This window comes from Pseudomonas sp. RW409, assembly GCF_003184125.1.
Lineage (GTDB): Bacteria > Pseudomonadota > Gammaproteobacteria > Pseudomonadales > Pseudomonadaceae > Aquipseudomonas > Aquipseudomonas chlororaphis_I.
Map to the genome: position 1 here is coordinate 768,986 of NZ_QHHP01000004.1, position 57,671 is coordinate 826,656.

Genomic DNA, 57,671 nt, shown 5'->3' on the forward strand with positions numbered 1-57,671 from the left:
GGGAAGGCACGGTGGTGCTGCGCATCAAGGTGCTGCCCAACGGCCGCGCCGGCAGCGTGGAAGTCACCCGTTCCAGCGGCAAGCCGCAACTGGACGAGGCCGCCGTGGCCGCGGTGAAGAACTGGAAATTCATCCCGGCCAAGCGCGGCGACACGCCGATCGAAGGCTTCGCCACCCAGACCATCGATTTCAAATTGCCGCAATGACCGCGGCCTGACCTGAACTCACAACCTGTTTACGCATGCGAGGTGTAGCCATGAACGATTCCCTGACATCCCTGATTGTCCCCGGCGTGCTCTGGGCCCTGGTGCTGTTTTCCGTGGTCAGCTGGGCACTGCTGCTGGTCAAGTCGGCGCAGTACCTGCGGCAGAAGACCCAGAACCGGCAGTTCAGCAAAGCTTTCTGGAGCGCCCCGGACCTGCTCACCGCCGCCGAACACGCCAGCCAGTACCCCGGCTCCCTGGCGCGCATCGCCAGCAGCGGTTTCGAAGCCCTGCTGGTGGAGGAGTCGCCGCGCACCACCCAGCAACTGGCCCACACCATCAACCGCGCCGACCGCCTGGAGCGCAATCTGCGCCAGCAGATCCAGAAGGAACGCCGGGCCCTGGAAAGCGGCCAGGCGGTGCTCGCCAGTATCGGCAGCACCGCGCCCTTCATCGGCCTGTTCGGTACGGTCTGGGGGATCATGGAGGCCCTGCAGAGCATCGGCGCCAGCGGTTCGGCCAGCCTGGAAACCGTGGCCGGACCGATCGGCCATGCGTTGATCGCCACCGGCGTGGGCATCGCCGTCGCCGTGCCGGCGGTGCTGATCTACAACTTCTTCCTGCGCCGCCTGAAGCTGGCCTCGGCCAGCATGGACGACTTCGCCCATGACTTCGACGCCCTGGCCCAGCGCAGCGCCTTCGCCATCAGCCGCCAAGCCATCGCCAGCAAGACCGCCCACGCCGTACGGGAGGCCAGCTGATGTCCTTCTCCACTCAAGACAGCGACGAAGTGCTCAGTGAAATGAACGTCACGCCCCTGGTGGACGTGATGCTGGTGCTGTTGGTGGTGTTCATCGTCACCGCCCCGCTGATGACCAACGCGATCAAGGTCAACCTGCCGAAGACCGACGCCGTGGCCCCCGCCGAGAAGAAAGACCCGGTGGTGGTCAGCGTCGACCAGGACGGCAAGTTCTACCTGGCCAAGTCCGAAGTGGCCCCCGAGCTGCTGGAAAGCAGCCTCAAGGAAGTCAAGGCCAAGGACAGCGAGGTGCGCGTGCAGCTGCAGGCCGATGCCGCCGTCAACTACGGCCAGGTGGCCAAGGCCATGGCCTCCATCGAACGTTCGGGGATCACCAGGATATCCGTGATGACCACCCGATGAAGGCAGTGCCTGGCGCCCCTGAGGGACGCGCCAGGCACTGCCTCGAAAAATCCCGTCGCAATCGGCCGACCGCAAGACGCCACGCGCCTGCGGAGGGGATCGGCTTGCTTGAAGAAAGTGGTTTTCCGGGGTCGGTACAACCCAGCCGGAGCAATGAGGGCCCACAAGGCCATTTCGATAAACGTCTGAAAGAGTCGGAAGTAATCATGCTGATGAACATTCCACGTTTCACGCTCAAGCCACTGGTGACCACGCTGCAACGGCACCGTTTTGTCCCGCTGTACCTGATGGCCATGGGCCTGGGCGCCGGCACCGCGCACGCCGCCGAAGAGGACGCTGACAGCAGCGCCGCAGTCCCGGCCACCAGTGCCGCGGCCGTGGCGCCCACCACCCAGCTGCAACGGGTCGAAGTGACAGGTTCGGCGATCCGCCGGGTCGATGCCGAAACCGCGGTACCGATCACCATCCTGCGCGCCGAAGAGCTGCGCAAACAGGGGGTGAGCACCACCGCCGAACTGGTGCAGCGCATCACCGGCAGCCAGTCGATCAACAACAGCGCCGGCTCAGTGGGAGCCGCCACCGGCGGCGCCTCCTTCGCCGACATGCGCGGCATCGGCGCCAACAAGACCCTGGTGCTGCTCAACGGCCGACGCCTGGCCAACAACGCGTTGTCGGGCACCAACTCGGCCGGCGGCGCGGTGGACCTGAACATGATCCCCTTCGCCGCCATCGACCGCGTCGAAGTGCTGCGCGACGGCGCCTCGGCCCTCTACGGCACCGACGCCATCGGCGGCGTGATCAACTTCATCACCAAGAAATCCCTGACCGACGGCCAACTGACCCTGGGCGGCGAAACCCCGACCCACAGCGGCGGCGGTGCGAGCAAGGATATGAGCGCCAGCTGGGGCTTCGGCGACCTGGAAGAAGACCGCTTCAACGTGCTCGGGGTGTTCAACTACAACAAGCAGCAGAACCTCGACGCCAACGACCGCTCCTTCGCCACCGACTACCGCCCCGGCCGCGGCCTCGACCAGACCTCGGGCACGGCCTTTCCGGGCAATTACACCCAGGGCGACAACGCCACCAACCCGCTGGCCGGCAGCAACTGCAACGGGCCGAACCTGATTGCCCGCCAGGGCCTGTGCCGCTTCAGTACCCGCGAGTACATCGACCTGGTGCCGGAGACCGAAAAGACCTCGTTCTTCGGCAAGAGCACCGCCAAGCTGGCGGACGATCACAACGTCAACCTGGAGTACTTCTGGTCACGCAACAACAACGCCACGGCGGTCGGCCCGGCGCCCCTCACCGGCCTGAGCCTGGACGCTTCCTCGCCCTACTACCCGGGCAACGGCATCACCCCGGCGCCGACCGGCTTCAGCCTCGACCCGAGCCAGCCGATCGGCGTGAACTGGCGTGAAACCGCCGCCGGTGCCCGGGAATCCAAGGACCAGAACACCAGCCAGCGCTTCGTCCTGAGCTTCGACGGCCTGGTGGCCGGCTGGGACTACAACCTCGGTGCCTCCTACAACCAGAACAAGGTGGTCTCCAGCGTCACCAACGGCTACGTCAGCGACCGCGCGATGATCGCCGGCCTGGCCAGCGGCCTGCTCAACCCGTTCGGCCCGCAGACCCAGGCTGGCCAGGACTACATCGAGCAGGCGGCCTACCACGGCGCCTACTCCACGGCAGTCGGTCGAGTGGTCGGTTTCGATGGGCGCGTCAGCCGCGAGATCGGCGACTGGTTCGGTGCCGGGCCCTCCGGCCTGGCCCTGGGCGGCGAGTACCGCAAGGAGAAATTCCACCAGGACTACGAAGAGTTCGCCGGCGACATCCAGAGCCTGGGCATCGACCCGTCCGGTAGCGTCGAGGGCAATCGCAGTGTCAGGGCGGCCTACGCCGAACTGAACGTACCGGTGCTCGACAGCCTGGAGCTGTCCGTCGCCATCCGCCACGACAAATACAGCGACTTCGGCAGCACCACCAACCCGAAATACTCCTTCCGCTACCAGCCGCTCAAGGAGCTGGTAGTGCGCGGCGCCTACAGCGAAGGCTTCCGCGCGCCGTCGCTGTACGAGCTGTATGCGCCGCGCAGCATCACCTACACCCAGGGCTACTACAACGACCCGGTGCTCTGTACCGGCGGTGTGGTACAGCCCGGCGGCAACGGCGGGCGCGACTGCGGCCAGCAGTTCCTCAACCAGATCGGCGGCAACACCGACCTGGCCCCGGAAAAGGCTCGCAACGTGACCCTGGGCTTCGTCTATCAGCCGATCCGCGACCTGTCGGTGGGCCTGGACTTCTGGTGGATTCACATCTCCAACCAGATCCAGCCGTTCCCCGAATCCACGGTGTTCGACCAGTCCGGCGCCTACGCCGACCGCTTCGTGCGCAACGCCGACGGTTCGCTGAACTACATCGTCACCGGCAACGCCAACCTGGGCATAGTCGAAACCAACGGTGTCGACGTGTCCCTGGACTACCGTTTCCCCAATACCCCCTACGGCCAGTTCGGCCTCGGGCTGCAAGGCACCTACGTCAAGAGCTACGACTTCCAGAGCACCATCAAGGGGCCGTTCACCGACAAGGTCGGCGACTTCGAGGGCGATGGCGTGATCGCCCGCTGGAAACACAACCTCACCGGCACCTGGACCCTGGGCGCGGCGCGGGCCTCGCTGAGCAACCGCTTCACCACCGGCTACAACGACTACGACCGCACCACCAATGCCCGCGTGGCCTCGTATTCGCTGTGGGACCTGGCGGCCGGCTACACCTTCGACAAGGTGCTGGACGTCGACGCCGGGGTGAAGAACGTCTTCGACCGCGACCCACCGTTCTCCAACCAGGCCTACAACTTCCAGAGCGGCTACGACCCCCGTTACACCGACCCGCTGGGCCGCACCCTGTTCGCGCGCATGACGTACCACTTCTGAGTCACCGCCGGGGCCGCGCAAGACTCCGGCCGGCCCCGGCCGCATTGCGAATTCGCACCCCATGGCGGTCCGCCGCCGTGGGTCTTTTCGCCCTGCCGACCCAGGCTTTCCGGCATCACGAGGAACCTTTCGATCATGTCTGCACTGACTCGCACCCTGGCCGGGCTGGCGCTGGCCGCCGCGCTGCTTGGCGCCGCCGGCGAGGCCCTGGCCGCCGCCCACGGCAGCTATGCCATGACGGTCTATGGCGAACCGCCGAAGTACCCGCCGGGCTTCCAGCACTTCGACTACGTCAACCCCGATGCGCCCAAGGGCGGCTCCCTGAGCCGCGCCTCGATGGAGATCGGCCAGTTCAACTACATCACCCCCTATGCCGACCAGGGCATCGCGGTGGCCCAGGTCAACGACTGGGTGTATTCGCCCCTGGCCTTTCGTTCCCTGGACGAGCCCTACACCGTCTACGGGCTGGTGGCCGAACGCATGGAGCGCGACCCCGACGGCCTGTGGGTGCGCTTCTACCTCGACCCCAGGGCGCGCTTCGCCGATGGCACGCCGATCACCGCGCAAGACGTGCGCTACACCTTCGAGCTGCTGCTGAGCAAGGGCAGCCTGAGCTATCGCCAGCAGTACGGCGACGTGCGGGACGTGGTGATCGAAGGCCCCGGGCAGGTACGCTTCGACTTCAAGAACAACCTCAACCGCACCCTGGCCTTGGACCTGGCGACCCTGCGCGTGCTGCCCGAACACTGGTGGAAGAGCCGCGACTTCGCCAACGGCGGCGGTTTCGAGCCGCCCCTGGGCAGCGGGCCGTACAAGGTCGGCAAGGTCGACGCCGGGCGCAGCATCAGCTTCGAGCGCGATCCGAACTGGTGGGCCAAAGACCTGCCGGTCAGCCGCGGCATGTATAACTTCGACAGCCTGACGGTGAATTTCTACGGCGACACCGACGTCGCCCGCCAGCTGCTGCAGGCCGGCGCCTTCGACTACAACCGCGAGTTTTCCTCGTCCGGTTATGTGGTCGGCTACGACAGCCCGGCCCTGCGCGACGGCCGCCTGCAACAGGCGATCCTCGCGCCGGACAAGCCCACCGCCGCCCAGGGTTTTGTGTTCAACCTGCAAAGGCCGGTGTTCCACGACCGCCGGGTGCGCCAGGCGCTGACCCTGCTGTGGGATTTCGAGTGGACCAACAAGCAGATGATGCGCGGCTTCTACGTGCGCCAGCAGAGCTACTGGCCGAAAAGCGAAATGGCCGCCAGCGCCCTGCCGGATGCCCGCGAGCGGGAGATCCTCGAACCCTTGCGCGGGCAGATCCCCGACGAAGTCTTCAGCCAGGTCTACCGGGCCCCGCAGACCGACGGCAGCGGCCGCATCCGCGACAAGCAGCTGCAGGCCCTGCGCCTGCTGGCCGAGGCCGGCTGGACACCCCGCAACAACCGTCTGGTGAACGCCGCCGGCGAGCCGCTGGAGTTCACCTTTCTCGATGGCCAGGGCGGCTTCGACCGCATGCTGCTGCCGTACAAACGCACCCTGGCGCAGATCGGCATCACCCTCAACCTGCGGCGCATCGATTCGGCGCAGTACATCAACCTGCTCAACGCCCGGGACTACGACATGATCGTCACCAGTTTCCCCCGCAGCGGCGACCCCATCGTCTCCCCGGGTCGCGAGCTGTACAGCCTGTACGGCTCGCAAAGCGCGACCCAGGTCGGCAGCTCCAACGCCATGGTGCTGGCCAACCCGGCGGTGGACCGCCTGATCGACGGCCTGGTCCAGGCCAATAGCCGCGACGAGATGGTGCATTACGCCCGGGCCCTGGACCGGGTGCTGCAATGGGGCCAATACATGATTCCCAATTACTACTCCAAGGGCACGCCCACGGTGTTCCAGAACCGTTTCGGCCGGCCGGCCATCGCGCCGATCTACGACGAGGGCCTGAACACCTGGTGGGAGGTCAACCCCAAGGCCCTGACCGCCAGCCAGATGAGCGCCCTGCGCGGCACCGTGGGGGCGCACTGACATGGGCCGTTACCTGAGTCGTCGCCTGCTGCTGATCATCCCCACCCTGCTGTGCATCCTGGTGGTCAACTTCCTGATCGTCCAGGCCGCGCCCGGCGGCCCGGTGGAACAGGCCATCGCCCGCCTGCAAGGCTTCGGCGGGCATGCCATGGGCGGTGGCGCCGAGGTCGCCGCGGTGGGCGGCGGCGGACGCAGCAGCCGGGGCCTGGACCCGGCGCTGATCGAGGAGATCAAGCACCACTACGGCTTCGACAAGCCGATGCACCAGCGCCTGTGGCTGATGCTGAAGAACTACGCGCAACTGGACTTCGGCAACAGCTTCTTTCGCGGGGCCAAGGTCACCGACCTGATCCTGCAGAAGCTGCCGACCTCGCTGTCCCTCGGCCTGTGGGCGACCCTGATCACCTACCTGGTGTCGATCCCCCTGGGGGTGCGCAAGGCGATCCGCAACGGCAGCGCCTTCGATGCCTGGACCAGCAGCGCCATCGTCCTCGGCTACGCCATGCCGGCGTTCCTGTTCGCCATCCTGCTGATCGTGGTGTTCGCCGGCGGCAGCTACCTGGACTGGTTCCCGGTGCAGGGCCTGGTCTCGGACAACTTCGCCAGCCTCGGGCCCCTGGCCAAGGTCGGCGACTACCTGTGGCACCTGGTGCTGCCGGTGTCGGCCCTGGTGATCGGCGGCTTCGCCACCCTGACCCTGCTGACCAAGAACAGCTTCCTCAACGAGATCAGCCGCCAGTACGTGGTCACCGCCCGGGCCAAGGGACTGAGCGAGCGCCGGGTGCTCTACGGCCATGTGTTCCGCAACGCCATGCTGCTGGTGATCGCCGGCATTCCCACGGCGCTGATCGAGGTGTTCTTCGCCGGCTCGCTGCTGATCGAGACCCTCTTCAACCTCGATGGCCTCGGGCGCATGAGCTACGAGGCGGCGGTGTCGCGGGACTACCCGGTGGTGTTCGGCGCGCTGTTCCTGTTCACCCTGTTCGGCCTGCTGATCAAGCTGATCGGCGACCTGTGCTACAGCCTGGTCGATCCGCGCATCGACTTCTCGGCGAGGACTGCCTGATGTTCACACTCTCTCCCCTGGGCCGTCGCCGCATCGAACACTTCAAGGCCAACCGCCGGGGTCGCTGGTCGCTGTGGCTGTTTATCGGCCTGTGCCTGGTCTGCCTGGGCGGCGAACTGATCGCCAACGACAAGCCCCTGGTCATCCGCTATCACGGCGCCTGGTATTTCCCGATCCTCAGCGACTACGACGAAACCGAATTCGGCGGCGAACTGCCGTTCCAGCCGGACTATGCCAGCAGCTACGTGCACGAGCTGATCGAGGGCCAGGGCGGCTGGATGCTGTTCCCGCCGATCCCCTTCAGCTACGACACGGTCAACTACGACCTGGCGCAACCGGCGCCGAGCCCGCCCTCGGCGCAGAACTGGCTGGGCACCGACGACCAGGCCCGGGACGTGCTGGCGCGGGTGATCTTCGGCACCCGGGTGTCGATCCTGTTTGCCCTGGTGCTGACCACCATCAGCGCGCTGATCGGTATCACCGCCGGCGCCCTGCAGGGTTATTACGGTGGCTGGGTCGACTTGTTGGGGCAGCGCCTGCTGGAAATCTGGTCGGGGCTGCCGGTGCTGTACCTGCTGATCATTCTCTCGGGGTTCGTCTCGCCGAGCTTCTGGTGGCTGCTGGGGATCATGGCGCTGTTCTCCTGGCTGGCCCTGGTGGACGTGGTGCGCGCCGAGTTCCTGCGCGGGCGCAGCCTGGAGTACGTCAAGGCCGCGCGGGCCCTGGGCCTGAGCGACGGCGAGCTGATGCGCCGGCACATCCTGCCCAACGCCATGACCTCCACCCTGACCTACCTGCCGTTCATTCTCACCGGCGCCATAGCCACCCTCACCGCCCTGGATTTTCTCGGCTTCGGCATGCCCGCCGGCACCGCCTCCCTGGGCGAACTGATCGGCCAGGCCAAGCGCAACCTGCAAGCCCCCTGGCTGGGCCTGACGGCGTTTTTCGCCCTGGCGCTGATTCTCTCGTTGCTGGTGTTTATCGGCGAAGCCTGCCGCGACGCCTTCGATCCCCGGAGCTGACATGCACGACAACCTGATTGAAATCCGCAACCTCAAGGTGGCCTTCGCCGGCACCGAAGTGGTCCATGGCCTGGACCTGGATATCCGCCGCGGCGAATGCCTGGCCCTGGTGGGCGAGTCCGGCTCGGGCAAGTCGGTGACCGCCCACTCGATCCTGCGCCTGCTGCCGGCGCAGAAGGTGCAGACCCAGGGCAGCATCCGCTACGCCGGCCTGGACCTGGTGCAGGCCAGCGACGCCCAGTTGCGCACCCTGCGTGGCAACCGCATCGCAATGATCTTCCAGGAGCCCATGACCTCGCTGAACCCGTTGCACACCGTGGAAAAACAGATCGGCGAAGTGCTGGACGTGCACAAGGGCCTGCGCGGTCGCGCGGCCCGGGCGCGGACCCTGGAACTGCTGGAGCTGGTGGGCATCGGCGAGCCGCACAAGCGCCTCAAGGCCTACCCGCACCAGCTGTCCGGCGGCCAGCGCCAGCGGGTGATGATCGCCATGGCCCTGGCCAACGAGCCGGAGCTGTTGATCGCCGACGAGCCGACCACCGCGCTGGATGTGACGGTGCAGCGCAAGATCCTCGAACTGCTGATCGCGTTGCAGCAACGCCTGGGCATGTCGCTGCTGCTGATCAGCCACGACCTCAACCTGGTGCGGCGCATCGCCCAACGGGTGTGCGTGATGCGCCAGGGCGAGATCGTCGAGCAGGCCGAGTGCGAGGCACTGTTTCGCGCCCCGCGGCATCCCTACAGCCGCTTGCTGATCGAAGCCGAGCCCAGCGGCGCCCCGGTGCCCAGCGCCTACTCGCACAATCTGCTGGAAGTGAGTGAACTCAAGGTCTGGTTTCCCCTGCCCAAGGGCCTGTTCAGCCGCCAGCGCGACTACATCAAGGCAGTGGACGGCGTCAGCCTGAGCCTGCACCGGGGCAAGACCCTGGGCATCGTCGGCGAGTCTGGTTCGGGCAAGTCCACCCTCGGCCAGGCGATCCTGCGGCTGGTGGAGTCCGAGGGTGGCATCCGCTTCGGCAACAAGGAGCTGAGCATTCTCAACCAGCGCTTGATGCGCCCCTTGCGTCGGCAGTTGCAGGTGGTGTTCCAGGACCCCTTCGGCAGCCTCAGCCCGCGCATGTCGGTGCAGCAGATCATCGCCGAGGGCCTGCTGACCCACGGCATCGGCACCGCAGAGGAACGCGAGGCGGCGGTGATCCGCGTACTCGAGGAAGTCGGCCTCGACCCGCAGAGCCGCCACCGCTACCCCCACGAGTTTTCCGGCGGCCAGCGCCAGCGCATCGCCATTGCCCGCGCCCTGGTGCTGGAGCCGGCGCTGATCCTGCTGGACGAACCCACCTCGGCCCTCGACCGCACCGTGCAGAAGCAGGTGGTCCAGTTGCTGCGCGAGTTGCAGGTACGCCACGGCCTGACCTACCTGTTCATCAGCCACGACCTGGCGGTGGTCCACGCCCTGGCCCACGACCTGATCGTGATCAAGGACGGCAAGGTGGTGGAACAGGGGCCGTCGCGGGCGATCTTCAGCGCGCCGCAACACCCCTATACCCGGGAACTGTTGCAGGCTTCGGGGCTGCAATGGAGCCCGCCGCAGGCCTGCGAAGAACCGGCCTGAGGCTCTGTTCCGGGGGTTGGCGCAGCTATCATTGGCGTCGATGGTCACCATCGACCCAATGAAATTCTCAAAAAAAATCCGCCACGTAACATCTGCTCCATACCAACCAACAACACCCCGGAGCACACCACCATGAAACGCCAAATTCTTCTCAGCATCGCTTTCTCGGTTCTTGCAGCAAACGCTTTTGCCGCGTCCTCGGCCTACCCGGTAGTCGCCGAAGGCGGCTCGGATCGCCTGATTGAAAAACGTGTCGCCGAAGGTGGCGCCGATCGCTTGATCGAACGCCGTGTAGCCGAAGGTGGTTCCGATCGTCTGATCGAACGCCGTGTAGCCGAAGGTGGCTCCGATCGCTTGATCGAACGCCGCGTCGCTGAAGGTGGTGCTGACCGTCTGATCGAACGCCGCGTTGCCGAAGGTGGCTCCGACCGCCTGATCGAACGTCGCGTTGCCGAAGGTGGTTCCGATCGCTTGATCGAACGCCGCGTCGCTGAAGGTGGTGCTGACCGTCTGATCGAACGCCGTGTAGCCGAAGGTGGTGCTGACCGTCTGATCGAACGCCGTGTAGCCGAAGGTGGCTCCGATCGCCTGATCGAACGTCGCGTTGCTGAAGGTGGTGCTGATCGCCTGATCGAACGTCGCGTTGCCGAAGGTGGTTCCGACCGTCTGATCGAGCGTCGCGCCGTATGATTGCGCGGTCCGCAGTACTCGAAAAAAAGCCCGGCCTAAACAGCCGGGCTTTTTTCATTTCAGGGCATCGGGATTCCCCGATCGATCGCTATCACCCTGCTCACCTGGCCATGCAGCGCTGATAACGCTCATCCACGCGTTTGGCGAACCAGGCGGTGGTCAGTTTGCGGGTGATCTTCGGACTCTTCAGCTGGATGCCCGGCAGGATCTGCCGCGGCAACGCCTTGCCCTGGGCCTGATCGGCCAGGGCGAATACCCGCTTGTACAGCTTGGTGTCCTCGAATTCGAGGCTGTTGCCCTTCTCCAGCTGGTTGCGAATGGTCGGATTGCGCATGTCCAGGGATTTGCCCAGGGCGCGCGCCGCCAGCTCGGTGCTGCCGGGCATGATCGAGTCGTAGCGGATCAGGTCGCCGTCCAGCGCCAGGGAAATCCCCGAGGCCACGCTCAGGGCGTTCTGGAACGCGGCATTGCGGCTGGCGTACCAGCCGGCGTTGAAGTCGGCGAAGCGGTACAGCGGCTGCGGGTAATTCACCGGGTAACCGAGCAGGTGGGCGATGCCGAAGTACATGCCGCCGCGCCGGCTGAACACCTCACGGCGGATCGAGCCGTCCACGCTGTAGGGGTAATTGCGCGCCTGCTGCTCGGCGAAGTCGATGCTGACCTGCATCGGCCCGCCGGTGTGCACCGGGTTGAAGCCGCCGAACAGGGTCTTGCCCATGGGCACGCTGCCGATGAAGTCGTCGAAGATCGTGCTCAGCTCCTTCTCCGTGCGCGCCCCGGCCAGGCGCTCGCTGTAGGACTTGCCGTTCGGCGAACTCACCTGCAGCGCCGCGCTGACCAGCATCGACGGTACATGCACCTTGGCCGCGCGGCGGTCGATTTCGCTGCGAGCGATCTTGCCCAGCCCCGGCACCGGCGGGTCGACCTGATAGGTGGACTCCTGCTCGGCCACCGCCAGCACTGCGCAGAGGTTGCTCCTGCTCGGCTCGATGCCCTGGGCGGTAAAGGCCACCTGGATATCCCGGGCCCAGCCCTGGCGATCGGCGACCTTGGCCGGCAGCAGGCGCGCGACCTGGGCCTGGACCTGCGCCGGGCTTGGCGCCGGCGCCTTTGAACCGAGCTGGCCGGCACAACCGGCCAGGGCCAGCGAGGCCGCGACAGCGGCCCAGCGAAGTGAATGCAGAGGTTTTATAGACATGGCTTCCCAGTAATTCCGAAGGTGGCCCGCGCCCGAGGGAAGCGCGTCGCCGCGGATATCGACCCTCAAGGCGCCGCGCTGTTCCGTACCGGCGACGAACCATTTGAGCATTCCCCGTGACCGACGGCGAATTTCACCTAATCTGAAACCTCATCGCCCACAGAAAAACAACAGGCGGGGCCCATCATGAGCGTGCAACTCAACCACACCATCGTCTGGTGCCGCGACAAGCGACGTTCGGCGGACTTTCTCGTGCAACTGCTCGGCCTGCCACCGCCCACGCCCTTCGGCCCGATGCTGGTGGTGCAGCTGGATAACGGCGTGTCCCTGGATTACTACGACAACGACCCGCCCATCGCGTCCCAGCACTATGCCTTTCTGGTCGCCGCCGACGACTTCGAGCCGATACTGCAGCGTATTCGCCAGCGCGGCCTGGCGTTCTGGGCCGATCCGGGCAAGCAGCGCCCAAACGAAATCAACCGCCATGAAGGCGCTCGCCGGGTGTATTTTGATGACCCCGACGGCCACCTGCTGGAAGTGTTCAGCCAGACCTGAGCGTCCTTTACCTGCCCTGGAGTCCCCTGCGCCATGCTCTCACTGGATTTTCTCATCACCTCGCTGATTGTCGTGCTGATCCCTGGCAGCGGCGTGATCCTGACCATTTCCACGGCGCTGGTGGCCGGCAAGCGCGCCAGCCTGTTCACCGCCATCGGCTGCACCGCCGGGATAGTCCCGCACCTGCTGGCCTCGGTGCTGGGCCTGTCGGCCATCCTGCACACCAGCGCGCTGGCCTTCCAGGGCCTGGCTTTCCGGGGTTTGAAGCACGCCGGGGTCGCCTACCTGCTGTACCTGGCCTACGCCACCTGGCGCGACCGTTCGGCCTTCGCCGTCGACACCAGCGCTCCCGCCGCCAGTGCCGGCGGCCTGGTGCTCAAGGCCTGCCTGCTGAACATCCTCAACCCCAAGCTGACGATTTTCTTCCTGGCCTTCCTGCCGCAGTTCATCAGCCACGACGGCCCGTCGCCGGCCATGCAGATGCTCGGCCTGAGCGGCGTGTTCATGGCGATGACCTTCGCCGTGTTCGTGGTCTACGGCCTGCTGGCCAACCTGTTCCGCAAGGCAGTGATCGAGTCGCCCCAGGTGCAGAACTGGCTGCGCCGCAGCTTTGCCGCCAGCTTCGCCGCCCTGGGCCTGAACCTGGCGTTCGCCCAGCGCTGAACCGTTGTACGCAACACCGGCATGACATTGATCTCTCGACGAGGGCAAGGACATGAACCGCAGCGACGTACTGATCATTGGCGCCGGCCCCACCGGGCTGGTTCTGGCGCTGTGGCTGAGCCGGCAGGGGGTCAAGGTGCGCATCCTCGACCAGACCGCCGGCCCCGGCACCACCTCCCGGGCCCTGGCGGTGCAGGCGCGGACCCTTGAGCTGTACCGCCAGCTGGACCTGACCCAGGCCATCCTCGACCAGGGTCACCGGGTGCCGGCCGCCAACCTCTGGGTCAAGGGCGAACAGGCCGCCCACCTGCCTCTGAGCAGCATCGGTGCGGACCTGACGCCCTACCCCTTCCTGGAAATCTACCCGCAGGACCAGCACGAGCAATTACTGATCGAGCGCCTGCAGCGTTTCGGCGTGACGGTCGAGCGCCAGACCGAACTGCTGAGCTTCACCGACCACGGCCACCTGATCAGCGCCCAGCTGCGCGGCGCCGACGGCCAGGAGGAAACCTGCCAGGCCTTCTACCTGGCCGGCTGCGACGGCGCCCATTCGACGGTGCGCAAGACCTTGGGCATCGACTTTCCCGGCGGTACCTATCAGCAGGTGTTTTATGTGGCGGATGTCGACGCCCGGGGGCCGGCGCTCAATGGCGAACTGCACGTCGACCTCGACGAGGCGGATTTCCTCGCGGTCTTTCCGCTGGCCGGCGAAGGCCGGGCACGGCTGATCGGCACGGTGCGCGACGAACGCGCCGAACAGGCGGAGACCTTGAAATTCGAGGACGTCAGCCGGCGCGCCATGGACAACCTCAAGGTCCAGGTCGACCGGGTCAACTGGTTCTCCACCTACCGCGTGCATCACCGGGTGGCCGAGCGCTTCTTCAGCGGCCGCGCCTTCCTGCTGGGCGACGCCGCCCATGTGCACAGCCCGGCCGGCGGCCAGGGCATGAACACCGGGATCGGCGATGCCATCAACCTGGCCTGGAAACTCGCCGCGGTGCTCAGCGGCAAGGCCGAGGAGCACCTGCTGGCGACCTATGAGTTCGAACGCATCGAATTCGCCCGGCGCCTGGTGGCCACCACCGACCGGGTGTTCAGCTTCGTCACCGCCGACGGGCCGATCGCCAACCTGCTGCGCACCCGCCTGGCGCCGCTGCTGATTCCCAAGGTGACCGCGGTGGAAGCGGCGCGCGAGTTCCTGTTCCGCACGGTGTCGCAGATCACCCTCAACTACCGCGACATGCCCCTGAGCTGCGGCAGCGCCGGCCATGTCCACGGCGGCGATCGCCTGCCCTGGGCCCACGGCGCCGTCACCGACAATTTCGCCAGCCTCGACCACCTGGGGTGGCAGGTGCATGTGTATGGCGTCACCAGCGACGCCCTGCGCGACTGGTGCGCCGAGCGGCAACTGCCGCTGACAGTGTTCGACTGGGAACCGGCGCACCAGGCCGCCGGCCTGGCGCGCAACGGCTTCTACCTGCTGCGGCCGGACACTTATGTGGCCCTGGCGGAAAAATCGGCGGACCCGAAGGTCATGGAGCGGTATTTCGAGGAGCGCAAGATTGCGTTGTGAGGGGAGCTGCAGTCGTCGCCAATGAAAATTCAAAGGCAGGGATTTTTTGCGGTGTTAGCGCTGACGTCATCGCGGGCAAGCCTCGCTCCTACAGAAGAAGACTGTGTGCTTCTGTAGGAGCGAGCGGGCGGCGATCCGACTTGCCCGCGAGGAGGCCCTTGAAGGCTACAGAGGTGTCAGATCCCGCTCAACGCCAGATCCATCGCGAAGTAGGTGAAGATCAGATCCGCCCCGGCACGCTTGATCGAGCCCAGGCTTTCGCGCACCACCCGCGCCTCGTCGATGGCCCCGGCCAGGGCGCCGAACTTGATCATCGCGTACTCGCCGCTGACCTGGTACGCCGTCACCGGCAGGCGCGAGGCTTCGCGGATGTCGCGGATGATGTCCAGGTAAGCGCCGGCCGGCTTGACCATCAGCGAGTCCGCGCCTTCCTGCTCGTCCAGCAGCGATTCACGCACCGCTTCGCGGCGGTTCATCGGGTTCATCTGGTAGCTCTTGCGATCGCCCTTCAACGCGCTGCCGCCGGCCTCGCGGAACGGACCGTAGAGCGCCGAGGCGAACTTGGTGGAATAAGCCATGATCGCAGTCTGGGTGAAACCGGCTTCGTCCAGGGCGCGGCGGATGGCCTGGACCTGTCCGTCCATGGCCGCCGACGGCGCGATCACATCGGCGCCGGCACGGGCCGCGGCCACCGCCTGCTTGCCGAGGTTGACCAGGGTCTGGTCGTTGTCCACTTCATGGCCGTGCAGCACGCCGCAGTGGCCGTGGTCGGTGTACTCGCAGAAACAGGTGTCGGACATCACGATCATCTCCGGCACCGCGTCCTTGGCGATCCGCGACATGCGCGACACCAGGCCGTTGTCGTTCCAGGTGTCGCTGCCGTTGCTGTCCAGGTGGTGAGACACGCCGAAGGTCATCACCGACTTGATCCCGGCGCGGGCGTAACGCTCGATCTCCCCGGCCAGCTTCGATTCCGGAATGCGCATCACCCCCGGCATGCTCTTGATCGGCACAAAATCGTCGATCTCTTCCTCGACGAAAATCGGCAGCACCAGGTCGTTGAGGGTGAACTCGGTTTCCTGGAACAGGCTGCGCATCTGTTCGCTGCGGCGCAGGCGACGGGGACGGGCTTGGGGGAACTGGCTGGACATGGGATTTCCTCAGGGCAGGCCACATGAGACAAGGCTGGGTGCGATAACGACCGCAGCTAAAAAGAGCGAAGCTTATGCCTGAAGCCGCGACCGGCACAAACACCACGTCGCCAAGACTGCGTTGCCGCTTTGGTAACAATGCCCATGAATACGGGTGGTTACGCCTGTCAGACAAACAGCCCGAGACGAAACTGTCGGGCCGATTTTCGATCTAACTAATACACGCCCGAGCCGTTCGCGCGAGCCTTGAAGGCCAGTGCCTGCGGCAGGTATTGCTCGCGTGTGCAGGACCGCCCGCCCCATGGAGGCGGCCCCTGGCGAATCGCCTGCCGGGCATCCTCGAGCACTCAGATCGAGCCCTTGGCAGCGCGTTTCGCGGGATGGCTGTCGTGGGCGGAAAGACCGGGCTTGCAGGCCTGCGGGCCCGGTTGCCGTTCTGTCGTGGCGGGTCGCCCCAGGGAGGGCTCGCGGCCCGCCCTCAACCCGGGAGGAGAAGCGAAAATGGCCAACTCCGTGAAAAAAATGCCGATCCAGACTGAAGACAAGGCCACCCGGCGTTCGAGCATGAGCGACCTGTGGCAACCTCTGGAAAAACTGCGGCAACAGGTCGATCACCTGTTCGATGACTTCAATCGCGGCCCCGGCCTGTCTCCCTTCAGCCGTGGGCTGTTCGATGTGGATCCGTTCTGGCGGCGCGAACTGATCGGCCGTGGCATGCCTGCCGTCGATATCACCGAGAAAGACGAAAGCTTCGAAATCACTGCCGAATTGCCCGGCATGGATCAGAAGAATATCGAGATCAAACTCTCCGACGGCAGCCTGGTCATCAAGGGTGAAAAGAGAGAGGAAACGCAAGAAAACAGAAAAGGCTATCACCTGAACGAACGTCATTACGGTTCCTTCGAGCGGGTGTTCAACCTGCCCAAAGGGGTCGATGCCGAGAAGATCGAGGCGAGCTTCAGCAAAGGCGTGCTGAGCATCTCGCTGCCGAAAAAACCTGCCGCCCTGAATGCGGACAAGGTCGTGCAGATCAAGGGCGAATGACCCAGGCCAGCCAGCCCCTTGCCGGGAAATCGGCAAGGGGCTTTTTTTGCCGGCCAACAATAAGGACCGTGAATCATCGTGCCGGCAAGGCGCATGACAACCAGACACGAATGCCCCGCTCAGCGCGAGCGGTTGAGCGCCACGGCCGCCAGGATCAGCGCCTGCAAGGCGGCCTCGTCCAGGCTGTCACCCTCATGCAGATCGATCGCCCGTCGGGTATTGCCCTCGAGGCTGGCGTTGAACAGCCCTGCCGGGTCGTCCAGCGCGGCGCCCTTGGCGAAGGTCAGCTTGACGACGCTCTTGTAGGTCTCGCCGGTGCAAAGAATGCCGCCGTGGGACCACACCGGCACCCCGCGCCACTTCCACTCCTCGACCACCTGCGGGTCGGCCTGCCTGATCAGCCTCCGGACCCGGGCCAGCATCTCGCCGCGCCAATCGCCCAGTTCCTCGATGCGCCCGTCTATCAGCCGGGAGGCCGCACTGCTCTCCTCCGCTGGCTTGGCATCGCTGGTGTGTTTTTTCATCCTGGTCATCCTCTGGAGGGGTTGTCGTCCCGACCCTTGAGTATCGCTGACGGGCCATTTCCCTCCAGGTAACCGACGAGCGTCACACCGGCAGTTCGGTGCTCAGTTTGATTTTCTGCACGGGGACTTCCGTCTTCAGGCGCTGCACGCCCTTGATCCGGGCCAGGTGCTTGATCTGGAACTGCCGATAGGCCACCCACCCAGCCTCGATGCAGGCTTGCTTCTGGCGTCGCTCGGATACGGTGGCGCCCCTGAGAGGCAGGAGGTCGCTGTGTTGGCAGGAGGGAGTAGCGGGAATCGAGAGCCAGGCACGCCATCCATGCGCACCTGGTTTCTTTACAGCGGGAGGTGAATCAGTTCCAGGGACGGTCGCCGTTCTCGTCCTTGACGCGGGTCGGCAGGCCCATCACGTCCAGCGCCTTGAGGAACGGCTCGGCCGGCAGTTCCTCGACGTTGACCATGCGCTGCACGTCCCATTCGCCACGGGCCACCAGCAGGGCCGCGGCCACCGGCGGTACGCCCGCGGTGTAGGAAATGCCCTGGCTGTCGGTTTCGGCAAAGGCTTCTTCGTGGCAGGCCACGTTGTAGATGAAGACTTCGCGCGGCTGGCCGTCCTTGGTGCCCTTGACCAGGTCGCCGATGCAGGTCTTGCCGGTGTAGCCCGGCGCCAGCGAGGCAGGATCGGGCAGTACGGCCTTGACCACTTTCAGCGGCACCACTTCCAGGCCTTCGGCGGTCTTGACCGGTTGCTCGGAGAGCAGGCCGAGGTTCCTGAGCACGGTGAAGACGTTGATGTAGTGCTCGCCGAAGCTCATCCAGAAGCGCACGTTGGGCACGTCGAGGTTCTTCGACAGCGAGTGCACTTCATCGTGGCCGGTCAGGTACAGGTTCTGCGAACCGACCACTGGCAGGTCGTCGGTGCGCTTGACTTCGAACATGGTGTTGCTGGTCCACTGGCTGTCCTGCCAGCTCCACACCTGTCCGGTGAATTCGCGGAAATTGATTTCCGGATCGAAATTGGTGGCGAAATATTTGCCATGGGAACCGGCATTGACGTCGAGAATGTCGATCGAATCAATGCGGTCGAAATACTGTTGTTTGGCCAGGGCCGCATAGGCGTTGACCACACCCGGGTCGAAGCCCACGCCGAGAATGGCGGTGACGTTCTTCTGCTGGCATTCCTCGAGGTGCTTCCACTCGTAGTTGCCATACCAGGGCGGCGTCTCGCAGATCTTGCCCGGTTCTTCGTGAATGGCGGTGTCCAGGTAGGCCACGCCGGTATCGATGCAGGCACGCAGCACCGACATGTTGAGGAAGGCGGAGCCGACGTTGATGACGATCTGCGATTCGGTCTCGCGGATCAGCGCCTTGGTCGCCTCGATGTCCAGCGCATTGAGCGCGTAGGCCTTGATTTGCGCGGGCTGTTTGAGGCTGCCCTTGGCCTTGACGCTGTCGATGATGGCCTGGCATTTGGAGATGTTGCGCGACGCGATAGCAATACGACCGAGTTCGTCGTTGTGCTGCGCGCACTTGTGGGCCACCACCTTGGCGACACCTCCTGCACCAATGATAAGAACGTTCTTCTTCAATTTCTTTATCTCTCCTTTCCGCCAGCTTACGAGAGGCTGGACAGGTAGTCTTCGAACCCAAATTCACGAACCACCTCGACACTACCGTCGAGTTGTTTCACTACGATGGACGGCATTTTCAGGCCGTTGAACCAGTTTTTCTTGACCATGGTGTAACCCGCCGCGTCAACGAACGACAGCCGATCGCCGATGGCCAGCGGACGATCGAATTGATACTCGCCGAAGATGTCTCCGGCCAGGCAAGACTTGCCGCACACCATGTAGGTGTGTTCGCCCGCGCTAGGCGCCAGCTTGGCGTTCAGGCGATAGATCAGCAGATCGAGCATGTGCGCTTCGATGGAGCTGTCGACCACTGCCAGGTGCTTGCCGTTGTAGAGGGTGTCGAGCACGGTGACTTCCAGCGAGGCGCTCTGGGTGATCGCCGCTTCGCCCGGCTCCAGGTAGACCTGCACGCCGTACTTCTCGGAGAACGCCTTGAGGCGCGCGCAGAACTCATCCAGGGCATAGCCTTCGCCGGTGAAGTGGATGCCGCCGCCGAGGCTGACCCATTCGACCTTGTGCAGCAGGTGGCCGAAGCGCTCCTCGATGGTGCCCAGCATCTGGTCGAACAGGCCGAAGTCGCTGTTCTCGCAGTTGTTGTGGAACATGAAGCCTGTGATCTGCTCGATCACGGCCTCGACCTTCACCGGGTCCCACTCGCCCAGGCGGCTGAACGGACGCGCCGGGTCGGCCAGCAGGTAATCGGAACTGCTCACCTGGGGGTTGACCCGCAGACCGCGGACCTTGCCTTCGGACGCCGCGGCGAAGCGCTGCAGCTGGCCGATGGAGTTGAAGATGATCTTGTCGCAGTTGTCGAGCATCTCTTCGATTTCGTCGTCGGCCCAGGCCACGCTGTAGGCGTGGGTCTCGCCGGCGAACTTCTGCCGGCCGAGCTTGAGCTCGTACAGCGACGACGAGGTGGTGCCGTCCATGTACTGCTGCATCAGGTCGAACACCGACCAGGTGGCGAAGCACTTGAGCGCCAGCAGGGCCTTGGCGCCGGACTGCTCGCGCACGTAAGCGATCTTCTCCATGTTGCCGAGCAGTTTCTGTTTGTCGATGAGGTAGTACGGCGTTTTGATCATTTCGAGGCCTCCGGCCAGGCCAGCCAAAAAAAGGATGCGCATTGTGCCTTCACTTGCCGCGTATCGAAAGGGCAGAAAGCACCGCTCGCCGGGTCAGTGCCTCGGCACCGCCCCCGGATCGGCTCTGTTGCAGGCAATGCTCCAGGACGCAAACCGCCTGGCAGCCCCTATCCTAGGGGCCTGCCATGACGTTCTGAAGTGTCGTGCCACGCCGGCTGGCACGCAGCGCCGTGTGCTCAATCATCCTCGTGCAATTTGATGCCCCTGGCGTGCAGCAGGTGGGGCACCACCAGCACCAGCAGGGTCAAGCCGAGGAAGGCCGCGGCTATGGGTTGGGTGACGAATATCGACCAGTCGCCCTGGCTGATGGACAAGGCGTTGCGCAGCTGTTTTTCCGCCATCGGCCCCAGCAGCATGCCGACGATCACCGGCGCGACGGGAAAATCGAAACGCCGCATCAGCACCCCGCCCCAGCCGATCGCCAGCATCAGCAACAGGTCGAAGGACGAATGGCGCATGCCGTACACGCCGATAGAAGCGAACACCAGGATCCCGGCATTGAGGTACGGCCGGGGGATCTGCAGCAGCTTCACCCAGAGCCCGACCAGGGGCAGGTTCAATATCAGCAGGATAACGTTACCGATATACAGCGAGGCCACCAGGGTCCAGACCAGGTCGCCGGAAGTCTGGAACAGCAGCGGCCCCGGCTGCAGGTTGTAGTTCTGGAACGCCGCCAGCAGGATCGCCGCGGTGGCGGAGGTCGGGATGCCGAGGGTCAGCAGCGGCACCAGGGAACCGGTGGCGCTGGCATTGTTGGCGGCTTCGGGGCCGGCCACCCCTTCGATGGCGCCCTGCCCCTTGCTGGCGGCAAAGTCTTGCGGGTGCTTGCTCAGCTTGCGTTCGGTGGAATAGGACAGGAAGGTCGGGATTTCCGCGCCACCGGCCGGGATCGAGCCGAACGGAAAGCCGATCAGGGTGCCCCGCAGCCAGGCGGGAATCGAGCGTTTCCAGTCGGCGCGGGTCATCCACAACGAGGTCAGGCGATGCCGGCCGGACGCTTCCGCCTTCTGATACAGCAGGCTGTACAAGGCCTCCCCCACGGCAAACAGGCCGACCGCCACCAGCACCACTTCGATGCCATCGACCAGCTCGGGAACGCCCAGGGTGTAGCGGGCAATGCCCGAGGTCGAGTCGAGGCCGATCAGGCCAATGCCCAGGCCAATCCCCAGCGAGGCGAAACCGCGCAGCATGGACGCACCGAGCACCGCCGACACCGTGGTGAAGGACAGCACCAGGATCGCGAAATACTCCGCGGGGCCGAACTTCAGCGCCAGCATGGCGACGATGGGGGCGAACAGGGTCAGCAGCACCGTGGCGATGGTGCCGGCGAAAAACGAGCCGATCGCCGCGGTGGCCAGGGCCGGACCGGCGCGGCCGTTACGGGCCATGAGATTGCCTTCCAGGGCGGTGACCATGGACGACGACTCGCCCGGGGTATTGAGCAGGATCGAGGTGGTCGAGCCACCGAACTGCGCGCCGTAATAGATGCCGGCGAACATGATCAGCGCGCCGGTGGGATCGACCTTGGCGGTGATCGGCAACAGCAGGGCCACCGTCAGCGCCGGGCCGATCCCCGGCAATACGCCAATCGCCGTGCCCAGCAGGCAGCCGATAAATCCCCAGAGCAGATTGATCGGCGCCAGCGCCGCGGAGAAACCTGTCGCCAGGTTCAAGAGAATGTCCACCGTGTGACCTCCTTCGGCCCGGATCAGATCCAGGCATTGACCAGGGGTGGCAGGGCCACGCCCAGCCCGGCACTGAACAGCCAGTAGATCGGCAGGGTCAGGGCGATGCCAATGGCCAGGTCGCGCAACGGACGCCGGCTACCGAAACCCCGCGCCGAGCAGGCAAACAGCAAGCCGGCGGCCAGGACGAAACCGATCAGGTTGATCAGTACGGCAATCGCCACCAGGCCCGCGGTGACCCAGGCCGCCCCGAGCCTGCCGCCGGGCTGGGCGCTGTCGTCGCTGTCGTCGCCGGATGCGGCCAGCTCGCGCAAACCACCGGTGCAGGCCTGGTAGCTCAACAGCAGGCCCACGGCCCCTAGAAAAGCACCGACGGCGCTGGGATAGACATGGGCACCGAGGATGACGAAGCCCATCTCGGGCGGAAAGCGCAAGGCGCCGATGACCAGCACCAGGCTGATGGCGATCAGCCCCAAGCCAATCGCCAACTGCGACAGCACGACCCTGCTACGCCCGGCCATCTCAAAGCAGCCCGACCTTGACCAGCATCGCCCGCAGGCGCTGGTGTTCCTCGTCGACGAATTTGCCGAACTCATCGCCGGTGAGGATGCTCGGCGACCAGGCGTTGGCTTTCACATTGTCCTGCCAGACCTTGCTGTTGGTGGCGGCCAGGACCGCGTCGGTGACTTGCTTGCGTTGCTCGGCCGTGAGGTTGGCCGCGCCATAGACACCGCGCCAGTTGCCGATGATCACGTCGTAGCCCTTCTCCTTGAGGGTCGGCGCATCGATGCCGGGAACGCGCTCCGGAGCGCCGATGGCGAGCAGGCGGAACTGCTTGGACTGCACGTACTTGGCCAGTTCGGCATAACCGCCGGTGATCACCGTGATGTGCCCGCCCAGGGTCGCGGCCACCACTTCGCCGCCGCCGGCATAGGCAACGTAGTTCACCTTGTTCACCGGCACCTCCATCTTGCTCGCCAGCTCGGCGATGCCGATATGGTCGATGGAACCCTTGGAGCCACCGCCCCACTTGATGCTGGCCGGGTTGGCCTTGAAGTCCTTGAGCAGCTCCTCGAGGGTCTTGTAGGGCGACTCGTCACGCACGGCGAGCACGTTGTATTCGGTGAACAACCGGGCAATCGGCGTCACGTCCTTGAGGCTGATCTGCGGCTTGTTCTGCTCCACCGCGGTGACCATGATCGCCCCCACCACCAGCAGCGCATTCGGGTCGCCCTTGGTGCTGTTGGCGAACTGCGCCAGGCCCAGGGTGCCGCCGGCTCCGCCCTTGTTCTCGAAGGTCACGGACTTGGCCGTGCCGGCCTCGAGCAAGGCCTTGCCCAAGACCCGCGCGGTCTGGTCATAACCGCCGCCCACGGAGCCCGGGGCCATGAACTTGACCGTATCCAGGGCGAACGCCGGGGTGGCGAGGGTGAGCGTGGCGAGGCTGGCGGCAATGGCCATGCCGCGGCTGAATCGACGCAGTGCTGTGAACATCAGGTTTCTCCCGAGACTATTGTTTTTGTTGATACCGGTTGAATGCGCCCAGGGCCGTTCGCCCTGTGTGGCCTGGGGTTAAGTGTAGACGGCCGGCGGTTGGCGACCGCCAGAGGAGAGAACCCCGGGTAAAGAATGCGACCAGGGCCTGACGCTCCCGCCAAGGGCGCGCCTGGGGAGTCTTGATTCGGGGTGGAAAGCAGTTGGCCGGGATAGAAGCCCGGCCGTGCTTATCAGCAAGAGAAGATCAGCGATTCAGCAAGAGAGGATTTGCGATCCTTGCCCATCACGAACGGGTCTTCACCGTGATGAACATATGCAGCCGATCGTGGATTTCCTGGAGGGTGTGGCGGAACGGTTCATGTCTGTCGCTGGTGACCGGGTCCTCGAAGTTCCAGACGATCACCTCGCCGGAGGACGGCATGCGCGCGGCCTCTTCCGAGGACTTGTCGCACAGGGTGATGACATAGTGGAACTGCTGCCCCGCGAACTCGTCGAGGGCCTTGCTGCGCAGCCCCGCGGTATCGATGCCGATATGTTCGAGAGACTCCAGGGTGCGCGGGTCGATCTCGCTGGCCACCAGGCCGGCGCTGAAGGCGTCGAAATCTTCGGCGTCGGCGTGGCGCAGCAGCGCTTCGGCCATCAGTGAACGGGCGTCGTTTCTGGCGCAAACGAACAGCACGCGGCGTTTGTCACTCATGGTTCATTCCCCTGTTTTCAGACTGCTGGGATAGTGCCGCGGGAAATCGCACTTTTTATGACAGCCTGTTTTTCGACGGCGGGATAGCGCGGCGACGGCGTGCACGCATTGCCCGTCGGCTGATTCCGGCGTGGCCGGTAAAGGATTGAAATAGAGCGACGGAACACCCTGGCGGGAACCGCTGGCCGGAGGAAGGCCAGCGGCTTGCAGATAACGATGGGTAATCAGTTGTTACATATCAGGCCATGCAGCACGCCAAAACGCAGCCCCGGCTCGGAAGGCGTCATATGGGTGACGCCAAACACCTTGAACGCCGCCAGCATCACCGCCAGGCCGCCGGGCAGGATGCTCAGGCGATGGGATTGCAGCCCGGCCAGCCGCAGGCGTTTGACATGCCCGGCTTGCAGCAGGCGCAGCGACAGGCGCAACAGCCCACCGTAGGTGATGCCGTCCTGGCCATCGTCGTTCAGGCCGTTGGCCTTGAGCACCTTGGCCAGGAACCGGGTGGTGCCCGAGGAGCCTATGGCCTGCTGCCAACCCAGCTGGCGATAACGCCGGGCGACTTTCTCGAACTTCAGGCTGGCCAGGCGCTCGGCTTCCTGCAGGGCGTGAGCCGAGACCGCGCCGCCCGGAAAGTAGCGCGCGCCAAAGGTCGCGCTGCCAATGGCGATGCTCTCGGTCAGCAAGGGCTGGGCGCCCTGCCCCAGGATCAACTCGGTGGAACCGCCGCCGATGTCCACCACCAGCCGCATGCTTTCGCTGCCCGGCACGGTATGGGCCACGCCGGCGTACACCAGCCGCGCCTCTTCATGCCCGGAGATGACATCGATGCGAAACCCCAGGTGACGCTCCGCGCTGGCCAGGAACAGCGGCGCATTGTCGGCTTCGCGCACGGCGCTGGTGGCCACCGCCCGCACCCGCCCGGCCTCGAAACCGCGCAGTTTCTTGCCGAAGCGCGCCAGCGCCTGCCAGCCCCGGTCCAGCGCCAGCGCGTCCAGCGCGCCCTCCTGAAAGCCCTCGGCCAGGCGCACCGGCTCCCGCAGGGTCTTCACTTCCTGGATCATGAACCCCTGGCTGCGCCTGACCGGCTGGCCGATCATCAGGCGAAACGCATTGGACCCAAGATCAATGGCCGCGAACAGAGAGGCGTCACCTTTCATGGAGGATTCCTGGCAGATTCATCGACCGGCAGGCCGCGGCCTGTCGAGAACTAAAGACGGTTTGCGGCGATCTTGCCATTCCTTCGATGACGCCAAGATGACAGCCACCCGCCTTGATACGCCCGGCCCCCCAGTTGGCGCTCACCCAGGCCTTGCCCTGCCGCAACCCGGTCACAAAAGGCTGTTCGGCGGCAAGGGGGCTGTCATCACTTGGTCATTTTTCGCAGTGATACTCGCGCTATCAACAACGCGTGCTCTCCTTTAACGCTGCCATCTTGGGCGGCTTTTTTTTGCCCGAAAATCCTGGCGACAATTACCCATCAATGGCTGCGACATCCGTCACCGCCACTCCTGCAACCGCGTCGGCACAAGGCTCGCCACGATCCTCCAGGCGGCTGCGAGCGAACAGGGCCGCTGAACGCAGGGCTTGCCTGGCCGAACGCAGGTAGAACGCCTGCAACTGGAATACATGCCACCTCGCCGCATGCACCTCCAGGCGACATGCCACGCCGCAGTGCAGCGCGCGCTCGGCCAGGCGTGTGGAGTCCGCCAGCAACAATTCCTGATCCCCCACCTGGATCAGCAGCGGCGGCAAGCCGCGCAAGTCGGCGGTCAATGGGTTGTGCAACGGGCTATTGGCAGGCGCTGCGTAGGCGCGCAGCCCTTGCTCGAGCCAATCACGGCGCAGCATGGGGTCGGCGTACTGGCGCGTAATGAGGGTCGGCCCGCTCAGCGTCGCATCCGTCACCGGGGACAACAGCAGCAAGCCCGCGGCAAAGGGCTCGCCCCGCTGTTGCAGGGTAAGCGCCAGGGCCAGGGCGAGAGAGCCACCCGCGGAGTCGCCGGCCAGCAGGATCTGCCGCGCCGAATAGCCTTGCGCCCGGATCGCCTGGTAACAGACCAACGCATCTTCCAGGGCCGCGGGAAACGGGTGTTCCGGCGCCAGCCGATAGTCCGGTACCCAGACAGCCATCCCCGCTTCCCGGGCCAGACGGCTGGTAACGCTACGGTGAGTGACAGGGCCGCCCAGGCAGAAGGCGCCGCCATGCAGATAGAGAATCACCCCACCCGCCTCGGTATGGTCCGGTGTCAGGATCCGCAGCGGTACGCCCGAGATGTGCACCTGTGCCTGGCGCACGCCCGCGCAGCCCGGCATCGACCACGACAGGCCGTTGACGATACGCCGCTGTGCGGCAAGGCTTCGCGGCGGACCGATCAGCGCCCGGAAGCTCACTCGCAAGAGTTGGCGCAACAAGCCAGCACTGAGGACTTCGAGACCATCGCGGGGCTCAGCGACCAGACGCCCGTAGACCTGGCCCGACTCGCTGACCAGCGCCCTGGAAAAACCATAGGCGCGCAATGCCGAATAACGGGTCAGCCAGCGATAGGACAAGGTGAAACCCGGCCAGTTGGTGCTGTTGTGGCCCGCTGCGTCGACATACCAGCTCTTGCAACCGCTCCACACGGATCCGGCCAGGCGGCGCTGTATCCGTTGATGAAAACGCTGCTCCGTCTGCTCGTCGACTTCGACGGTGGTGGCCGCAGCCTTGTGCATCGCGCGCCAGCAGCGCATGACATGGGATATCTGGCTTTCCAGCATGTAGACGATCGAGTTGTGCCCCAGGTTGGTATTGGGGCCATACAACATGAAGAAGTTGGGAAAGCCCGGCACCGCCAGCCCCAGATACGCCCGGGCGCCCTGCTCCCAGGCGTGCTGCAGCGCTACCCCGTCGCGCCCGACGATTGTCATCGGCGCAAGAAATTGCGTCGCCGCGAAACCCGTCCCGTAGATGATCGCATCGACCGGGTGGTGCTTGCCGTCCAGCGTCTCGATGCCCTGCTCGGTGATGCGCCCGATGCCCTCGGTGATCAACTGCACATTGGGCCTGGCCAGGGTCTTGAGGTAATCGCTGGACAGCAGGATGCGCTTGCAGCCGATAGGGTAGTCCGGGATCAGTTGCCGGCGCAGCTGCGGGTCGCCCACCGACTGGTTCAACAAGCGGCGGAACGGCAGGCCGACCGCCCACTTCATCAGCCCCTTGAGGCGGGTAAAACCCAGGGCCCTGGATTCGTAGCGCAGGTAGATGGCGGCGCGATGCAGCGCCATGCGCCAGGGCCTCCTGGCGAACAGCTGCTTTTCTTCGTCGCTGTAGGCGCGATCGGGCCGGGGCAGGATGTAGGCCGGCGAGCGCTGGAATACCTTGAGCTGCGCCACCGAGTCGGCGATGGCCGGCACGAACTGAATGGCCGAAGCGCCCGTCCCTATCACCGCCACCCGTTTCCCCGCCAACGAGTAGCCGTGATCCCAGTTTGCGGAGTGGAACACCTGCCCCTTGAACGCCTGCATGCCTTCGAACGTCGGCAGCGCCGGCTGGCTGAGCTGGCCAGTGGCGCTGATCAGCAAGGCGGCGCGATGCACCCGCCCACCGACTTCGGTGACGCACCACTGCGCGCTGGCCTCGTCGAATCGCGCTGCCTGTACTTCAGCGCCGAAGCGGATGTGCCGCGCCACCTCATACTTGCGCACGCAATGCTGCAGATAACCCTGTATTTCCGCTTGCGGGGCAAACATTCGCGTCCAGCCGGGGTTGGGTTCGAATGAAAACGAGTACAGGTGCGATGGCACATCGCAGGCCGCGCCCGGGTAACTGTTGTCCCGCCAGACGCCGCCGACATCCTGCTGTTTTTCCAGGATGATGAAGTCCGTGATGCCGGCCTTGCGCAGCGCGATGGCCATGCCGATGCCGGCAAAACCGCTGCCGATGATCACGGCGGTGAGTGGCGACGTCGATGGCAGGTCGGGTTCGAGTTGGGGCATGCAGCACCTCTTTTCTTGTTTTTTCATGGGCAGGCGCAGGTCTTCGCATGATGGGGTCCACGGCCTTCCCGGCAATCCCGATCAGCGTAGCCTGTGCGCCCATCATGCTTGCCCGGCCTCGCCAGTCCCATGACGTAAAGGGACAGATACTTTAGTATTCAGGCCAATTCTTTTCCCTGACCCGGGTAGCGAGCATGAACATGCTGGAGTTGTTGCGGGGACCGGCCAGTGCCCTGCTGATGGTGGATTTCGGTCGCGAAAGAGGGTTTTCGCCTGCGCAATTGCTGGCCGGTTCGGGCCTGTCGCTGACCCGGCTGGCAGATCCCAACTTCGAGCTGTCATGCACCCAGGAACTGCGCCTGATCAATAACCTGCTCAACCTGTCGGGGCACCCGCAGGGGCTGGGCTATCAAGTGGGCGCCCGCTATCACTTCTCGACCTACGGGCTGTTCGGTTATGGCCTGATCAGCAGCGCGACCGTGGGTGATGCCTTGCAGCTGGCCCTGCGGTTCTTGCCGCTGACCTACGCGATCACCCGGATCGCCTACCATGAGCAACCGTCGCTCGGCATCCTGACGTTCACCGAACCGGCGCTGGCGGATGATTCGCTCAGGGACTTCGTGATCGAGCGCGACATGGCCGCCGCCGCGGTGCTGCTCAAGGAAATAGCTGGCAGTGAGTTCTCGCTGGCGGGTTTTACCCTGAAGAAGAAACGCCCGGTCGATCAGTCGGCCGCCAGTGCCGGCAGTATTCTTGGCATGCGCCCCGACTACCTGGCCGACAGCAACAGCCTGGCCTTCGATCGTTCGCTGCTGAGCCGCCCGCTGCCCCAGGCAAACACCGTCACCGTCTCGATGTGCGAGCAGATGTGCGCGCAATTGATGGAGCGCCGGATCCCCCGCACGGGCACCGCCAACCTGGTCCGCCAGTACCTGAACATCACCCCCCTGGGCACACCGCCAGACCTGCCGAGCATGGCCAGCCTGATCAATCTCAGCGAGCGCACCCTGAAACGGCGCCTGCACGACGAAGGCACCAGTTACCGGCACCTGCTGGAGCAGTCACGCAGCGCCGCGGCCCTGGAGCTGCTCGGCGACCCGACGCTCAAGCTGACCGACATCGCCGAAAAACTGGGCTACAGCGACCTGTCGAGTTTCTCCCAGACCTTCAAGCGCTGGTACGGCGTGTCTCCCAGAACCTATCGCCACGCGTCCAAGGCCACTTAGGCGACAGGCCGGGCCAGCCCCCGCCGCCCTCGCCTACAACGTCAGGCTGCCCTCGATACAGGTCACCGCCGAACCGCCGATCCAGATTTCATCGCCGATCCGCTCGACCTGGATGCGCCCGGCTCGGCCCATGCTCAGGCCCTGGCTGACCACGTAGGACGCCGGCGCCAACCCCGCGCCCAGCAGCCATTGGGCAATGCCCGCGTTGAGGCTGCCGGTGGCCGGGTCTTCCGGCATGCCGTCGCCGGCGATAAAGGCGCGCACTTCGAACTGCGCCGCGTCGCCGTCGCGCTCGGGGTTCCAGGGTGCGATCACCCCCACCGCGAGGTCCTTGAGCTGGGAATAGTCAGGTTGCAGGTCGAGCACCTGGCCGCGTTCGGCGAGCAGCACCGCCAGCCAGCCGGCGCCGTTGTCCACCCATTGCGCGTCGACGATGGCGCCGGGCGCCAGCCTCAGGCCCTGGCGCACCTGCTCCAGCAACCCGGCCTCCACCGGGCCGGACTTGAGCAAGGGCGGTGCGAGAAACGCCAGTTCGGCGCCGTTGCGGCGAATGCGCACCAGGCCCACCGCGCACTCCTGGACGATCTCCTCGCCCTTGGGCACGCCGCCGGCCTCCAGCCAGGCATGGCAGCTGCCAAGGGTCGGATGGCCGGCGAACGGCAGCTCCTGCAGGGTGGTGAAAATCCGCAGGCGATAGTCGGCCCGCGGGTCCCGGGGTTCGAGGATAAAGGTGGTTTCGCTGAGGTTGGTCCAGTTGGCGAACGCCGCCATGCGCGCGTCGCTCAACGGGTCGGCGCCGAACACCACCGCCAGCGGGTTGCCCTTGAGCGGCTCGTCGCTGAAGACATCCACCTGCTTGAAATCGAATCGGCGCATTACGGGTCCTTGTCTGAATGAACGCGGTCAGGCCTGAAAGCGGCCTGACCTCAAGCATGGAAACCTGTAGCCGCTGCCGCAGGCTGCGATCGACGACGCAGTCGTCGTAGAACCTGACGACGCGCCCTGTCTGGCACAACGCATCAAGCCTTTTTGCGCCGACTGCGTCGTCGATCGCAGGCTTCGCCAGCGGCTACAGGGTTACGGGGTGTCAGACCGGCTTGGGAATTTCCAGGCCGCGGATCACCGCCGGGCGCGCGAGGAAACGCTCCAGCACGCGCTGCACGTTGGGGAAGTCCTTGAAGCCCACCAGGTCACCGGCTTCATAGAAGCCGATCAGGTTGCGCACCCAGGGAAAGGTGGCGATATCGGCGATGGTGTAGCGCTCGCCCATGATCCAGTCGCGACCTTGCAGGCGGCCTTCGAGCACGCTCAGCAGGCGGCGGGACTCGGCGACGTAACGGTCGCGCGGACGCTTGTCCTCGTAGTCCTTGCCGGCGAATTTGTTGAAGAAGCCCAGCTGGCCGAACATCGGGCCGATGCCGCCCATCTGGAACATCAGCCACTGGAGGGTCTCGTAGCGCGCGGCGGATTCCTGGGCCAGCAGTTGCCCGCTCTTGTCCGCGAGGTAGATCAGGATCGCCCCCGACTCGAACAGCGCCAGCGGCCGGTCATCCGGGCCATGGGGGTCGAGGATCGCCGGGATCTTGTTGTTCGGGTTCAGGGAAAGGAACTCGGGGGACAGCTGGTCATTGGTTTCGAAACTGACGCGGTGCGGCTCGTAGGGCAGCCCGATCTCTTCGAGCATGATCGAGACCTTGACGCCGTTGGGAGTCGGCAAGGAATACAGCTGAATCCAGTCGGCGTACTGCGCAGGCCATTTCTGGGTGATGGGGAATGCGGAGAGATCGGTCATGACAGGCTTCCAATGACAGTCAGATGAAAGGCCGTGGCCCCGGGCCGGGCGGCGACGGCGCTAGATTACAGGCATCGGTTCGCGGCGCGCATTCTTAAATTCGAAACATCCGGTGGTTAAGCTTCCCGGCAGCCAGACAGCGGTGCGGATAAAGTAACGGGCCCACGCTCGCAGTCCCCCGCCCGGATCGAACCAAAAGGCGTCCTGGGACTCAGAGCACTGCCCGCGGGCAGAAACACTCGTTCAACGACAGGGAAAACCACGCGAAGCCGGGAGCTCGCCGTGGAAAGGTTTGTCAGCCTTAACCGATTGCGCTGAAGTACCCACACTCGATGAAGAATCTGCTGAGTTTCACCCAACGCCTGCAACGCCGGTCCTACGTGTTTTTTCCGGCGCTGATGCTGACCAGTGCGCTGCTGCTGTCGCTGGAATCCAGTGAAAGTCGCGCCCAGCCGGTGGACGGCACCCAGACCCTGATCTTCCTGCGCCATGCGGAAAAACCCGCCGGCGGCCTCGGCCAGCTCAACTGCCAGGGCCTGAACCGCGCCATCGACCTGGCCTCCTTGCTGCCGGAAAAATTCGGCAAGGCCAACTACGTGTTCGCCGCCAACCCGACGCGCAATGTCGAGGAAGGCGAACTCGACAACTCCTACAGCTACATCCGCCCGCTGATGACCATCAGCCCCAGCGCCATCAAGCTCGGCCTGCCGGTGAACATCGAATTCTCGGCCAACGACACCAGCGCCCTGGCCGACGAGCTGCTGCATGACCGCTACCACAACTCGATCATCTACACCGCCTGGTCCCACGGCTACCTGCCGGAACTGATCAACAAGGTGGCGCGGGAAGCCGTCGGCGAAAAACGCACCATCACCGACGACTGGGCCTCCAACGATTTCGACTCGCTCTACGTGCTGACCCTGACCTGGCAAAACGGCAAGGCCACCCTCGACAGCCGCAGCTACAAGCAAGGCCTGGATAACGGCGAGGAAAACTGCCCGACCTGATGCACCGCCCTCAGCGCAGGGCGTCCAGCAGGCGGTACCAGGCGATCCCCGCCCCCAGGTACAGGCGCTGCAAGCCATGCAGCGGAATCGGCCGGATCGGCGTCACCGGAAACGGAAATTCACTGCTCGCCCCCGACAGCCGCGCCGCCAGGTGCTTGCCCAGGGCCGTGGACAAGGCGATACCGCGACCGTTGTAGCCGAGCAGGATCGACAACCCCGGCTGCGGCTCATGCAGCTGCGGCAGGAAACTCTGATTCAACGCCACCCGCCCACTCCAGCGATACTCGATGGGCGTGCCCGCCAACTGCGGAAACAAGCCCAGCAGCGAACGCTCCAGATGACGCCAGTCGCCGCTGTGGGTCGGTTCGGAAAACGGCCCGCGCCCTCCCAGCAACAGACGCCCCTGGGCATCCTGCTTGAAATACAGCAGCAGACGCCGGGCGTCGGAACACACCTCGCCGTTCGGCAAGATGCTCTGGCGCAGCTCGGCCGACAGCGGGCGGGTGGCGATGATGAAACTGTTGGCGGCAATCACCGTCTGCCGCAGCCGTGGCCACAGGTCGTCGGTGTAGCCATTGGTCGCCAGCACCACGCGCTGGGCCTGGACCCGATGGCCCTGGGCGGTGCGCAGTTGCCACTGCCCGCCTTCGCGTTGCAAAGCCTCGACCCGAGTCTGCCCGTGAATCCGCACGCCCTGCTGCTGCGCCACCCTGGCCAGGCCGCGCGCATAGTTCAGCGGGTGCAGGCTGCCGGCACGCGGATCGACCCAGCCGCCGAGGTAGTTCTGGCTGCCGATGCGCCGACCGACGGCGGCGCGGTCGAGCAACTCCACCGCCACCCCGCGCCGGCGCCACTGCTCGGCGCGCTGTTCGATGGCCTGCAGGGAACTGGCGGAAAACGCCGGCTGAATCCAGCCCTTGCGCGTCGCGTCGCAGGCGATGCGATGCTGCTCGATCAGGGCGAACACTTCATCGGCCGCGGAGCCGGCCGCCTCCAGCATGGCCTCGGCGCGGGCCGGGCCGAACCTGGCCAGCAGTTGATCCGGGTCGTACTTGAGCCCGGGAATCACCTGCCCGCCGTTGCGTCCGGAAGCGCCCCAGCCCGGTTCCCCGGCATCCAGTACACAGACGCTGACCCCGGCCTCGGCCAGGCGCAGCGCGGTCACCAGCCCGGTGTAACCGGCGCCGACTATGGCCACGTCGGCCCGCAGGTCTTCGGCCAGCGCCGGGGTCTCGACCGCCGCGGTCGCCGTGGCGGCCCACAAGGAAGGCGGCAGGCGCAAGGTTTCGGCGGCCTTCATGCCTGCACCTCCGCGCCCTGGTTAAGCAGGCGCTTGAGGAAGTCCTGGGTGCGCGGATGGCGCGGCGCGCTCAGCACCTGCTTCGCCGGCCCGGCCTCGACGATCTTGCCGCTGTGGAGGAAACACACCTTGTCCGCCACGTCCTGGGCAAAACCCATTTCATGGGTGACGACGATCATGGTCATGCCTTCGTCGGCGAGCTTGCGCATCACCGCCAGCACCTCGCCCACCAGCTCCGGGTCCAGCGCCGAGGTCGGCTCGTCGAACAGGATCGCCTGCGGGTCCATGGCCAGGGCCCGGGCGATCGCCACCCGCTGCTGCTGGCCGCCGGACAGCTCGTCCGGATAGGCGTGCATGCGATGGGCCAGGCCGACCTTTTCCAGCAGCGCCTCGGCCCGCTCCCGGGCCTGCTGCGGGTTCTGCTTCTTCACGTAGATCGGCCCTTCGGTGACGTTCTGCAACGCGGTGCGATGGGGGAACAGATTGAAGCGCTGGAACACCATGGCCACCTGGGTACGCAGTTGGTGAATGGTCTTGCCGTGGCGGTCGACCCGTTCGCCGCTGACCAGGATGTCGCCCTGCTCGTAGCTTTCCAGGCCGTTGATGCAGCGCAGCAGGGTCGACTTGCCGGAACCCGAGGGCCCGATCAGGCACACCACTTCCCCGCTCTGCACGCTCAGGTCGATGCCTTCGAGCACCGCCACGTTGCCGAAGCTCTTGTGTACGCCCTTGATCTCGATCATGACTTTCTCCGGGTGCTGAAGCGCGCCTCCAGGCGACGCAGGGCAAAGGACAACGGCAAGCTCAGGGCCAGGTAGAGCAAAGCCACCAGGGTGTAGACGGTCATGTTCTCGAAGGTCGAGGAAGCGATGAGCTGACCGGCGCGGGTCATCTCGGCCACGGTGATGGTGGACACCAGCGAGGAGTCCTTGAGCATCATCACCAGGGTGTTGCCGTAGGGCGGCAAGGCGATGCGAAAGGCCTGGGGCAGGACCACCCGGCGCATGATCATGCCGCCGCGCATGCCGATGGATTCGGCCGCCTCGATCTGCCCCTGGTGAATGGCCTGGATGCCGGCGCGGAAGTTCTCCGCCTGGTACGCCGAGTAGGCGATACCCAGGCCGATCACCCCGGCCTGCATGGCCGTGAGCTGGATGCCGAAATCCGGCAGCACGAAGTAGATGTAGAACAGCTGCACGATGATCGGCAGGCCGCGAATGACGTTGACCACGCCAATCGCGAACAGCGAGATCGAGCGCACCTTGGACACCATCATCAAGGCGAATACCAGGCCGATCAGCGAGCTGAGCACAAAGGAGCCGGCCGTGACCTGCAAGGTGACCACCGCCCCTTTCAGCAGAATGGGGAGGAAGTCCAGAGCGTTCTGGAGAAACATAGGAGGACCTGCGCAATCAGGAGTGAAGCGACCCCGCCGGGCGACCGGGCCGCAGGGTGGTCAGTTGAGCTTCCACTTCTCGATGATCCGCTCCAGGGAACCGTCGGCCTTGATCGCCGCGATGCCGCGGTTGACCTCGTCCAGGGTCTGCGCATCGCCCTTGCGCACGATCAGGCAGACATCGCCCATCACCACCGGCTGGTAGCTTTTCACCAGTTGCACCTTGTTCTGGGTGCCCTGGGCCAGTTGGTAGGCGACGATCGGCCGGTCGGCGAAACCGGCCTTGATCCGTCCCAGTGCCAGGTCGCGCAGCAGGTCGGGGATCGAGTCGTAGCCGCGCACTTCCTTGAAGATCCCGCGCTTGTTCAACTCATCGATGAACACCGTGCCGACCTGGGCGCCAACCACCTGGTCCTTGAAGTCTTCCATGCGGGTGTAGGCGGTGTTGTCGTCGGCGCGCACGATCAGCCCCTCGCCGTAGCTGAACACCGGGTTGGAGTACTGCACCACCTTTTCCCGCGCCGGGGTGCGCAGCATGGCGGCGGAGATGATGTCGATCTTGTTCGAGGTCAGCGAGGGGATCAGCGCGGCGAAGGTGGTCTGCTGGATGTCCACCTCGAAGCCGCCGGCCTGGCCCACCGCCCGGGCGGCGTCGATCATCATGCCTTCGATGCTCTGGCTCTTGACGTCGAGAAAGGTGAAGGGAATGCCGGTGGCGGTGGCGCCGACCTTGTACACCGGCGCGGCGCCGGCACTGGCGGAACCGACGAGGCCGGCGCTGAGTGCGCAGCACAATGCAAGGACACGAAAACGCTTTTGCATGGCGAATCTCCCATTGGACGATTTTATTGTTTGAAGTCCGTGATGGTTGGCCTCTGGGGGTGGCAGGAGGCATGGACCGACTATAAACAATTTACAAAAATCGTAAAGAGATTTATAAATATCGAATATCGATATTTAAAACACAAAAAATCCAAAGGAACCGCCATGAGCGACACCCCCAATAGCCTGTTCAATCAGTCGCTGGAAAAAGGCCTGGCGGTCCTGCGCGCCTTCAACGCCGCCCAACGGACCATGAACCTGGCGGAAATCGCCGAGGCCGCCGAGATCAACAAAAGCTCGGCGCAACGCATGATCCACACCCTGGAGCAGCTCGGTTACGTGCGTAAGCACCCGCAGACCAAACGCTTCCAGCTGACCCCGCGGGTGATGGAGATCGGCTACAACTACCTGGCCGCCGACACCCTGGTGGACGTGGCCAACCCGTTCCTCGCCGAGCTGGCCCAGGTCACCGGCGAAACCACCAACCTCACCGAGCCCGACGGCCTGGACATGGTCTACGTCGCGCGCTTCGTGGCGCCCAAGTTCATCCCGATCCACATGCCCATCGGCAGCCGCATTCCGATGTACTGCACCGGCTCCGGCCGCGCCTACCTCAGCGCCCTGCCCGACCAGGAAGCCCTGGCGATGCTCCAGGCCAGCGACCGCCAGGCCCATACCCGCCACACCCTGACCGGGATCGACGCGATCCATGGAGAAATCGTCGCCACCCGCCAGCGCGGTTACGCCCTCAACCAGGAAGAACTGTTTCTCGGCGACATGAGCATCGCCGCGCCGATTATCGGCAGCCAGGGCCTGCCGGTGGCCGCCGTGCACGTGGTGATCCCCAGCAGCCGCTGGACCCTGGAAGAAGCCGAACGCAAGCTGGCGCCCTCGGTGATCGAGTGCGCGCGGGCGATTCGCACCTCGATTCGTACCCTCTGAGTGGCCATGAGCCTTTTGTAGGCGCCGGTGCGGATTCCAGGATTTGGCCCGGCACTCCGTGTTGCGAGGCTTTACGGCCGCTGTGCGATCGATCGCAGCCTGCGGCAGCGGCTACAGAGGCGCGCAGGTGCGCGAGTAGGCTAAGATTCGCGGCCTAACGTCACTGCCCGGAATCATTGTTCATGTCCAGCCTTGCTCCTGCCAGCCCCGTCCGGGGCTGGTCGTTCTGGTGGAAACCCGCCCTGTTCGTCCTGGTGGCGTGCGTCGGCCTCTACTTCGTCAAGTGGTCGCCCTACTACGCCAAGGCCTTTATCGCCGCAGACAGCCACAGCATCGGCGCCTCGATCATCAACGATCAGCCCTCCTCGCCTTTGAGCGCCGCCCTGGCCTATGCCCAGGTGTATTTCCTGGCGATCTGGAAAGCCGCGGTGCTGGCGGTGATCCTCGGCTCGCTGCTGCAAGTGCTGATCCCGCGGGACTGGTTGCTGCGCCTGTTCGGCCGCGCCGGTTTCGGCTCGACCCTGCGCGGCGGGCTGTTCGCCCTGCCGGGCATGATGTGTTCCTGCTGCGCCGCGCCCGTGGCGGCGAGCATGCGTCGGCAGAATGTCTCGGTCGGTGCGGCGCTGGCCTTCTGGATCGCCAACCCGGTGCTCAACCCGGCGACCCTGGTGTTCATGGGTTTTGTCCTTGGCTGGGGCTTTACCGCGCTGCGGCTGGTGGCGGGCATCGTGCTGGTGCTGGGGGTGTCGCTGGTGGCCCAGCGCATCGCCCGTCCCGAGCAATTGCCGGAGGCGGCGGTGGAAGCCGTGGTCGAGGCCAGCGCGGCTAACGACGGCGCCTTCTTCAGCCGCTGGGCGCGCAGCCTGTGGCAGCTGTTCTGGAGCACCATTCCGATCTATGTGCTGGCGGTGCTGGTGCTGGGCGCGGCGCGGGTCTGGCTGTTCCCCCACGTCGAGGGCGCGATTGGCGACAGCCTGCTGTGGCTGGTGCCGCTGGCGATTGTCGGCACGCTGTTCGTGATTCCCACCGCCGCGGAAATCCCTATCGTGCAGACCATGATGACCCTGGGCATGGGCACCGGCCCGGCGGTGGCCTTGCTGATGACCCTGCCGAGCATCAGCCTGCCGTCGCTGCTGATGCTGCGCAAGGATTTCGACGCGCGGGTGCTGGTGACCGTGGCCGGCCTGACCATGCTGATTGGCGTGGTGTGCGGGTTGATTGGCGCGGCGTTGTTGTAACCAGAAGTTCGATGGCGTCTGCATGGACGTCATCGCGGGCAAGCCTCGCTCCTACATGGACGGCGCGGAACCCTGTAGGAGCGAGCTTGCTCGCGATGGGGCCAAAGGCCCCGCCCTTCTACCGACTCAACCCTGCTGGCGAGCCCGTTCGCGCAAATACTCCAGCACCGCCGCCTGCTCGCCGACGAACTCGATGCGCGCGCCCTTGCTTTCGCGCTGGAAGGCATACATCGGGTCGTAATATTCCTTGAGCAACCCTTCGATCCAGGCCCGGTGCAGGTCCACGCTGCCGCTGCGGGCCTGCTCGGCCAGGGCGGCCTCCAGCAGCTGGTACAGGCGCTGGTGGCGCTCGCCACCCAGGCGTTTGCGGATGTTGTTCAGGCTTTCCAGCAGGCGCTCGGAAAACCGTGCGAAGCCGTCCTCGCCATGCACCGCGACGAACTCCGCGCACAGGTCGATCACGTAGTCGCGCAGGATCCGCTCGATCCGCCCCTCCAGGCCGTCCTCCAGCCAGACCATGGGAAAACTTTGCATGCCCTGGTACAGCGGCAACGGCAAGGCGCAGCTGCCGATCATGCGGTTCTCGTCTTCCAGCACGAACCCGGCGATGCCGCGCTCGCGCTTTTTCAGGATGTCCACCGCCAGGCGGTTCTCGAAGTCGATGTTCGACGGCTGGCCGCTGGCGCGCTTGCCGAAACTGGAGCCGCGATGGTTGGCGTGGCCTTCCAGGTCCAGGCCGTTGGCCAACTGATGGAGCACCTCGGTCTTGCCGATGCCGGTCATGCCGCCGAGCAGGACAAAATCACACTCGGCCACCGCGCCCTCGAGGGTGTCGAGCAGGAAGGTACGCATGGCCTTGTAGCCGCCGCCGACCCGCGGGTAGTCGATACCGGCCTCGTCCTTGAGCCACTGCTGGACGATCTGCGAACGCAGGCCGCCGCGAAAGCAGTACAGGTAACCATCGGGATGGGCCCGGGCGAAGTCGGCCCAGGCCTGGATGCGTTCGGCCTTGATCGCCCCGGACACCAGTTGATGGCCGAGGACGATCGCCGCCTGCTGGCCCTGCTGCTTGTAGCAGGTACCGACCCGCTGCCGTTCGTGGTCGGTCATCAGCGGCAGGTTGACCACGCCGGGAAAGGCGCCCTTGGCGAACTCGATCGGCGCCCGGGTATCCATCATCGGCCGGTCGTTGAGGAAGATTTCGCGGTAGTCGGTGATATCGATGGGCATCAGATCACCTCGACCGCGTTGCTCTGTCGTTCCACCAGCTCACCGATCGGCGCCAGCTCCAGGCCCAGTTCGGCGGCCAGCGCGAGGAAGGCCGCATTGCCCTCGGGAGTGACAGCGATCAACAGCCCGCCGCTGGTCTGCGGGTCGCACAGCACCAGCTTGTGCAGGGCCTGGATACGCCCGAGCTTGTTGGCGTAGCTGTCGAAATTGCGTTGGGTGCCGCCTGGCACGCAGCCCTGGTCCAGGTAGTACTCGACCCCAGGCAGGCGCGGCACGCGGTCGTAGTGAATGCGCGCGGTCAGGTTGCTGCCGTCGGCCATTTCCACCAGGTGCCCGAGCAGGCCGAAACCGGTGACGTCGGTCATCGCGGTCACGCCGTCGAGCTTGCCGAAACGGCTGCCGGGCTTGTTCAGGGTGCACATCCAGTCACGGGCCAGGCCGACGTCGGCGCTGCGCAGCTTGCCCTTCTTCTCGGCCGTGGTCAGCACGCCGATGCCCAGGGGTTTGGTCAGGTACAGCAGGCAACCGGCGGTGGCGGTGTCGTTGCGCTTCATGTGGCGCTTTTCCACCAGGCCGGTGACGGCCAGGCCGAAGATCGGTTCCGGCGCGTCGATCGAATGGCCACCGGCCAGGGGAATGCCGGCCGCGTCGCACACCGCGCGGCCGCCACGAATCACCTCGCGGGCGACTTCCGGCGCCAGCACATTCACCGGCCAGCCGAGGATGGCGATGGCCATCAACGGATCGCCACCCATGGCGTAGATGTCGCTGATGGCATTGGTGGCGGCGATGCGGCCGAAGTCGAACGGGTCGTCGACGATCGGCATGAAAAAGTCGGTGGTCGAGACCACGCCGCGCTCTTCATCGATGGCGTACACCGCCGCGTCGTCGCGCGAAGCATTGCCGACCCAGAGTTTCGGGTCGAGGTTCTGCGCGCCGCTGCCGGCCAGAATCACCTCCAGGACCTGGGGAGAAATCTTGCAACCGCAACCCGCGCCGTGGCTGTACTGGGTCAGGCGAATCGGCTCGCTCATGGGGCACCTCTGAAAGTCATGGAGCGGCGATTCTAGCAGAGCCTTCAGCGCTGAGCCCTCGGCGCTAATAGAGAGCCCTGCGCGCTGAGCGTGTCCTGAGCCATCGACCACCGGCGCCGCCTGCCTGCCCTCCAATCGATCCGGCCCGCAAGCTAGCGGCAAAAAAAACCGCCCTTTCGGGCGGTTGCAAGAAACCTCGGTGGTGATCAGAAACCGAGGGTGAAGCTGAGGGTCATCGCATGGTCGCGGTTGTCGTGGGATAGCTGGCCCGAGTAACCGATGCCCAGTTTGCCCGTGGGGCTGATCTGGTAGTCCAGGCCGGCCTCGACCAGGGCGCTGTCCTTGGCGATCGGCACGCCCTGGGTGGTGAACGAGCCGCCCCCCTCGATAAAGGTCAGGTCGGCATCGGGCTTGGTATCGCCGTAGGCATGGCGCCAGCCCAGGGCGGCGCGCGGTGTGATCTGCGAACCGTTACCCAGGGTGATGCGCTTGCCGGCCCGCAGGCCCACCGTGGAGAAGGTGATGTCCTGGCTCGACTTGGCGCTCAGGCGTCCAGCGCCGCCTTTTTCCCGGCCGGTATCGCTGTCGTAGTTGACATAGGCCAGGCCGACGAAGGGCTCCAGCGCCACGCCCGCCGCTTCCAGGGCATAGCCGACCTCACCGAACACCTGGGTACTGCGCGCGTCGTAGTTGGCTTTCAGGCGATCGTTGTAGCTGCCGACGCTGACGTTGCGCTTGGTGCTGATCCGGTGCCAGCTATAGGCCGCTCCGAGGCGGACCGCCAGGGCGTCATGCTGGGAGTTGAGGTAGGCCGCCAGGTGGGTGCTGTTGATCGTGGCATCGGATTGGCGCCGCTGCGCATCGATATCGCTGTGGGTATAGCCGGCTGCCACGCCACCGCGCCACTGGTCGCCGAGCTGGCGGTCGGTGCCGAGCATGAAGCCGGACAGGTTGCGATCCAGGCCGGCGGTGTTGCTGTCGCCTTCCATGTCGCCCCAGGAACCGAGCACCCGCAGCCAGCCGACCATCTCGTCCTGGCCCTGGCAGCCTTCGCGGCTCAAACGGTTCTCCCCAGGCGCCAGGGTGCGCCGCAGCTCATCCTCCTCGGTACCGCAGCCGGGCTGGCGCATGCGGTCGTTGAGGGCATCGCGCACATGGCGCGAGTCCTCGAGCAGCGAGCTGGCGGTACTGGCGTGGATCTCGCCCGACAGGCTGTCGAACGCCGCGCGGGCCGAGGCACGATCCAGGTTGATGACCTGATCGTTGAGCACGTCAGCGCCCGAGCCTTCGGCGCCGGTGTAGCTCTCCAGGGCCCTGGCGACACCCCGCTGGTTGGGGGTGGCCGCCACTTCGGCGAAGGTGGTCTGGTTGCGACTGACCGCCAGGCCGACCTGGTTGGGGCCATACACCAGCGCGGTGTCGAGGAAGGCCAGGGACGGCAGGCGGGTGCTGCTGAAGGTCCCGTTGACCCCGCCACCGGCGGTGATCAGCGAGTAGGTGGTGTTGCCGGTGTAAGGCGCCAGCGAGCGCACTTGCAGACCGCCGCCGAGGGTAGCGGTCCCGCCCACGGCGAGCACGGTGCCGGTAGGCGACGTCACGGTCAGGTCCAGCACACCGTCCGCGGCGTTGCTGAGGTTGCCCGCCACGCTCAGGGTCCCGGCGGCGCCACCGGACTGGGTCAGGCCGTGGTTGTCCAGCGAACCGACGCTGCCGTTGCCACTCAGGGCGGCGCCATTGGCCACCGTGACCTGCCCGGCGAACACGCTCGGCGTACTGCGATCACCGACCTGCAACTCGCCCTGCTCCACCGCGACTGGGCCGCTGAACGGCTGGGCGCCGGAGAGCAGCAACAGGCTGCTGCCCTGCTTGACCAGGCTGCCGGTGCCACTGAGCACGCCATTGAAACGACCGTTTCTGTTCTGCACGAACAGCAGGCGCGCGTTGTTGAGGATGCGTCCTTGCAGGCTGCTGGTAGTACCGGCCAGGGTGCCGCCACTGACGGTGGTACCGCCGGTGTAGGTATTGGCACCGGTCAGCAGCAAGGTGCCGGCGTCGAGCTTGTTGATCCCGCCACTGCCCACCAGCGGCGCATCGATCTGCGCCGTCACATCGGCGTTGACCCGCACCGCGGCCAGGGTGCCATCGGCGGCATTGGTCGGGCTCAGGCTGCCGCCCTCCCCGGCGACCAGGCTGTAGCCGGCGTCGAGGAATTGCAGGCCGGTGAAGCCCTGGTTGCCGACCACGGTGACCGTGCCGCCCTGCCCGCCGAAGACCGCGAACTGATTGTTGGAACCCAGGCTCTGGGTGCCGTTCGGGTCGGTCCAGTTGGTGCCCGGGCCCCAGGTACCGCTGCCGCCGGTGATGCTGCCGTCGGCGGTGGTCTTGCCACCGTTCCAGAACTGCACTTCGCCCGGTGTGCCCTGCACCAGCAGGTTGACCTGGTTGGCCAGCGCGGTCTGCAGCGTCAGGCTCTCAGGCAGCACGCCCGTTGGCAGCGCGCCGTAGACCAGGCCGTTGTCGGTCAGGCTGCCGCCGTAGCGGAACAGCTGGTAGATACCGACGCCGAAGCCGCCGCCATTGGTGACATTGAGGGTGCCGTCGAGGGTCAGGTTGCCCGCCACATCGACCACCGTGGTCGAACTGCCGACTTGCCCCATGGTGAAGTCCAGCGTCGTCCCGGAGGCCAGGTTCAAGGCGCCCACCGACAACGGCGTGGCGGCGCCGCCGGCGCTCAGGGTGGCGCCACTGGCCAGTTGCAGCGTCCCGCCGATCTCCCCGCTGCCGCCAATGGCCGCGCCGGAGGCGACATTCACCGTGGCGCTGTTCAAGGTGCCGTCGACCCGCAGCGAGCCGGCTTGCACGCTGGTGGTGCCGGTGAAGCCGTTGCTGCCGGTCAGCAACAATTCGCCTGTGCCGCTTTTGGTCAGGGTACCGCTACCGCTGAGATTGCCGCTGTAGGTGCCGTCGCTGTTCTGGGCGAAGGTCAGCGCTGCGTTGTTGAGGATCGCGCCTTTGAGGCTGGAGGTATCGCCGGTGGTGCTGCCGCCATTGAGGGTGGTACCGCCGGTGTAGGTATTGGCACCAGTCAGCAGCAAGGCACCGCTGCCATTCTTGACCAGGCTGCCGCTGCCGTCGATGACGCCGCCGAGGGTGGTGTCCTGGGTGCCGGCCAGGGTCAGCTGGGCGCCCAGGTTGATGGCGTTGGCCAGTTGCAAGGCCGTGCTGCTGTCGAGCTGGGCGTTGCCGCCGACGCTCAAGGTACCGCTGCCGATGGCCGCATTGTTGCCCAGGGTCAGCTCGCCGCCGTTGAGCTGGGTGCCGCCCTGATAGCTGTTGCTGCCATTGAGGGTCAGGTTCGCCGCGCCGTTCTTGATCAGGCTGCCAGTGCCGCTGACCACGCCCGCCAGGGTCAGGTCGTTGGAGCCGGCCACCTTCAACCCGCCGCTCAGCACTACTGCGTTGCCCAGGCTGACCGCGCCGTTGCTGTCCAGGGTGGTGCCGTTGGCCGCGGTCAGCACGCCGCTGCCCAGGGCGCTGTTGCTGCCCACCACCAGGGTGCCGCCGTTGAGCGCGGTGCCGCCGGTGTAGCCATTGCTGCCATTGAGCACCAGGGTGCCGCTGTCGAGCTTGGCCAGGGTGCCGGCGCCGTTGATGGCCACACCGAGGGTGGCGGTGACGTTCGGGTCGACGCGGATCGCCGTATTGCCGGTGGCGCCGTTGACCGCGTTCAGCGTGCCGGATGTGCCATCGATCAGGCTGTAGCCGTCGGTGACGAACTGCATGCCGGTGATGCTTTGCGTGCCGTTGAGCGTGACGTTGCCGGCCGCGCCCTGGAACACCGCGAAGCTGTTGCCCCAGGCCTGATTGAGGGTGCCATCGACATTGGTCCAGTTACTGGTGCCGCTGGCCCAGGTGCCGCTACCGCCGTCGATGGCGCCGTTGCCGGTCAGCTGGCCGCCGTCCCAGAACTGCACGAGGGTGTTGGGCGCGGTCACCAGCAGGTTGACCTGGCTGCCCACCGCGGTCTGCACCTGCAGGTCGCCCGGCACCACGCTGCCCGGCACGCTGCCGGCCACCAGGCCGTTGTCGGTCAGGCTGCCGGTGTAGTTGATCAGGCGATACACGCCGCTGCCGAAGCCACCGATATCGCTGACGTTGAGCGTGCCGTCGAGGGTCAGGTTGCCGCCGACGTTGAGCAACGAAGTCCCGCCCCCCGCCACCGGCGTGCCCAGGCCGACATCCAGGTTGGCATTCGGCGCCAGCACCAGCGAGCCCAGCGTCAGGCTGTTGCCGCTGCCGAGGCTCAGATGGCCGCCGTCGGCCACCGTCACCGCGCCGCTCAGGCTGCCGGTGCCGGTCAGGGTGCCGCTGTTGTTGACCACCACATTGGCGCTGGCCAGGGAGCCGCTGACGTTCAGGGTGCCGGCATTGACGCTGGTGTCGCCGGTCAGGGCGTTGCTGCCGCCCAGGGTCAGGGTGCCGCTGCCGAGTTTGCTCAGCAGGCCGCTGCCGCTCAGGCTGCCGTCGAAGGTGCTGCTCAGGTTAGTGCCGCCGATGCTCAGGGTGCTGCCCGCGCCCACCTGCGCCGTGCCGCTGCCGGTCAGGCTGGCGAGGCTGGCCGAACCACCGAGGTTGAGCTGGGTGCCGCTGGCCAGGTTGACCCCGGCATTGTTGCCCAGCGCCGAACCGCCCAGGGTGCTCAGGCTGCCGGCTGCCACATTGAACTGGCCGCCAAAGGTGTTGCTGCCGCTGAGGGTCAGGTCGGCCGCGCCGTTCTTGGTCAGGGTGCCGCTGCCGGCCAGGGTGCCGGCCAGGGTCAGGTCGGCGCTGCCCGCCAGCGTCAGCCCGGCATTCAGGTTGAGATCGTTGCCCAGGATCAGTGGCGCGCTGTTGTCCAGGGTCGCGCTGCCCGCCACCGTCAAGGCCCCGCTGCCCAGGGCCGCCGCATTGCCCAGGGTCAGGCCGCCAGCGTTCAGGGTGGTGCCGCCCTGGTAGGTGTTGACGCCGTTGAGGGTCAGGTTGGCCGTGCCGTCCTTGACCAGTTCCCCGCTGCCACTGACCAGCCCGCCCAGGGTCAGGGCCTGGCTGCCGCCGAGGGTCAGGTCGGCGTTCAATGCCAGGTTGTTGCCCAGGGTCAGGCCGGTATTGCTGTCCAGGGTGGAGGCGCCGGCCACCGTCAGGTTGCCCAGGCCCAAGGCCGCGGCATTGCCCAGGGTCAGGGTCCCGGCATTGAGGGTGGTGCCGCCGAGGAAACCGTTGGCGCCGTTGAGGGTCAGGTTGGCGCTGCCGTCCTTGCTCAGGCTGCCGGCGCCGTTGATCGACCCGGCGAGGGTCAGGTCGGCGCTGCCGCCGATGCCCAGGTTGCCGGCCAGGTTCACCGCGTTACTCACGCTGACTGGGCTGCTGGCATCCAGGGTGGTGCCAGCAGCGGCGTTCAGCGCGCCACTGCCCAGCGCCGTGTTGGACGCCAGGATCAGGCCGCCGGCGTTCAACGCGGTCGGGCCCAGGTAGCTGTTGTTGCCGCCCAGGGTCAGGTCGGCGCTACCGCTCTTGATCAGGCCGCCAGTGCCGCCGATGGCGCCGTTCAGGGCCAGGTCATTGCTGCCGGCCACCGTCAGGTTGCCGTTGAGGGTGACCGCGTTGGCCAGGCTGACCGCGGCGTTGCTGTCCAGGGTCGTGCCGGCGGCAGCGGTCAACTGGCCGCTGCCCAGTGCCAAGTCGTTGCCGACCACCAGGGTCCCGCCATTCAACGAGGTGCCACCGCTGTAGGAGTTGGCGCCATTGAGCACCAGGGTGCCGGCGTCGAGCTTGGCCAGGGTGCCGCTGCCGTTGATATCCACGCTGATAGTCGCGGTAACGCCCGGGTCGACCCGCAGCGCGGTGTTGCCACCGGTGCCGTTGACCGCGGTCAGCGCGCCGGCCGCGCCCGCCACCAGGTTGTAGCCGCTGGTGGTGAATTGCAGGCCGGTGAAGGTCTGGGCACCATCGACGGTGACGGTGCCCGCAGTGCCCTGGAAGATCCCGAAATCGCCAGCCCAGGCCTGGTTGAGCAAGCCGTCGGCCGACGTCCAGTTGCTGCCGGCGCTGCTCCAGGTACCGCTGCCGCCATCGACGCTGCCGTTGGCGACGGTCTGGCTGCCGTCCCAGAAGCGGATATTGACGTTAGACGCGGCCACCAGCACGTTGACCTGGTTGCCCACCGAGGTCTGCACCTGCAGGTCGCCGAGGCTGAACCCGACCGGCACGCTGTTGATGTCCAGCCCGAGGTCGACCAGGCTGCCGGTGTAGTTGATCAAGCGGTACACGCCCACGCCGAAGCCACCGGCGTCGGTGACATTCAGCTTGCCGTCGAGGGTCAGGTTGCCGCCGACATCGAGCAGCGAGGTGGTGGACGGTGCGCCGAGGCTGGCGTCGAGGTTGGCGTTGCCACCGAGGACCAGCCCGCCCGTCGCAAGGGTGGTGCCCGAGCTCAAGGCCAGGTGACCGCCATCGGCGACGTTCAGCGTGCCCAGCAACGAGCCGCTGCCGGTCAGGGTCGCGCCGCTGGCGACGCCGACGTTGGCGCTGCCCAGGGAGCCGCTGACACTCAGGGTGCCGCCGTTGACCTGAGTATTGCCGGTGATGCCGTTGATCCCGGTGAGGTCAAGGGTGCCGCTGCCGACCTTGGTCAGGCCGCCGCTGCCGCTCAGGCTGCCGTCGAAGGTGCTGCTGGAACTGACGCCGCCGACGCTCAGGGTGGTGCCCGCGCCGATCAGCACCCCGCCGCTGCCGGTCAGGCTCGCCAGGCTGCTGTCGGCCCCCAGGTTGAGGCTGGCCCCGGCGCTGACGTTGGCTCCCGAGGTGTTGCCCAGGGCGCCACTGCTCAGGGTGCTGACGCTACCGGCGTTGATATCCAGGGCGCCGGTAAAGCTGTTGTTGCCCGACAGGGCGAGGTCGCCCAGGCCGTTCTTGATCAGGGCCCCACCGCCGCTGACCACGCCGCCCAGGGTCAGGTTGTTGTTGCCGGCGATGCTCAGGTCGGCGTTGAGCGCAATGTCGTTGCCCAGGGTCAAGGCCGCGCTGTTGTCCAGGGTGGCCGCGCCGCCCACGGTCAGGGCGCCGCTGCCCAATGCCGCGGCATTGCCCAGGGTCAGGGTGCCGGCATTCAGGCTGGTGCCACCGGCGAAGAGGTTGACGCCGTTGAGCGCAAGCTCGCCCGCGCCGTTCTTGATCAGCGCACCGGTGCCGCTGACCACGCCGTCCAGGGTCAGGCCGTTGCTGCCGCCGAGGGTCAGGTTGGCATTCAGCGCCACGCTGTTGTTCAAGGTCACCGAGGCATTGCTGTCCAGGGTCGCCGCGCCGCCGACGGTCAAGCCGCCGAGGCCCAGCGCCGCGTCGGCGCCGACCGTCAGGGTGCCGGCATTCAAGGTGGTGCCGCCGAGGAAACCATTGCTGCCATTGAGTACCAGGTTGGCGCTGCCGTCCTTGACCAGGCTGCCGGCGCCGTTGACTGCGCCGGACAGCGTCAGATCGGCGCTGCCACCAATATTCAAGGCACCGGCCAGGTTCACCTGGTTGCCCAGGGTGACGGCAGTATTGGCATCCAGCGTGGTGCCCGCCGCCGCGTTCAGCGCGCCAGCACCAAGGGCGCCGTTGGCCCCGACGATCAGCGTGCCGGCATTGAGCGCGGTGTTGCCCAGATAACCGTTGGCGCCATTGAGGGTCAGGTCGGCCGCGCCGTTCTTGATCAGCCCGCCGACGCCGTTGATCACCCCGCCCAGGGTCAGGTCCTGAGTGCCGCCGAGGGTCAGGTTGCCGCCCAGGTTCAGGTTATTGCCGAGGCTGACCGCAGCACTGGCATCGAGGGTGGTGCCGGCGGCGGCATTCAGCGCTCCGCTGCCCAGGGCGGTATTGGAACCGACGATCAGCGAACCGGCATTCAGCGCGGTAGTGCCCTGGTAGCTGTTGTTGCCGCTCAGGGTCAGGCTCGAGGTGCCGTTCTTGATCAGGCCGCTGGTACCGTCGATGACCCCGCCCAGCACCAGGGGGTTGCTGGCGTCCAGCGTCAGGTTGGCGTTGAGGTGCACAGCATTGTTCAGGGTCAGCGCGCCGCTGCCGCTCAAGGTACTGGCGCCGCCCACGGTCAGGGCACCGCTGCCCAGCGCCGTGCCGCTGCCCAGGATCAGCCCACCGGCATTGAGGGTGGTGCCGCCCTGGAAGGTGTTGGCGCCGTTGAGCGTGAGGTCGGCCGTACCGTTCTTGATCAGCCCGCTGGTGCCGCTGACCAGACCGTCCAGGGTCAGGGCATTGCTGCCGGCCAGGGTCAGGTCGGCATTGAGCGTGACGTCGTTGCTCAGGCTGATGCCGGCCGTATTGTCCAGGGTCGCCGCGCCGCCCACGGTCAGGGCGCCGCTGCCCAGCGCGCCGGCGTTGCCCAGGGTCAGGGTGCCGCCATTGAGGGTGGTGCCGGCGAGGAAGGTGTTGGCGCCGTTGAGGATCAGGCTGGCCGTGCCGTTCTTGGTCAGGCCGCCGCTGCCGCCGACCACGCCGTTCAGGGTCAGGTCAGCGCTGCCGCCGAGGTTCAGGTTGCCGGCCAGGTTCAGGCTGTTGCCCAGGGTCACCGCGGTATTGGCATCCAGGGTGGTGCCGGCGGCGGCGTTCAGGGCGCCGAGGCCCAGCGCGGTGTTCGAGCCGAGAATCAGCGAGCCGCTGTTGAGGGCGGTATCGCCCAGGTAGCCGTTGACACCGTTCAGGGTCAGGGCCGCGGCCCCGTCCTTGATCAACCCGCCGGCGCCGTTGATCACCCCGCCCAGGGTCAGGGTCTGGGTGCCGCCCAGGGTCAGGTTGCCGATGAGGTTGATGGCGTTGCCCAGGCTCAGCGCCGTGGTGGCATCCAGGGTGGTGCCCGCGCCGGCGTTGAGGGCGCCGCTGCCCAGGGCGGTGCCGGAGCCCACCAGCAGCTTGCCGCCATTGAGCGAGGTGCCGCCCGAGTAGGTGTTGGCGCTGCTCAGGGTCAGGTCCGCGCTACCGTTCTTGATCAACCCGCCGGTGCCGGACAGCCCCCCGCCCAGGGTCAGGGCATTGCTGCCGAGGGTGGTCAGGTTGGCGTTCAGGGTTACGGCGTTGGCCAGGTTCACCGCGGCGCTGCTGTCCAGGCTGGCGCTGCCACTCACGGTCAACCCGCCGCTGCCCAGGGCATTGTCGTTGCTCACGCTGAGGGTACCGGCGCTCAGGGTGGTGGTACCGGAATAACCGCTGTTGATGCCGTTGAGGGCCAGGCTGCCAGTGCCGCTCTTGGTGAGCCCGCCGCTGCCGCTGATCAGCCCCGCCAGGGTCAGGCTGCCGGCGCCGGTGGCGATCATGCTGTTGTTGAGGCTGACCAGGTTGTTCAGGGTGATGGTGCCGGGCGTCGACAGCGTGGCCGCGCCATCGATGCTCAGCGTGCCGCTGCCGAAGGCCAGGTTGTTGCCCAGTTGCACGGAGCCGGCGCTGATGCTGGTGTTGCCGCTGTAGGTGTTGGCCCCGTCGAGGCTCAACTGGCCAGCTCCGCTCTTGGTCAGGCCGCCAGTGCCGGAAATCACCCCGGCCAGGCTCAAGTCGTTGCCGCCCTGCACGGTCAGGCCGCCGGCGCCCAGGGTCACCAGGTTGCTCAGGGTCAGGCCGCCGGTACTGGCCTGCAGGATCCCGCCATTGCTGGTCAGCACCCCGCTGCCGAAGGTGCCGCTGTTATCGAACTGGGCGATGCCGCCGTTGAGGGTGGTGCTGCCGCTGACCAGTGCTCCCTGCAGGGTCCAGGTACCGCTGTTGAGCGTGAGGTTGTTGAAGTTGATGTAGTTGTCGCTCGACAGCGTGCCGCTGCCGCTGGTGCCGCCGCCCGGGCCGAGGGTGTTCTGCAGGATCAGGGTGTTGGTGCCGCCCGCGCCGCCATCGACCTTGCCGGTGGGGGCGAATGTCAGGTCGATCCCCGGCAGGCCACCGAGGCCGAGGCTGATGTTGATCCCATCGCCGACGCTGACGCTGGAACCGGTGACCGCGGTGAAGGTGTTGGTGCTGTTCACCCCCATCGACACCCCGCCCTGGATGGTGCCGGTGTTGAGGAAGGTGTTGCCGCCGCTGGAACTCTCGAAGGCGACCCGGCCTTGCAGCGTGCCGTTGTTGGTCATGTTCACCTGGGAACCGCCATACACCGCCACCACCGGCGTGTCCGCCAGGGTCACGCTGAGCAGCGACAGGCCGGTCGAGGTGATGGTGCCGTCGTTGACGATGGTGGTGGTGCCGCCGGCACCGTTGTTGATGTTCAGCGCGGCGCCGTCCAGGCTGCTCAGGTTCAGGCCGAGCAATTGCCCGGTACCGCGCATGATCCCGGTGACGGTGTTGGTGACGTTGACCACACCCGCCGCGCCGTTGCCAATAAAGGCCCCGCCGCTCAACACCGAGACCAGCCCCAGCAACGCCGGGTCGATGATCCCGGCGTTGTTCAGGGTGATGGTGCTACCGGTCAGGTTCAGCACCTTGCCGCCCAGGGTCGCGTTCATCTGCGCGCCGCTGTTGACGTTGACCGTCAGGCCGTCGGTGGCGCTGGAAAAGTCGTTGAGAAACAGCGGCAGGCCCGGCACCCCGGTACAGGTCACCACGCTGCCGACGGTGGAACAGGTGGCCATGGCCGAGGGGCTGACCAGGCTGAGCAACAACCCGGTAAGACCCAGGCGAACTGCCAAAGAGAGGGGGGAAAGATGATTGACGGCGTCCCTGACCTGAACTTTGTCCACGCTCAACTCCTTGCTAAGGGGCCAAGCCGTTCATCCATGAATGCGTGTACTGCTCGCTCAGCAACGTCCTGAATCGATACGCACTGACTTCGAATACCTGACCGTGGCGAAAATTGCTCCGTGCCAGAAACGTAGACGAGCTTCGCGGGGGCAGAGACGAAACCGCGGGATTAAATAGCATTAATACTATGGTAAGAATTGACCGATAAAACTTCGGAAAAACTTATCAAATCCTTATTTATCAATTAGTTAAAAAACAGCTTTTTTGTCAGATCAGATACGTTCCCTCACAAATGCCCCGCCTTCCGCTCCACCCTCCTTACCACCCAGCGATTTCAGAAGTATCGATTTAATTTTCCGGATATTTCCTAACAAGACAGTCAGTTTCTGCACCGATTCTTCATTTGTTTCAAACACCTGATCGAAGTTGGTACAGCATATGCAAACGTTTGCGCGAACCCGTTAAACCGATAATGAGTACAGGTTCGCTTCAACCCGGCCAGCCATGGCTTTCCTACCGCATGAACAGGGATTTTCAATGCATCGACCTCTTACACCTTCGGCCTCCTGTCGCACCCTGGCTGTTTCCCTGCTACTGACTGCCGTTACGGGAGTACTCAGTAGTGCTGCCCAGGCCCAGGAAAAAACCGTCGACGTCCAACAAAGCGCTGATGACTCGGCCCAGGGCGAAACCCTCAGCCCGGACGCCAATCCGCCCAAAAAAGGTGCATACCTGTCGGACTGGTACAACCAGGACCTGACCCTGATCGGCAGCAAGGACATCAGTTTCGGCCCGCAGCCGGCCGACGATATCTACCTGGAATACGAGTACTTCGGCCGCAAGGGGCCGTTCGAGCTGTACGGCTACATCGACATCCCGAAGATCTTCAACATCGGCAACAGCCATGACAAAGGCGTGTGGGACCACGGCTCGCCGGTGTTCATGGAACACGAGCCGCGGATCTCCATCGACTACCTGGCCGGACGCAGCCTGGCCATCGGCCCGTTCAAGGAGTGGTACGTAGCCTTCGACTGGATCTACGACCACGGCAGCAACAGCGCCAACCGCGCCAATACCCTGTACAGCGGCCTGGGCACCGACATCGACACCCATTCGCGGGTCAACCTGTCGGCCAACTTCTACGGGCGCTACCAGTGGGAAAACTATGGCGCCAGCAATGAATATTCGTGGGACGGCTACCGGGCCCAGCTCAAGTACATCGTGCCCATCGACAAGTTCAGCAATGGCGCCTCGCTGACCTATATAGGCTTCACCAACTTCGATTTCGGCTCGGACCTGCACAAGGACAACCCGGCCCGCACGGCCAACGCCACGGTGTCCACCAACGTGCTGCTGTATTCCTTCACCCACCTGCGGTTCACCCTGGTCGGCCGTTACTTCCACAACGGCGGCAACTGGCAGGATGGCAGCGAGCTGAATTTCGGCGATGGCGATTTCCGCGCCCGGTCCAATGGCTGGGGTTACTACGCCGGCATCGGTTACCAGTTTTAAGAACAGCGGCGAGCCTTGAGCGGCAAGCTGCAAGTCAAGAGCCATGGAGGTTTTATGAATGTGATGACCCGTCTTTCCCTGTCGGTTGGTCTGGCTGCCGGCACTCTGCTGTCCTGCGGCGCCTGGGCGAGCGAAACGGCTGCGGCACCGATCAAACCCAAGGTGATGCTGATCACCATGTTCGCCCCCGAGGCCCAGCACTGGATCGAGCGCCTGGAACTGAAACAGGAAGTGCGCGTCCCGGGGCTATCGGCGGAGTACCCGGCGATACGTTGCAATACCAAGGACGTCTGCCTGCTGGTCACCGGCATGGGCCAGACCAACGCCGCGGCCTCGACCCTGGCCCTGGCGCTGTCGCCGAAATTCGACCTGCGCAAAAGCTATTTCCTGGTCGCCGGGATCGCCGGCATCAGCCCCAAATACGGCACCATCGGCACCACCGCCTGGGCCCATTACCTGGTGGAATTCGGCACCCAGTGGGAACTGGATTCGCGGGACGCGCCCAAGGACTGGCCAACCGGCTACCTGGGTATCAACACCAAGGGCCCGAACGAGAAACCGCCGCTGGACTACAAGACCGAGGTCTTCGAACTCAACCCGAAACTGCAGGCCAAGGCCTTCGCCCTGTCGCGTCGGGTAAGCCTGAGCGAAAGCAAGGAATCGGCGGCCTGGCGCCTCAAGTACCCGGCGGCGCCGGCCAACCAGCCGCCGGTGGTGACCCAGTGCGACACCCTGGCGGGCAACACCTGGTTCTCCGGCACCCGCCTGAGCGAGCGGGCCGAGGTCTGGACCCGCCTGCTGACCGACAACAAGGGCGAGTACTGCACCACCCAGCAGGAAGACAACTCGACCTACGAAGCCCTGCTGCGCGCCAGCCGCGAAGGCCGGGTGGACGTGCAGCGGCTGGCGGTGGTCCGCGCCGGCTCCGACTTCGACCGCCCCGAGCCGGGCGGCAGCGAAGTCGACAACCTGCTCAAGTACGCCGACCAGGGCGGTTTTGTCCCGGCCCTGGAAAACCTCTATCGCACCGGTAATCCGCTGGTGCAGGACATCCTGAAGAACTGGTCGGCGTGGGAGAAAGGTGTGCCGGAGGCGTAAGCGCATAACGCCTGCGACTTTGGTTACGAGGTTGTCTGGGCTGACGCCGTCGCAAGCAAGGTCCAGACACGACACAGACCCCAACCTGTAGCCGCTGCCGCAGGCTGCGATAGGTCCGAAGGACCTCAACATAGGCTCCGAAGGACCTCGGCGAACTCAAGATCGCCGCGCCCCTTCGGGGCGATCGCAGCCTTCGGCAGCGGCTACACAAAGCCGGGCCAGCCTGCCGATTCAGGCGGGTTGGCCACCCTTACGGCAACAGGATCACCTTCTCGCCGCTGCCCCGATTGACCTCGTGGTAGCGCTCGACGCCCTGCTCCAGCGGCGATTCGAACAGCCCCTGCGGCAATGGCAACAGCCCTTCATCGAAGAACCGGCCGAACTGCTCGAGCATGGCCGCGCAGGCCTGCACGCCGTACAGCAGCGAGTTGATCCCGACCACCGAGCCGCCCTTGCGGTACAGGCCCAGGGCCGGCAACTGCACATGGCCGTCCACCGGCGCGGCGATGATGGCGATGCGGCCGAACGGCGCCAGGGCCGCGACCGAGGCCGGCAGCCAGAAGCCGGTGGTGTCGAAGATCACCTCGGCGCCGCCGGCGAACACGGCGTTGACCTGGGCCCCGAGGTTTTCCGGCTGGTCCAGCTGCACGGTCTCGAACCCTTGCGCCTGCAACGCCTTGACCTGCTCCGGGCGCCGTGCGGCGGCCAGCAGCCGGGCTCCGCGAATCTTCGCCAGGGCCAGGGCGGCGCTGCCCACCGCCCCGCCGCCAATCACCAGCAAGGTGGTGCCGGCGCCCACTCCGCTGCGCTCCAGGGCATCCCAGGCGGTGGTGTAAGGCACGCCCAGGCTGGCGGCCTGGGCAAAGCTCAGGTGCGCCGGCTTGTGCGCCACGCCCTTGGCCGACAGCGCCACGTACTGGGCATGGGAGCCGTCCGCGTAGAACCCCAGCTCTTTGCCGGTGCCCCAGACCTCCTGCCCCACCAGCTCCCGGGGCCCGTCCACCACCACCCCGGCGAAATCCCGCCCGGGAATGCGCGGCACGGTGGTGTAGGGAAAACGCCCGAGCACGTTCTTCACATCGCTGGGGTTGAGGCCGGCGGCCTTGATCTGCACCAGTACCTGATCGGCGGCCGGCACCGGGGTCGGCACCTCGACGTAGTGCAGCGACGACAGATCGCCGGTCTTGGAAAATTGCAGGGCGTGCATAAGCGCCTCCATGAACAGGAATAAATAAAAGGATCGAAAAGCCTCAGGACAACCAGTTGCTCACCAGTTGCCGGCCCATGGGCCACAGCTGTTCGCCGGCGAGCATGCCGAGCAGCCCGACCAGGGCGATGGCCGGCGGCGCCGGCGAGCGAAAGTTCAGGGCGCCATAAAGCAGGCCGACGCCGAGGCCAATAGCGAGAGAGATGAGGTAATGCATGACGAACTCCGGGCAGTGCGCCGCGCCTGGGCGGCGGCGATTGGGCATGCCGGGAGTGTAGGGAGCGAAAACCTGCGCAACCGGCCAAGCACTTCAGGATTTCGGCCAATCTGTGGGTATGAACGTGTAAGAGCGAGGCTTGGCTGCGATGGCCCCGACGCGGAATGTCTGGCGGACCGCGTTACCGTTCATCGCGAGCAAGCTTCGCTCCTACGGGATTGCAGCGCCCACACAATGGATGCCTGTGCGCAAAGCCCCGTAGCCGCTGCCAAGCCGCGCGAGGCTGCGGAGGCTTGCCCGCAATAGCCCCGGCGCGGAATGTCTGGCGGACCGCGTTATCGTTCATCGCGAGCAAGCTTTGCTCCTACGGGTATTGCGGCGCCCACACAATGGATACTTGTGCGCAAAGCCCCGTAGCCGCTGCCAAGCTCCGCGAGGCTGCGGAGGCTTGCCCGCAATAGCCCCGGCGCGGAATGTCTGGCGGACCGCGTTACCGTTCATCGCGAGCAAGCTTCGCTCCTACGGGTATTGCGGCGCCCACACAATGAGTGCCTGTGCGCAAAGCCCCGTAGCCGCTGCCAAGCCGCGCGAGGCTGCGGAGGCTTGCCCGCAATAGCCCCGACGCGGAATGTCTGGCGGACCGCGTTACCGTTCATCGCGAGCAAGCTTCGCTCCTACGGGTATTGCGGCGCCCACACAATGAGTGCCTGTGCGCAAAACCCCGTAGCCGCTGCCGAGCCGCGCGAGGCTGCGATCGACTGCGCAGCAGGCGCAAAGCCTGAGAATGCAGTGGGCCTGGATAAACGCGGTGGCCCGGTCGCAGCCTCGCGCGAGCTCGGCAGCGGCTACAGGGATGACAGGCACTCAGGCGCGGGCTTCTCCGGCCGCGTATTGCGACGGGGCCAGCCCCAGCTCGCGGCGGAACATGTCGCTGAAGCTGCCGGGGGAATACCCCAGTTCGCGGGCGATGGTGCTGACCGGCACGCCCTGGATCAGCTCGGCCGCGGCCGTGGCCAGTTGCACCTGGCGGCGCCACTCGGCGAAGCCCATGCCCAGGCCGTCCTTGAACAGCCGCGCCAGGGTGCGCACGCTGGCGCCCGCCGCCTCGGCGTGGCGCTCGAAGGGAATGTCCAGGGAAGGCGCGGCCATCACCGCCTGGCAGAGATTGATCAGGCGCCGGTCGGAACTGTCCGGCAGTACGATCTTCAACTGCGAGCGCCGGGCGCGCTTGAGTTCCAGCAGGGCCAGGTTCACCAGCGCATCGTAGTACTCCGGCTGCGGCGCTCCCTCATGCTCCACCAGACGCACGATCAGCTCGCGCAGCAGGTTGTCCACCTGCAGCACCTGCACCTGGCTGTCGAGGGTCGCCGCCAGGCTCGGGCGCAGATAGATGTTGCGCATCTGCAGGTCGGTGACCACGCGGATCCCATGGGGCACGCCCGGCGGCAGCCACACCGCCCGTTGCGGCGGCACCACCAGCGCCTCGTTCGGCGTCTCGACCCACATCACCCCGCTCATGGCATACAGCAGCTGCCCCCAGGCATGTTCGTGGGGCTCGATGAACAGGCCACGCGGATAGGTGCGCGCCAGGGGTTGTACCGGCACATCGGTGTCGCTGAGGTCGGGAGGTGCGGCAAGGGCCATGGCCGGGCATCGTCGTCAAGCAGGGGGGCCCATGGTAACCCCGCCGATCCGCCTGGAAAACCGCGAAAAAGCATCCGGACGGACACCACAGGGCCAGGCAATAACCCGTTCGGATGCCTGCCCGACCGCTGATACCCTTGCTCGACAATCCGAGTGAATTTTTCCCTGCCCGCGCGGGTCACTAAACCATCACAGGGAGGATTGATAGCTTTATGAACAACGCAAAACTTTTCGTCATCGAATACACCCTGCACGGCGCCCCCAAGTCCTTCATCATCCGCTCGGAGAAGATGGACAACGCCGAGGCGTGGCATTGGGCAAGCTGCGACGCCGGTGTCGGCCGCATCGGTCGCTTCGGCCTGGAACGGGTGAAAAAGACCAGCAAACCCCTGGCGGAAAAATTCGGTATCGAGAACGTCACCTGGCGACCGTCGACCTGATCCAACCGAGGCCTTGGGCGTAGGGCGTGATACGCCACGGCGTTGGATGATCGAGCCATGCCGAACGCGGCCACCTGCAACTGGATCGACGCTCGCAAACAGGACGCTCGCAACTGGAAAGTGGAGCCCTGAGCGGCTCCACTGCTTTTCCACCCGACAACTTCAACCCGTCAGTGGTGCGCACCCTTGGCGCAATCGCAGCCTTCGGTAGAGGTGCAGGGTTCGCCGTTGGCGTGGTGGCTGGCGCAGGCCTGGCAACAGTAGTGCTTGCCGTGACGGACGATGGCATGGGCGCCGACCTTGCAGGTGCAGCCCGGGCAGGCACAAGTCTCGTTGGACATGGGGTGACTCCTTTGTGGTGGTCGTCGACGACGCGAATGTTGCCGCGTCTCTAGCAGTGTAGTGGCTGCCCGTCGCCGCCATTGGCCCCTGGTCGCGGCGGATTCAGTTCCAGCCTTCCAGGCGCAAGGTTGCCCGCACCAGGCGCTGCTCCTCGTTTTCGATCTCCCGCAGGTTGTCGCAGAGGCCCTGGATATGCGCGATGGCGGCCTTGCGCGCCTGTTCCGGCAGGCGCCCGGTGACAGCGTTGTAGAGCCGCGCGTGCTGGCGGTCGATCTGGCGTTTCTGCGCCTGGCGGTGGTAGAGGTTGTTGACCGAAGCAAACACCGAGTTGAGCAGCAGGTCGGTCAGCGAGCGCAGGGTCTGCACCAGCACCGGGTTGTGCGAGGCCTCGCAGATCGCCAGGTGGAAGGCGTGGTCCAGCCGCGCATGGGCCGAG

At 65.6% G+C, this 57,671-nt stretch carries 45 protein-coding genes (1 of these 45 cut by a window edge); 20 read left to right on the forward strand and 25 right to left on the reverse strand.

The window, feature by feature from the left end:
- The 9 genes from DK261_RS06070 to DK261_RS06110 form a co-directional block, all read left to right on the forward strand.
- Positions 1–206: energy transducer TonB (locus DK261_RS06070; RefSeq protein ID WP_146218515.1), on the forward strand; the 206-nt coding region annotated here is incomplete at its 5' end.
- Between the two features lie 50 nt (positions 207–256).
- Complete coding sequence (locus tag DK261_RS06075; RefSeq protein WP_009048248.1) at positions 257–964, forward strand: MotA/TolQ/ExbB proton channel family protein; 708 nt, start codon at positions 257–259, stop codon at positions 962–964.
- Positions 964–1,365, forward strand: coding sequence for a biopolymer transporter ExbD (locus DK261_RS06080; RefSeq protein WP_009043172.1), 402 nt, complete (start codon positions 964–966; stop codon positions 1,363–1,365). Before DK261_RS06075 ends, DK261_RS06080 begins: the two co-directional genes overlap by 1 nt.
- A 206-nt stretch (positions 1,366–1,571) precedes the next feature.
- Entirely contained in the window at positions 1,572–4,295 is a 2,724-nt protein-coding gene (locus tag DK261_RS06085) for a TonB-dependent receptor (protein ID WP_110175405.1), read from the forward strand.
- A gap of 135 nt (positions 4,296–4,430) precedes the next feature.
- On the forward strand, positions 4,431–6,311 hold the full coding sequence (locus tag DK261_RS06090; RefSeq protein ID WP_110175406.1) for an extracellular solute-binding protein: 1,881 nt from the start codon (positions 4,431–4,433) through the stop codon (positions 6,309–6,311).
- Position 6,312: 1 nt separating this feature from the next.
- Positions 6,313–7,377, forward strand: coding sequence for a microcin C ABC transporter permease YejB (locus DK261_RS06095; RefSeq protein ID WP_009043169.1), 1,065 nt, complete (start codon positions 6,313–6,315; stop codon positions 7,375–7,377).
- Positions 7,377–8,399 (forward strand): ABC transporter permease, encoded by a 1,023-nt coding sequence (locus tag DK261_RS06100; RefSeq protein ID WP_110175407.1) that lies wholly within the window; start codon positions 7,377–7,379, stop codon positions 8,397–8,399. Before DK261_RS06095 ends, DK261_RS06100 begins: the two co-directional genes overlap by 1 nt.
- 1 nt (position 8,400) lies before the next feature.
- Positions 8,401–10,011 carry an ABC transporter ATP-binding protein gene (locus DK261_RS06105; protein ID WP_041989131.1) on the forward strand — a complete coding sequence of 537 codons (1,611 nt, stop codon included), beginning with the start codon at positions 8,401–8,403 and terminating at the stop codon, positions 10,009–10,011.
- 132 nt (positions 10,012–10,143) lie between these two features.
- Entirely contained in the window at positions 10,144–10,701 is a 558-nt protein-coding gene (locus DK261_RS06110; protein ID WP_038631423.1) for a hypothetical protein, read from the forward strand.
- Between the two features lie 100 nt (positions 10,702–10,801).
- Here DK261_RS06110 and DK261_RS06115 read toward each other — a convergent pair whose 3' ends face one another.
- Positions 10,802–11,899 carry a DUF1615 domain-containing protein gene (locus tag DK261_RS06115; RefSeq protein WP_110175486.1) on the reverse strand — a complete coding sequence of 366 codons (1,098 nt, stop codon included), beginning with the start codon at positions 11,897–11,899 and terminating at the stop codon, positions 10,802–10,804.
- Positions 11,900–12,085: 186 nt separating this feature from the next.
- Between DK261_RS06115 and DK261_RS06120 the strand changes: the two genes are divergently transcribed.
- The 3 genes from DK261_RS06120 to DK261_RS06130 are packed head-to-tail and all read left to right on the forward strand — an operon-like array spanning position 12,086 to position 14,690.
- On the forward strand, positions 12,086–12,454 hold the full coding sequence (locus tag DK261_RS06120) for a VOC family protein (protein WP_009048240.1): 369 nt from the start codon (positions 12,086–12,088) through the stop codon (positions 12,452–12,454).
- A gap of 33 nt (positions 12,455–12,487) precedes the next feature.
- Positions 12,488–13,117 (forward strand): LysE family translocator, encoded by a 630-nt coding sequence (locus DK261_RS06125; protein WP_110175408.1) that lies wholly within the window; start codon positions 12,488–12,490, stop codon positions 13,115–13,117.
- A 52-nt stretch (positions 13,118–13,169) separates the two neighbouring features.
- Complete coding sequence (locus DK261_RS06130) at positions 13,170–14,690, forward strand: FAD-dependent oxidoreductase (RefSeq protein WP_110175409.1); 1,521 nt, start codon at positions 13,170–13,172, stop codon at positions 14,688–14,690.
- Positions 14,691–14,866: 176 nt separating this feature from the next.
- Here DK261_RS06130 and hemB read toward each other — a convergent pair whose 3' ends face one another.
- The gene (hemB, locus tag DK261_RS06135; RefSeq protein WP_009048237.1) at positions 14,867–15,841 is read right to left on the reverse strand and encodes a porphobilinogen synthase; all 975 of its coding nucleotides are present in this window, start codon (positions 15,839–15,841) and stop codon (positions 14,867–14,869) included.
- A 501-nt stretch (positions 15,842–16,342) separates the two neighbouring features.
- On the opposite strand from hemB, the gene DK261_RS06140 reads away from it, so the two are divergent.
- Positions 16,343–16,885 (forward strand): Hsp20/alpha crystallin family protein, encoded by a 543-nt coding sequence (locus tag DK261_RS06140; RefSeq protein ID WP_009048236.1) that lies wholly within the window; start codon positions 16,343–16,345, stop codon positions 16,883–16,885.
- A gap of 119 nt (positions 16,886–17,004) precedes the next feature.
- Here the strand turns inward: DK261_RS06140 and DK261_RS06145 are convergent, their stop codons facing one another.
- From DK261_RS06145 to DK261_RS06185, 9 genes are all read right to left on the reverse strand, one after another.
- Positions 17,005–17,409: a DUF1801 domain-containing protein gene (locus DK261_RS06145; protein WP_016703310.1), complete on the reverse strand. Its 405-nt coding sequence runs from the start codon at positions 17,407–17,409 to the stop codon at positions 17,005–17,007.
- A gap of 353 nt (positions 17,410–17,762) precedes the next feature.
- Positions 17,763–18,998, reverse strand: coding sequence for a saccharopine dehydrogenase family protein (locus tag DK261_RS06150; RefSeq protein ID WP_016703308.1), 1,236 nt, complete (start codon positions 18,996–18,998; stop codon positions 17,763–17,765).
- Between the two features lie 26 nt (positions 18,999–19,024).
- Positions 19,025–20,122: a carboxynorspermidine decarboxylase gene (gene nspC / locus DK261_RS06155; RefSeq protein ID WP_009048233.1), complete on the reverse strand. Its 1,098-nt coding sequence runs from the start codon at positions 20,120–20,122 to the stop codon at positions 19,025–19,027.
- Positions 20,123–20,358: 236 nt separating this feature from the next.
- Entirely contained in the window at positions 20,359–21,867 is a 1,509-nt protein-coding gene (locus tag DK261_RS06160; RefSeq protein ID WP_038631419.1) for a tripartite tricarboxylate transporter permease, read from the reverse strand.
- A gap of 23 nt (positions 21,868–21,890) precedes the next feature.
- Positions 21,891–22,388: a tripartite tricarboxylate transporter TctB family protein gene (locus tag DK261_RS06165; RefSeq protein ID WP_038631417.1), complete on the reverse strand. Its 498-nt coding sequence runs from the start codon at positions 22,386–22,388 to the stop codon at positions 21,891–21,893.
- Between the two features lies 1 nt (position 22,389).
- The gene (locus DK261_RS06170) at positions 22,390–23,361 is read right to left on the reverse strand and encodes a tripartite tricarboxylate transporter substrate binding protein (RefSeq protein WP_110175410.1); all 972 of its coding nucleotides are present in this window, start codon (positions 23,359–23,361) and stop codon (positions 22,390–22,392) included.
- A gap of 286 nt (positions 23,362–23,647) precedes the next feature.
- Positions 23,648–24,061, reverse strand: a complete 414-nt coding sequence (locus DK261_RS06175) for an arsenate reductase ArsC (RefSeq protein ID WP_038631413.1) — start codon at positions 24,059–24,061, stop codon at positions 23,648–23,650.
- Positions 24,062–24,285: 224 nt separating this feature from the next.
- Positions 24,286–25,221 (reverse strand): Ppx/GppA family phosphatase, encoded by a 936-nt coding sequence (locus tag DK261_RS06180; protein ID WP_038631411.1) that lies wholly within the window; start codon positions 25,219–25,221, stop codon positions 24,286–24,288.
- 313 nt (positions 25,222–25,534) lie between these two features.
- The gene (locus DK261_RS06185; protein WP_038631409.1) at positions 25,535–28,039 is read right to left on the reverse strand and encodes an alpha/beta hydrolase fold domain-containing protein; all 2,505 of its coding nucleotides are present in this window, start codon (positions 28,037–28,039) and stop codon (positions 25,535–25,537) included.
- 200 nt (positions 28,040–28,239) lie between these two features.
- On the opposite strand from DK261_RS06185, the gene DK261_RS06190 reads away from it, so the two are divergent.
- Entirely contained in the window at positions 28,240–29,265 is a 1,026-nt protein-coding gene (locus tag DK261_RS06190) for an AraC family transcriptional regulator (RefSeq protein WP_223815568.1), read from the forward strand.
- A gap of 33 nt (positions 29,266–29,298) precedes the next feature.
- Here DK261_RS06190 and DK261_RS06195 read toward each other — a convergent pair whose 3' ends face one another.
- Positions 29,299–30,141, reverse strand: coding sequence for a PhzF family phenazine biosynthesis protein (locus tag DK261_RS06195; RefSeq protein WP_103331661.1), 843 nt, complete (start codon positions 30,139–30,141; stop codon positions 29,299–29,301).
- Between the two features lie 211 nt (positions 30,142–30,352).
- On the reverse strand, positions 30,353–31,057 hold the full coding sequence (locus DK261_RS06200; RefSeq protein WP_053268653.1) for a glutathione S-transferase family protein: 705 nt from the start codon (positions 31,055–31,057) through the stop codon (positions 30,353–30,355).
- A 332-nt stretch (positions 31,058–31,389) separates the two neighbouring features.
- On the opposite strand from DK261_RS06200, the gene DK261_RS06205 reads away from it, so the two are divergent.
- Positions 31,390–32,064, forward strand: a complete 675-nt coding sequence (locus DK261_RS06205) for a hypothetical protein (protein ID WP_009048222.1) — start codon at positions 31,390–31,392, stop codon at positions 32,062–32,064.
- 10 nt (positions 32,065–32,074) lie between these two features.
- On the opposite strand, the gene DK261_RS06210 is transcribed toward DK261_RS06205, so the two are convergent.
- The 4 genes from DK261_RS06210 to DK261_RS06225 are packed head-to-tail and all read right to left on the reverse strand — an operon-like array spanning position 32,075 to position 35,582.
- Positions 32,075–33,364 (reverse strand): FAD-binding oxidoreductase, encoded by a 1,290-nt coding sequence (locus DK261_RS06210; RefSeq protein ID WP_028682935.1) that lies wholly within the window; start codon positions 33,362–33,364, stop codon positions 32,075–32,077.
- Positions 33,361–34,107, reverse strand: a complete 747-nt coding sequence (locus DK261_RS06215; RefSeq protein ID WP_009048220.1) for an amino acid ABC transporter ATP-binding protein — start codon at positions 34,105–34,107, stop codon at positions 33,361–33,363. The genes DK261_RS06210 and DK261_RS06215 overlap by 4 nt, the downstream gene beginning before the upstream one ends.
- Positions 34,104–34,760, reverse strand: a complete 657-nt coding sequence (locus tag DK261_RS06220; RefSeq protein ID WP_009043142.1) for an amino acid ABC transporter permease — start codon at positions 34,758–34,760, stop codon at positions 34,104–34,106. The genes DK261_RS06215 and DK261_RS06220 overlap by 4 nt, the downstream gene beginning before the upstream one ends.
- A gap of 60 nt (positions 34,761–34,820) precedes the next feature.
- Positions 34,821–35,582, reverse strand: coding sequence for an ABC transporter substrate-binding protein (locus DK261_RS06225; protein ID WP_009048218.1), 762 nt, complete (start codon positions 35,580–35,582; stop codon positions 34,821–34,823).
- Positions 35,583–35,747: 165 nt separating this feature from the next.
- Here DK261_RS06225 and DK261_RS06230 point away from each other — a divergent pair, with 165 nt between their 5' ends.
- The gene (locus tag DK261_RS06230; protein WP_009043140.1) at positions 35,748–36,524 is read left to right on the forward strand and encodes an IclR family transcriptional regulator; all 777 of its coding nucleotides are present in this window, start codon (positions 35,748–35,750) and stop codon (positions 36,522–36,524) included.
- A gap of 182 nt (positions 36,525–36,706) precedes the next feature.
- On the forward strand, positions 36,707–37,762 hold the full coding sequence (locus DK261_RS06235; protein ID WP_009048217.1) for a permease: 1,056 nt from the start codon (positions 36,707–36,709) through the stop codon (positions 37,760–37,762).
- A 126-nt stretch (positions 37,763–37,888) separates the two neighbouring features.
- Here DK261_RS06235 and mnmH read toward each other — a convergent pair whose 3' ends face one another.
- From mnmH to DK261_RS06250, 3 genes are all read right to left on the reverse strand, one after another.
- On the reverse strand, positions 37,889–38,992 hold the full coding sequence (gene mnmH / locus DK261_RS06240) for a tRNA 2-selenouridine(34) synthase MnmH (RefSeq protein ID WP_009048216.1): 1,104 nt from the start codon (positions 38,990–38,992) through the stop codon (positions 37,889–37,891).
- Complete coding sequence (gene selD, locus DK261_RS06245) at positions 38,992–40,026, reverse strand: selenide, water dikinase SelD (RefSeq protein WP_038631406.1); 1,035 nt, start codon at positions 40,024–40,026, stop codon at positions 38,992–38,994. The genes mnmH and selD overlap by 1 nt, the downstream gene beginning before the upstream one ends.
- Before the next feature lie 206 nt (positions 40,027–40,232).
- Positions 40,233–50,774, reverse strand: coding sequence for an autotransporter-associated beta strand repeat-containing protein (locus tag DK261_RS06250; RefSeq protein WP_110175411.1), 10,542 nt, complete (start codon positions 50,772–50,774; stop codon positions 40,233–40,235).
- Between the two features lie 538 nt (positions 50,775–51,312).
- Between DK261_RS06250 and DK261_RS06255 the strand changes: the two genes are divergently transcribed.
- A complete protein-coding gene (locus DK261_RS06255) occupies positions 51,313–52,287 on the forward strand; it encodes a nucleoside-specific channel-forming protein Tsx (RefSeq protein WP_016703297.1) in 975 nt (324 codons plus the stop codon).
- A gap of 54 nt (positions 52,288–52,341) precedes the next feature.
- Positions 52,342–53,385 carry a purine nucleoside permease gene (locus tag DK261_RS06260; protein WP_009048212.1) on the forward strand — a complete coding sequence of 348 codons (1,044 nt, stop codon included), beginning with the start codon at positions 52,342–52,344 and terminating at the stop codon, positions 53,383–53,385.
- Between the two features lie 250 nt (positions 53,386–53,635).
- On the opposite strand, the gene DK261_RS06265 is transcribed toward DK261_RS06260, so the two are convergent.
- From DK261_RS06265 to DK261_RS06275, 3 genes are all read right to left on the reverse strand, one after another.
- Positions 53,636–54,592, reverse strand: a complete 957-nt coding sequence (locus tag DK261_RS06265) for a zinc-binding alcohol dehydrogenase family protein (RefSeq protein ID WP_009048211.1) — start codon at positions 54,590–54,592, stop codon at positions 53,636–53,638.
- 43 nt (positions 54,593–54,635) lie between these two features.
- On the reverse strand, positions 54,636–54,809 hold the full coding sequence (locus DK261_RS06270) for a DUF1427 family protein (RefSeq protein ID WP_007930748.1): 174 nt from the start codon (positions 54,807–54,809) through the stop codon (positions 54,636–54,638).
- 864 nt (positions 54,810–55,673) lie between these two features.
- A complete protein-coding gene (locus tag DK261_RS06275; protein ID WP_009048210.1) occupies positions 55,674–56,453 on the reverse strand; it encodes a helix-turn-helix transcriptional regulator in 780 nt (259 codons plus the stop codon).
- Positions 56,454–56,665: 212 nt separating this feature from the next.
- Between DK261_RS06275 and DK261_RS06280 the strand changes: the two genes are divergently transcribed.
- Entirely contained in the window at positions 56,666–56,893 is a 228-nt protein-coding gene (locus DK261_RS06280) for a DUF6555 family protein (protein ID WP_009048208.1), read from the forward strand.
- Between the two features lie 170 nt (positions 56,894–57,063).
- On the opposite strand, the gene DK261_RS06285 is transcribed toward DK261_RS06280, so the two are convergent.
- Entirely contained in the window at positions 57,064–57,234 is a 171-nt protein-coding gene (locus DK261_RS06285; RefSeq protein WP_016702767.1) for a metallothionein, read from the reverse strand.
- Between the two features lie 103 nt (positions 57,235–57,337).
- Positions 57,338–57,671, reverse strand: partial view of a transcriptional regulator GlcC gene (gene glcC, locus DK261_RS06290; protein ID WP_016702766.1) — the 3' end only. Its footprint extends 431 nt past the window's final position; 334 of the gene's 765 nt are visible here — the last part of the coding sequence; its start codon lies off the right edge, out of view; the stop codon is at positions 57,338–57,340.

Excerpts from the sequence above, each read along its gene's own strand:
- DK261_RS06205 (WP_009048222.1), top strand. The coding sequence starts at position 31,390 with ATGAAGAATCTGCTGAGTTTCACCCAACGCCTGCAACGCCGGTCCTAC.
- DK261_RS06220 (WP_009043142.1), bottom strand. The coding sequence starts at position 34,760 with ATGTTTCTCCAGAACGCTCTGGACTTCCTCCCCATTCTGCTGAAAGGG.
- DK261_RS06190 (WP_223815568.1), top strand. The coding sequence starts at position 28,240 with ATGCTGGAGTTGTTGCGGGGACCGGCCAGTGCCCTGCTGATGGTGGAT.
- DK261_RS06215 (WP_009048220.1), bottom strand. The coding sequence starts at position 34,107 with ATGATCGAGATCAAGGGCGTACACAAGAGCTTCGGCAACGTGGCGGTG.
- DK261_RS06105 (WP_041989131.1), top strand. The coding sequence starts at position 8,401 with ATGCACGACAACCTGATTGAAATCCGCAACCTCAAGGTGGCCTTCGCC.
- DK261_RS06255 (WP_016703297.1), top strand. The coding sequence starts at position 51,313 with ATGCATCGACCTCTTACACCTTCGGCCTCCTGTCGCACCCTGGCTGTT.
- DK261_RS06115 (WP_110175486.1), bottom strand. The coding sequence starts at position 11,899 with ATGTCTATAAAACCTCTGCATTCACTTCGCTGGGCCGCTGTCGCGGCC.
- DK261_RS06275 (WP_009048210.1), bottom strand. The coding sequence starts at position 56,453 with ATGGCCCTTGCCGCACCTCCCGACCTCAGCGACACCGATGTGCCGGTA.
- DK261_RS06095 (WP_009043169.1), top strand. The coding sequence starts at position 6,313 with ATGGGCCGTTACCTGAGTCGTCGCCTGCTGCTGATCATCCCCACCCTG.
- DK261_RS06080 (WP_009043172.1), top strand. The coding sequence starts at position 964 with ATGTCCTTCTCCACTCAAGACAGCGACGAAGTGCTCAGTGAAATGAAC.
- mnmH (WP_009048216.1), bottom strand. The coding sequence starts at position 38,992 with ATGCCCATCGATATCACCGACTACCGCGAAATCTTCCTCAACGACCGG.
- DK261_RS06200 (WP_053268653.1), bottom strand. The coding sequence starts at position 31,057 with ATGACCGATCTCTCCGCATTCCCCATCACCCAGAAATGGCCTGCGCAG.
- DK261_RS06280 (WP_009048208.1), top strand. The coding sequence starts at position 56,666 with ATGAACAACGCAAAACTTTTCGTCATCGAATACACCCTGCACGGCGCC.
- selD (WP_038631406.1), bottom strand. The coding sequence starts at position 40,026 with ATGAGCGAGCCGATTCGCCTGACCCAGTACAGCCACGGCGCGGGTTGC.
- DK261_RS06075 (WP_009048248.1), top strand. The coding sequence starts at position 257 with ATGAACGATTCCCTGACATCCCTGATTGTCCCCGGCGTGCTCTGGGCC.
- DK261_RS06185 (WP_038631409.1), bottom strand. The coding sequence starts at position 28,039 with ATGCCCCAACTCGAACCCGACCTGCCATCGACGTCGCCACTCACCGCC.
- DK261_RS06230 (WP_009043140.1), top strand. The coding sequence starts at position 35,748 with ATGAGCGACACCCCCAATAGCCTGTTCAATCAGTCGCTGGAAAAAGGC.
- DK261_RS06170 (WP_110175410.1), bottom strand. The coding sequence starts at position 23,361 with ATGTTCACAGCACTGCGTCGATTCAGCCGCGGCATGGCCATTGCCGCC.
- DK261_RS06210 (WP_028682935.1), bottom strand. The coding sequence starts at position 33,364 with ATGAAGGCCGCCGAAACCTTGCGCCTGCCGCCTTCCTTGTGGGCCGCC.
- DK261_RS06260 (WP_009048212.1), top strand. The coding sequence starts at position 52,342 with ATGAATGTGATGACCCGTCTTTCCCTGTCGGTTGGTCTGGCTGCCGGC.
- DK261_RS06130 (WP_110175409.1), top strand. The coding sequence starts at position 13,170 with ATGAACCGCAGCGACGTACTGATCATTGGCGCCGGCCCCACCGGGCTG.
- DK261_RS06110 (WP_038631423.1), top strand. The coding sequence starts at position 10,144 with ATGAAACGCCAAATTCTTCTCAGCATCGCTTTCTCGGTTCTTGCAGCA.
- DK261_RS06120 (WP_009048240.1), top strand. The coding sequence starts at position 12,086 with ATGAGCGTGCAACTCAACCACACCATCGTCTGGTGCCGCGACAAGCGA.
- DK261_RS06235 (WP_009048217.1), top strand. The coding sequence starts at position 36,707 with ATGTCCAGCCTTGCTCCTGCCAGCCCCGTCCGGGGCTGGTCGTTCTGG.
- DK261_RS06165 (WP_038631417.1), bottom strand. The coding sequence starts at position 22,388 with ATGGCCGGGCGTAGCAGGGTCGTGCTGTCGCAGTTGGCGATTGGCTTG.
- DK261_RS06285 (WP_016702767.1), bottom strand. The coding sequence starts at position 57,234 with ATGTCCAACGAGACTTGTGCCTGCCCGGGCTGCACCTGCAAGGTCGGC.
- DK261_RS06180 (WP_038631411.1), bottom strand. The coding sequence starts at position 25,221 with ATGAAAGGTGACGCCTCTCTGTTCGCGGCCATTGATCTTGGGTCCAAT.
- DK261_RS06125 (WP_110175408.1), top strand. The coding sequence starts at position 12,488 with ATGCTCTCACTGGATTTTCTCATCACCTCGCTGATTGTCGTGCTGATC.
- DK261_RS06085 (WP_110175405.1), top strand. The coding sequence starts at position 1,572 with ATGCTGATGAACATTCCACGTTTCACGCTCAAGCCACTGGTGACCACG.
- DK261_RS06175 (WP_038631413.1), bottom strand. The coding sequence starts at position 24,061 with ATGAGTGACAAACGCCGCGTGCTGTTCGTTTGCGCCAGAAACGACGCC.
- DK261_RS06140 (WP_009048236.1), top strand. The coding sequence starts at position 16,343 with ATGGCCAACTCCGTGAAAAAAATGCCGATCCAGACTGAAGACAAGGCC.
- DK261_RS06270 (WP_007930748.1), bottom strand. The coding sequence starts at position 54,809 with ATGCATTACCTCATCTCTCTCGCTATTGGCCTCGGCGTCGGCCTGCTT.
- nspC (WP_009048233.1), bottom strand. The coding sequence starts at position 20,122 with ATGATCAAAACGCCGTACTACCTCATCGACAAACAGAAACTGCTCGGC.
- hemB (WP_009048237.1), bottom strand. The coding sequence starts at position 15,841 with ATGTCCAGCCAGTTCCCCCAAGCCCGTCCCCGTCGCCTGCGCCGCAGC.
- DK261_RS06225 (WP_009048218.1), bottom strand. The coding sequence starts at position 35,582 with ATGCAAAAGCGTTTTCGTGTCCTTGCATTGTGCTGCGCACTCAGCGCC.
- DK261_RS06090 (WP_110175406.1), top strand. The coding sequence starts at position 4,431 with ATGTCTGCACTGACTCGCACCCTGGCCGGGCTGGCGCTGGCCGCCGCG.
- DK261_RS06100 (WP_110175407.1), top strand. The coding sequence starts at position 7,377 with ATGTTCACACTCTCTCCCCTGGGCCGTCGCCGCATCGAACACTTCAAG.
- DK261_RS06195 (WP_103331661.1), bottom strand. The coding sequence starts at position 30,141 with ATGCGCCGATTCGATTTCAAGCAGGTGGATGTCTTCAGCGACGAGCCG.
- DK261_RS06265 (WP_009048211.1), bottom strand. The coding sequence starts at position 54,592 with ATGCACGCCCTGCAATTTTCCAAGACCGGCGATCTGTCGTCGCTGCAC.
- DK261_RS06145 (WP_016703310.1), bottom strand. The coding sequence starts at position 17,409 with ATGAAAAAACACACCAGCGATGCCAAGCCAGCGGAGGAGAGCAGTGCG.